Annotated in this window: 29 protein-coding genes, 1 pseudogene and 2 CRISPR repeat arrays; of the genes and pseudogenes, 16 read left to right on the top strand and 14 right to left on the bottom strand. The window is 66.3% G+C overall.

Annotation, left to right across the window (positions count from 1 at the left end; genetic code table 11):
- Positions 1–784: 784 nt before the first annotated feature.
- Positions 785–1,117: direct repeats of the CRISPR family, unit length 28 nt; unit sequence GTTCTCCCCGCGCGAGCGGGGCTGGTCC.
- 92 nt (positions 1,118–1,209) lie between these two features.
- Positions 1,210–1,970: direct repeats of the CRISPR family, unit length 28 nt; unit sequence GTTCTCCCCGCGCGAGCGGGGCTGGTCC.
- A 1,348-nt stretch (positions 1,971–3,318) separates the two neighbouring features.
- The 5 genes from ACM6LR_RS38345 to ACM6LR_RS38325 all read left to right on the top strand — a co-directional run bounded on the left by ACM6LR_RS38345 (position 3,319) and on the right by ACM6LR_RS38325 (position 6,637).
- On the top strand, positions 3,319–3,768 hold the full coding sequence (locus ACM6LR_RS38345) for a hypothetical protein (protein ID WP_414945549.1): 450 nt from the start codon (positions 3,319–3,321) through the stop codon (positions 3,766–3,768).
- Positions 3,765–4,088 carry a hypothetical protein gene (locus ACM6LR_RS38340; RefSeq protein WP_414945548.1) on the top strand — a complete coding sequence of 108 codons (324 nt, stop codon included), beginning with the start codon at positions 3,765–3,767 and terminating at the stop codon, positions 4,086–4,088. Before ACM6LR_RS38345 ends, ACM6LR_RS38340 begins: the two co-directional genes overlap by 4 nt.
- Positions 4,088–5,302 (top strand): WXG100 family type VII secretion target, encoded by a 1,215-nt coding sequence (locus ACM6LR_RS38335; RefSeq protein ID WP_414945547.1) that lies wholly within the window; start codon positions 4,088–4,090, stop codon positions 5,300–5,302. Before ACM6LR_RS38340 ends, ACM6LR_RS38335 begins: the two co-directional genes overlap by 1 nt.
- 4 nt (positions 5,303–5,306) lie before the next feature.
- Positions 5,307–5,678 carry a hypothetical protein gene (locus ACM6LR_RS38330; RefSeq protein WP_414945546.1) on the top strand — a complete coding sequence of 124 codons (372 nt, stop codon included), beginning with the start codon at positions 5,307–5,309 and terminating at the stop codon, positions 5,676–5,678.
- A gap of 647 nt (positions 5,679–6,325) precedes the next feature.
- On the top strand, positions 6,326–6,637 hold the full coding sequence (locus tag ACM6LR_RS38325; RefSeq protein WP_414945545.1) for a hypothetical protein: 312 nt from the start codon (positions 6,326–6,328) through the stop codon (positions 6,635–6,637).
- A gap of 420 nt (positions 6,638–7,057) precedes the next feature.
- Here the strand turns inward: ACM6LR_RS38325 and ACM6LR_RS38320 are convergent, their stop codons facing one another.
- The 11 genes from ACM6LR_RS38320 to ACM6LR_RS38270 all read right to left on the bottom strand — a co-directional run bounded on the left by ACM6LR_RS38320 (position 7,058) and on the right by ACM6LR_RS38270 (position 27,025).
- On the bottom strand, positions 7,058–7,801 hold the full coding sequence (locus tag ACM6LR_RS38320; protein WP_414945544.1) for a hypothetical protein: 744 nt from the start codon (positions 7,799–7,801) through the stop codon (positions 7,058–7,060).
- Positions 7,802–8,167: 366 nt separating this feature from the next.
- Entirely contained in the window at positions 8,168–8,431 is a 264-nt protein-coding gene (locus ACM6LR_RS38315; protein ID WP_414945550.1) for a hypothetical protein, read from the bottom strand.
- 37 nt (positions 8,432–8,468) lie between these two features.
- A complete protein-coding gene (locus tag ACM6LR_RS38310) occupies positions 8,469–9,689 on the bottom strand; it encodes a DNA cytosine methyltransferase (protein ID WP_414945543.1) in 1,221 nt (406 codons plus the stop codon).
- Between the two features lie 219 nt (positions 9,690–9,908).
- Positions 9,909–10,616, bottom strand: a complete 708-nt coding sequence (gene drmC, locus ACM6LR_RS38305) for a DISARM system phospholipase D-like protein DrmC (protein WP_414945542.1) — start codon at positions 10,614–10,616, stop codon at positions 9,909–9,911.
- A complete protein-coding gene (drmB, locus tag ACM6LR_RS38300) occupies positions 10,617–12,686 on the bottom strand; it encodes a DrmB family protein (RefSeq protein ID WP_414945541.1) in 2,070 nt (689 codons plus the stop codon).
- Positions 12,683–16,336 (bottom strand): DISARM system helicase DrmA, encoded by a 3,654-nt coding sequence (drmA, locus tag ACM6LR_RS38295; RefSeq protein WP_414945540.1) that lies wholly within the window; start codon positions 16,334–16,336, stop codon positions 12,683–12,685. The genes drmB and drmA overlap by 4 nt, the downstream gene beginning before the upstream one ends.
- Positions 16,337–16,626: 290 nt before the next feature.
- Positions 16,627–20,619 (bottom strand): Eco57I restriction-modification methylase domain-containing protein, encoded by a 3,993-nt coding sequence (locus ACM6LR_RS38290; protein ID WP_414945539.1) that lies wholly within the window; start codon positions 20,617–20,619, stop codon positions 16,627–16,629.
- Entirely contained in the window at positions 20,616–23,801 is a 3,186-nt protein-coding gene (gene drmD / locus ACM6LR_RS38285) for a DISARM system SNF2-like helicase DrmD (protein WP_414945538.1), read from the bottom strand. Before drmD ends, ACM6LR_RS38290 begins: the two co-directional genes overlap by 4 nt.
- Positions 23,802–25,101: 1,300 nt before the next feature.
- Complete coding sequence (locus ACM6LR_RS38280) at positions 25,102–25,548, bottom strand: hypothetical protein (RefSeq protein ID WP_414945537.1); 447 nt, start codon at positions 25,546–25,548, stop codon at positions 25,102–25,104.
- A gap of 2 nt (positions 25,549–25,550) precedes the next feature.
- Complete coding sequence (locus ACM6LR_RS38275) at positions 25,551–26,729, bottom strand: DUF6973 domain-containing protein (RefSeq protein WP_414945536.1); 1,179 nt, start codon at positions 26,727–26,729, stop codon at positions 25,551–25,553.
- Positions 26,729–27,025, bottom strand: a complete 297-nt coding sequence (locus ACM6LR_RS38270) for a hypothetical protein (RefSeq protein WP_414945535.1) — start codon at positions 27,023–27,025, stop codon at positions 26,729–26,731. The genes ACM6LR_RS38275 and ACM6LR_RS38270 overlap by 1 nt, the downstream gene beginning before the upstream one ends.
- Before the next feature lie 113 nt (positions 27,026–27,138).
- Between ACM6LR_RS38270 and ACM6LR_RS38265 the strand changes: the two genes are divergently transcribed.
- The 4 genes from ACM6LR_RS38265 to ACM6LR_RS38250 are packed head-to-tail and all read left to right on the top strand — an operon-like array spanning position 27,139 to position 35,124.
- A complete protein-coding gene (locus tag ACM6LR_RS38265) occupies positions 27,139–28,683 on the top strand; it encodes a TIGR02677 family protein (RefSeq protein WP_414945534.1) in 1,545 nt (514 codons plus the stop codon).
- Positions 28,680–29,873: a TIGR02678 family protein gene (locus tag ACM6LR_RS38260; RefSeq protein ID WP_414939587.1), complete on the top strand. Its 1,194-nt coding sequence runs from the start codon at positions 28,680–28,682 to the stop codon at positions 29,871–29,873. Before ACM6LR_RS38265 ends, ACM6LR_RS38260 begins: the two co-directional genes overlap by 4 nt.
- Positions 29,870–33,907, top strand: coding sequence for a TIGR02680 family protein (locus ACM6LR_RS38255; RefSeq protein ID WP_414945533.1), 4,038 nt, complete (start codon positions 29,870–29,872; stop codon positions 33,905–33,907). The genes ACM6LR_RS38260 and ACM6LR_RS38255 overlap by 4 nt, the downstream gene beginning before the upstream one ends.
- Positions 33,907–35,124, top strand: coding sequence for a TIGR02679 family protein (locus tag ACM6LR_RS38250; protein ID WP_414945532.1), 1,218 nt, complete (start codon positions 33,907–33,909; stop codon positions 35,122–35,124). The genes ACM6LR_RS38255 and ACM6LR_RS38250 overlap by 1 nt, the downstream gene beginning before the upstream one ends.
- Here the strand turns inward: ACM6LR_RS38250 and ACM6LR_RS38245 are convergent.
- On the bottom strand, positions 35,121–35,507 hold the full coding sequence (locus tag ACM6LR_RS38245) for a cupin (protein ID WP_414939584.1): 387 nt from the start codon (positions 35,505–35,507) through the stop codon (positions 35,121–35,123). The genes ACM6LR_RS38250 and ACM6LR_RS38245 overlap by 4 nt on opposite strands.
- A 78-nt stretch (positions 35,508–35,585) precedes the next feature.
- On the opposite strand from ACM6LR_RS38245, the gene ACM6LR_RS38240 reads away from it, so the two are divergent.
- Complete coding sequence (locus tag ACM6LR_RS38240) at positions 35,586–36,182, top strand: TetR/AcrR family transcriptional regulator (RefSeq protein WP_414945531.1); 597 nt, start codon at positions 35,586–35,588, stop codon at positions 36,180–36,182.
- A 257-nt stretch (positions 36,183–36,439) separates the two neighbouring features.
- Here ACM6LR_RS38240 and msrA read toward each other — a convergent pair whose 3' ends face one another.
- On the bottom strand, positions 36,440–36,934 hold the full coding sequence (gene msrA / locus ACM6LR_RS38235; RefSeq protein ID WP_414939582.1) for a peptide-methionine (S)-S-oxide reductase MsrA: 495 nt from the start codon (positions 36,932–36,934) through the stop codon (positions 36,440–36,442).
- A 108-nt stretch (positions 36,935–37,042) separates the two neighbouring features.
- Here msrA and ACM6LR_RS38230 point away from each other — a divergent pair, with 108 nt between their 5' ends.
- From ACM6LR_RS38230 to ACM6LR_RS38210, 5 genes and pseudogenes are all read left to right on the top strand, one after another.
- Positions 37,043–37,372, top strand: a complete 330-nt coding sequence (locus ACM6LR_RS38230) for a hypothetical protein (RefSeq protein ID WP_414939581.1) — start codon at positions 37,043–37,045, stop codon at positions 37,370–37,372.
- A gap of 86 nt (positions 37,373–37,458) precedes the next feature.
- A complete protein-coding gene (locus ACM6LR_RS38225; protein WP_414939580.1) occupies positions 37,459–38,952 on the top strand; it encodes a TIGR02677 family protein in 1,494 nt (497 codons plus the stop codon).
- Entirely contained in the window at positions 38,949–40,169 is a 1,221-nt protein-coding gene (locus ACM6LR_RS38220; RefSeq protein ID WP_414945530.1) for a TIGR02678 family protein, read from the top strand. The genes ACM6LR_RS38225 and ACM6LR_RS38220 overlap by 4 nt, the downstream gene beginning before the upstream one ends.
- Positions 40,166–44,149, top strand: a complete 3,984-nt coding sequence (locus tag ACM6LR_RS38215; protein WP_414945529.1) for a TIGR02680 family protein — start codon at positions 40,166–40,168, stop codon at positions 44,147–44,149. Before ACM6LR_RS38220 ends, ACM6LR_RS38215 begins: the two co-directional genes overlap by 4 nt.
- 85 nt (positions 44,150–44,234) lie before the next feature.
- Positions 44,235–44,750 (top strand): annotated as a pseudogene (locus ACM6LR_RS38210) (AfsR/SARP family transcriptional regulator); the annotation flags it as partial.
- A 163-nt stretch (positions 44,751–44,913) separates the two neighbouring features.
- On the opposite strand, the gene ACM6LR_RS38205 reads toward ACM6LR_RS38210, so the two are convergent.
- Complete coding sequence (locus ACM6LR_RS38205) at positions 44,914–45,324, bottom strand: hypothetical protein (RefSeq protein ID WP_414945528.1); 411 nt, start codon at positions 45,322–45,324, stop codon at positions 44,914–44,916.
- A 415-nt stretch (positions 45,325–45,739) separates the two neighbouring features.
- On the opposite strand from ACM6LR_RS38205, the gene ACM6LR_RS38200 reads away from it, so the two are divergent.
- A complete protein-coding gene (locus tag ACM6LR_RS38200) occupies positions 45,740–46,249 on the top strand; it encodes a DUF4394 domain-containing protein (RefSeq protein ID WP_414945527.1) in 510 nt (169 codons plus the stop codon).
- Positions 46,250–46,621 lie beyond the last annotated feature (372 nt).

Here is a 46,621-nt window from a genome sequence, read left to right as displayed (position 1 = left end):
AGACCGCTGCGTTGATCTGAGTCCTAACCAGGCGGGGAAGTATTTGGCCGCGGTTGGGGAGATCGGCCTGGCCGCCAGCGGGGAGAACATCTGGCCGCCTACGGGGAGAAAAAACTGACCATTGACAGGCGAGCGTGCCGACATCCTCGTCGCCCAATCGGACCGGGTTGGGCACGATGCCGTCCGCTCCACACTTGCCATGGAACCCACCATCGCCCGACCCCAAAGTTGATCCAGCGAACGAAGCTCGCCGAATCAGCACCCTGAGGCTCGATCCAACCTCATAATCAACATGAGGACATAACGACGACCCAACTAAACAAAACCAGCAGTACGATCTTCAAAGGGCCAGGTCAATTAGTGTCGTCCCCGCGCAGGCGGGGTTGGTCCCACGGTACCGAGCGCGGCGTCTCCTGACATCGGGTCGTCCCCGCGCAGGCGGGGTTGGTCCCTGCTCACGCCACAGCTTGTCCATTTGGCCCACGTCGTCCCCGCGCAGGCGGGGTTGGTCCGTGGACTTGTGCCCAGCGGATCACCGCGGCCCGGTCGTCCCCGCGCAGGCGGGGTTGGTCCACTGTCCGCCGAGATCGCCATGGTTCTCGAGGCGCCGTCCCCGCGCACGCGAGGACGAGCCCGTTCTGGGATGACGAGAAACTCGACCAGTAATACCGCCCTGCGCGAGCCTGGATGGTCCCTTGGCTGAGATGATCCTGTCCGGGGTGTCGAGGCCGCCCCCGCGAAATGGGCTGTCCCGCGTATGCCAGAAACCGCGGCACGTTCGCGATGTCGTCCCTGCGCAAGCGGGGCTGGTCCCCGGTTTCACGGCGAGGTGTCGGCGTGGCCGTGTTCTCCCCGCGCGAGCGGGGCTGGCCCGTCGAATGGCAGGGTGTCCAGGTTGGTGCGGTTGTTCTCCCCGCGCGAGCGGGGCTGGTCCCCCAGGTCCCGGCGTTCGCGACAGGTCCACGCAGTTCTCCCAGCGCGAGCGGGGCTGGTCCCCGGCCGGTGGCTTCCCAGTCCACATCCAACGTGTTCTCCCCGCGCGAGCGGGGCTGGTCCGTACCCGAGGCGGGCCCGGTGCTCCCTGTTGTCGTTCTCCCCGCGCGAGCGGGGCTGGTCCCTGCATCGACGACAGTCCGCCTTGGGTCGACGGGTTCTCCCCGCGCGAGCGGGCTGGTCCGGCTGAGCTAGCCGCCAAACTCCAGATCGCCCTTTTCTCCCCGCGCGAGCGGGGCTGGTCCCAAGTCGAGTTCGGACACGTGACCGTCCTTTCGGTCGTCCCCGCGCGAGCGGGGCTGCTCCGTGCACCCACACCGATCCGCCGGCTTGCAATTTGTCTTCCCCGCGCGAGCGGGGCTGGTCCGTCGTGGCTGCTGGCAGCCCCGGGTCTTGTTCTGGTTCTCCCCGCGCGAGCGGGGCTGGTCCGTGGCCAGTCGTATTCTGTGACCAGGTCGAGGGTTCTCCCCGCGCAAGCGGGGCTGGTCCCATGCACGACTATCGCGACTACCTAAGCGCGTCGTTCTCCCCGCGCGAACGGGGCTGGTCCCGGGCAGCTGCTCCACGCCCCCGAGACCGGCGAGTTCTCCCCGCGCGAGCGGGGCTGGTCCCACGCTCGGGTAGGACCGGCGGACCCGGTCCATGTTCTCCCCGCGCGAGCGGGGCTGGTCCCAGCCGGCGGGCCTCACCCATGTTCGGGTTCTCGTTCTCCCCGCGCGAGCGGGGCTGGTCCCAACCGCGTCGGCACCCTCGCATCCGAATGGGCGTTCTCCTCGCGCGAGCGGGGCTGGTCCCCAGTCGCACGACGTGTTCAAGATCGTGCCGTCGTTCTCCCCGCCCGAGCGGGGCTGGTCCCTGGGCGTTCGTGCGCTTCGCCATGCGGGACATGTTCTCCCCGCGCGAGCGGGGCTGGCCCGCCGATATCCGATTCGCCGATCTCCCAAGTTTCGTTCTCCCCGCGCGAGCGGGGCTGGTCCGGACGGTTGGGGCAACCTGAAGGCGGCCGGGCTGTTCTCCCCTGCGCGTGCGGGGCTGGTCCCGGGTTCCTGTACCGGGCGGCCGTCGGCGGCACGTTCTCCCCGCGTGAGCGGGGCTGGTCCCTACCTCGCGCGGTCATCCGGAGTTTTCCCCGCGCGAGCGGGGCTGGTCCGTGTAGGTGAGACCCGGGCCGCGCCACCTTCCCGTTCTCCCCGCGCGAGCGGGGCTGGTCCCCTGTTCCGCTACCGCAAGGAAACCGCGAGCTGGTTCTCCCCGCGCGAGCGGGGCTGGTCCCCTGGACCCCTTCTTGGTCTTTTAGATCTTTTAGTTCTCCCCGCGCGAGCGGGGCTGGTCCGTACACCGCGGCACTGCGCGGACAGCAGGAGTCGTTCTCCCCGCGCGAGCGGGGCTGGTCCCGCCTTGTGACACTCGTCGATCATCACCATGATGTTCTCTCCGCGCGAGCAGGGCTGGTCCCTCTCCGTGCTGGGGTCGCAAGAGAATCTCATCGTTTCCCGCGCGAGCGGGGCTGGTCCCTCACGCCGGCCGTTCTCGTACCCTTCTCGTCCGGTTTTCCCGGCGCGAGCGGGGCTGGCCCCGAGGCTGACGTCGCAGGCGCCTCGTGCGTGAAGTTTCCCCGCGCGAGCGGGGCTGGTCCCACCTCCGCGAGTAGGCAGTCCCGCGGGTCGGGGTTCTCCACGCGCGAGCGGGGCTGGCCCGGCCGAGCTGATCTGAACGGTCACCTGACCGTGCGTTCTCCCTGCGCAAGCGGGGCTGGTCCTGCTTTGGGGTTGGCGTCGTCCGCGGTGATCAGCAGCCGCCCTGTGGGGCGGAGGAGCCGAGACTGCACGCCGGAAGTGGTTGGCCCAGCCGGGAACTGTTCGATCTTCGGTGTTTCGGCCCGACATGCCGGGGTGAGTTCCGGCGGGATGGGAACAGAGTGTGATGACTGTTGCTGCTGTGACGACACGGACATCAAGGAAGGTCAACGCCGAGTTGCTCGGCCGGCCCCACCTCTGCTTGTGGTGGTCCCGCCTCACGATCATGTGAGGCGGGCCGGCCCCTGGTGGCGGTGAAGCAGGGCAATACCAAAGTCGTCGAAGTACCAGGGGAGGCGACGCGTCGGGGCATGGCGAACAAGCGAGCCTGCACAAGGTGCGCGCGAAGAGAACTCGTGGGAACTCGTCGCCTCCTAGGCTGCTGGGCCAACGACGTCGCCAGCTAGCCACGACACGAGTTTGCTGACCTGCGGCGTTTCCGTCATCCACTCCGCAATTACCTCCCGCAGACCTGGCGGCAACTACAAACGGTGACTACCTGCTTCCAGTCCGCTGTACACTTGCGCGCATGGCGGAGGGGGTTACTGGAGGCGACGACGCTGTCGTAGCCGCGTGTGCACAGGCGGTCCGAGCTGGGGAACGAACTCCTGAAGAGTTTGACCTGGTCTTTGCCCGAGCCACGGTGTGTGGCCGTCGGCCTGCTCGGCCGGGCGTCGAGGTGGTCGAGGTCGAAGGACGTGGGACGTGGACATTCGTGTTCTCCACACCGCAGCGCCTCGCCGCGCATTACGGAGACTGCGACGTGTACGCGACCACCGGGGCTGATCTCCTCGAACAGCTACCGGTCGGCATCGGCGTGATGCTGGACCCAGACGACGACCACCGGATGCCCATCCTGAATCGGATGATGCCCCCCAAGATTCTCGCAGCGATCCGCCGCCGAAATGACCACCACTCCAGCAAGACAGGCGGCTTGGATGCCGTCTCGCACACTGAACAGCAGGAGCGCGTGCGGTGAGCTTGGACGGACCCGGTTTCCACGTTGACATCGAGGTGCTCGAAGGCGCCGCAAAGGGAATCGCCCAAAGCGTCCATGACCAGCAATCCTTCGCACTGCGGGATTTGTGTGGCGACTCTGCCCTCTATGGGCACTCCGGGTTGCATAGCGCTCTTGCGGACTACTGCGCGCGATGGAGTCAGGGACTCGACACGCTGACCGAGGATGCCGAAGTCATCGGCGATTGCCTTAAGCACGTCGCCGAGGCGTACCGCAGCACCGACGCGGCCGCGACAGAGAAGCTGCGCGTAGACCCTGGCGAGGCGGCGGTTGAGGACTGATGGCTGAGCTTGGTGAGACATCGGATCCGCGTGCCCTGGTGCCGGGCGATCCGGGAGCGATCGAGGAGAACGCCCGCGTACTGCACGGGCGGCGCGAGGCCACCGGGCAGGTTGGTGACGGCCTCCGCCGGATCGATACCGGCTCGTGGACCGGTCCAGCCGCGACGAAGTTCCACGACAAGTTCAGCTACGAACCGCCCAAGTGGCTGGCCGCGTCCGACTCGTTCGACGCGGTGGCCGAAGGGCTGTCTGCCTATGCTCAAACCTTGCGGTGGGCACAGGGGCAGGCCAGTGACGCTGTCCGCATGTGGGACCAGGGGCAGACAGCGACTGCCGACGCGAAGGCCCAACATGACCGCAACGTCGCCAACGCGGACACCCAGAACCAGCCACGTGCGGCGAACGGCGACCCGACACGAGTCGCCGTCGCGCCGTTCTCCGACCCTGGCGAAGCAACCCGGCAAGCGGCGCGCGACACCCTCAACCGCGCGCGCCAGCAACTCACCGAAGCCGGAGATCGCGCTGCCGCGACCCTCTCCGACGAGGCCGGCGGAGCGCCAACGGCCTCGGACTGGCTCGACGACGTAGGCGGTTTCGTCGCTGACTTCGGCGAAGGCGCCTGGAACGCCTTCTCGGGTTCTGCCGAGGGGATCTGGAACCTCGTCTACGCCATCGGAGACCCTGGTAACCCCGATCATGACGGGATTACTGATATCGCCTCGGCGGCGTGGAACAATGTCAGGCACCCTGTGGAGTTCGGCAAGCAGCTCATCGGCTGGAACGACTGGGATGACCACCCTGGCAGGGCAAGCGGCCAGATCGTCGGCGGCCTGCTCCTTGGTGGGGCAGCAGCCAAATTCCTCAAGAACGCCCGCGCCGGGGACAAACCCGACGCGGGCGGGGCACCTCCGGTCAAGGCGAAACTATCCGAATACTTCGACCCGAACGGCGCACCTCCGAAGGCATCCGATCTGACACGGTATGCCGATGCACAGGGGTGGCAGAAGCAGCAAACCCCGACCGGTCCGGCGAAGTACGTCGACGACAACGGCATCGTTCGAATGACCATCAAAGAGGGCAGCAACCGGGCTGCGGGCAGCGAGAACCCCCACGTCGAGCTGCGCAACGAGGACGGGGTCCGCACCGACCCGCACGGCAATCCGGTGAGCAGGAAGAGCCCCGGTAACCACACACCGATCACCTGGGACCAATGAGCGCATGAAGAACTACACCGATTTCGCCGATCTCGCGCACGTCTTCCTCGAAGACAGCTACGTCCTCGCTATCAACGAAACCCCCATCTCCCTGACCTTCAAGCTGGACCTTGTTCTCACCCCCTCGCATCCGCGCTACCACGAGCCGCGGGCCGACGAGCAGCACAGCTACGAGGATGCAGTGCTCACCATCCCCGGCGCAACGAAAATCGAGTGGGTCACGCGGTCGAACCAGACCTACCGCGACGCCACCGGCGAGGAAGACCTGGGCAACATCGACAGCTTCCAGTACGACGAGGGCTACTACGAAATCATTGGCGATTGGGGTCAGGTCCGGATTTATTCGACGGCCGAACCACGACTCAGCTTTTCCTGAGCCCGCCGGCGACATCACAGAGAATGACAAGCGGCCAGTCTGCGCCGTGTCGGCTGTTGCCCCGACAGCAGCTGGCGAGGTGGCATCCTTGGCACCCCAGTGCAGGGTGTGGGAACAGACCAACAACCGATTCTCGGGGTGGCGCGACGGCCGCGGACCCGCCAGCTACCGCGCGACCATCACCTGCACTCGCGGTGGTGAGCACCGGGGACAGTGGCGCTGGCTCGGTGATCGCCGAGGACCGACGGCATGGTGCGCTCCCGGTAATTGCGAGCGGGGCTGGTCCCTCAATGCGGCCACTACGTGCCGGTTCCGGAGCGTTCTCCCCGCGCGCGGGGCTGGTCCGCCCACGGGCGTCGTCGACGCCGATCTCACGCGGTTCTCCCCGTGCGAGCGGGGCTGGTCCGCGTCGGTGAACACTGGCGTCCTGATCGGCATGGTTCTCCCCGCGCGAGCGGGGCTAGTCCCGGCCGGAACCTGACCGCGGGCAGCACGGCGCTGTTCTCCCCGCGCGAGCGGGGCTGGTCCGGTCTTACCCGCGTTGGGAGGACCGAACAGGATGTTCTCCCCGCACGAGCGGGGCTGGTCCGCGCCGTACGTCGTCGATCCGTCGACCAGACGAAGTTCTCCCCGCGCGAGCGGGGCTGGTGTTCTCCCCGCGCGAGCAGGGCTGGTCCCGCGTGGAATTGGACGATGTGCGTGACCACGAAGTTCTCCCCGCGCAAGCGGGGTCATCTTCGCTCGCGAGCCGGGTTGCCCGCGGTGAAGCGCGAGTGGTGCCGTTGTCGGACGCGCTGGCCGAGAACGTGGAGAGCACCCAGCCCGCCCTGGAAGAAACAGTGCTGCGCAGCGACCACGACCAGCGACTATGGCGCGCCTTCGCCCGGCTCTCGCACCAGGGCCAGGAGCTGCAGCGACGCCTGGTGATCAACCGGGAACCGCACCAGACGGTGGCGTGAGAACTGGGCTTCTCCCATAAATCAGTCAGCTCCATCCGTGCCCGGCGCTGATCCGTCTGCGGGAACTGGTCAAGGAGCAGGACGTCGCCTACCCGGTCGACACCGCTCCGCATGCCCGAAGACCTCACCCCGGCCGACGTCGAGAACCTTGTGCAAGACACCGTCAAACCTCCAAAGGACAGACCCCAGCCTCAGCACCCACAACGCCGCCCCCTCAAGGCCGCCGGACCAAACGACAACCCGACATCCGCGACCCCGAGAGGTCCGAAGCAGTCCGAAGCAGTCCGACACCAGGCGATACACCCCGACACTGCGGATGCGCCATGGACCAGACGAAAGGTCTTGTCCGACATTCACTCGACACCGTCCGACACGCAGTGTCGCTGGCTCTTAACCAACGGGTTCGAGTAACTTCGGCACTCATTTACTCGCCATAAGAGTATTCAATTGAACCTTTGCATGAGCGTTCTCAAGACGAACCACTGCTACGAGAGCGCGCGACATCTTCGCTCCGACCTGAAGCCGCTTCCGGAGGGTCTCCGCAGAGATCGGTCGACGGTAATGTCGCCAGTGTTCGGCGTCGGCGACGCGGGCTCGCTCAACGAGTTTCTCATCGAGATCAGCGACGTTGTGGCGCGTCGCTGCGGCCAGCTTGTCACTCTGAAGAGGCGGGACTCCAACCACCTCCTCTTCGGCGCCACCACACGTCGGCGGCACCGCTCTCGATGGACTGGATGGGTGTTCTGAATCGAGACCGGCGCTAGCAGCACTCAACGCCCGGAGAAGGCCAGGCCCCGCCTCGGCCCACCCGATCAACAGCAGCGGGCCAACCGAGTCGAACGCAGCCTTACCCCACTGGCCAGCGCATACCGGGCCGGCAACGTTCAACAGAAGCGTCACCACACTCGCCGCCAGCAGCAACTGCCGCGCAGGCCGCAGCGCGTCATCGCCAGCCCCGGACAGGGCGAGGTGCCGCGTACCCACAAGTAGCCCAAGCACCGTCAGGTCAACAGCCGGCGCCACCAGCGGAGCCACGTACACCGGCACCTGCAGCTTCAAGGCCAGGTTGAGGACGTTCCCGAACCCGAACAGGAATGTGAGCCCGATGACCAACCCCATCACGACCGTGACAAACCGAGCAATTGTCTGCGAGTTGGCGCTCATGACGGGCTCCCGCCCGAGCCCGGAAGCCCGAAGCTCGCCTCGACCACCAATGTGCCGCTGAAAAGTCCCTGGTCAGACCCGTTCCCATCCTTTGGTAATCCTGCCGGGGGCACCGATCCAACCAGTCTTCCAGCAGGGCGCCGGGTGGGCGAATCCACGCGAGCACCTCGTCCTCCGGACCATGGTTCCGGATCTTCACTCACACGAAGAGCCTCGATCACACCCAGGCGGTTCACCTCGGTTGAAGAGTGTTTTTGGTGCAGGTGGACCGAGCGCGGCGGCCAGTCGCTGCGTCGCAACCTCAGCAGACTCGTGCTCCCACACGACGATCACGGTCCACCCGAGCTCGCGGAGCGCTGCACGATTTCAATGGTCGCGTTCCACGTTGTCGTCGAGCTTCTTCCGCCACCATTCCGCGTTGTTCTTCGGCGTAGTCGCGTGCTCCGGACAACCGTGCCAGAAGCAGCCGTCGATGAAAATGACGACCTTCCGTCGAGTGAACACGATGTCACCCCGTACACGAAGCCCGGGTTCCAGTCGATGGTCGACGCGGTACCGGAACCCCAGCCCGTGTAGGCGGCGCCGGATGCCCAACTCCGGGCCGGTATCGCGACGGCGCTGGCGTTGCATACGCCGCCGTACGTGGCCGTCGAGTGGCTCAGGCATGTCAATTCGTGGTCATTGCGGTGATGTGCGTGTCGAGTGCGGTCACGAAATGATCGCTGCGCCGCAAGGTGCTGGCCTTCAACCGCTCGGTGAAGCCGGTCGTTGCGCCGAGGCTGAGCGGCTCAGAAGAATACCGGTCCAGAAGAGCTGACAACGACATGCGCGGTCGTACGACGATCGGCCGCTCACTGAGCTGCCATGCCTCCCGTTTCCCCGCCACCGACGACGCAGCAGCTGGCCAACGTCGCCCAGGAGTCAGTACAGAGCGGCCGACGTCCAGGGGCTCCCCGGGAGACACGAGACGACGACCAATCCACTCCGCCACGGGCACCGTGACGGCGTTGCCGACCATCTTCCAACGCTCCCCGAGCTTGCCGGCCCCCTCGGTCCAGCCTGCCCTGAAACCTTGCAACCGCTCGCCCGCACGAATGCTGGGACGGCAGATCGCCTTGCCGATTTCCGCACCGGGGATCCATACGCCAGGCGGCGAGGCGATGCCGAGCTTCGAGCCGCCTTTGAGAGTCGGTGTGACTCCTTCACCCCAGCCGATGCCACGGTTGCCTTCGGTCCAATAAAAACCGTAGGCGCTATGACGCTTCCGAGCGACAGGCGCATCGACCTCGTCGGCGAGAAGAACCCCGCGAGGATCCTCGCGCTGAGAGGCCACGAGGAAGACTCTGCGGCGGCGTTGCCTTACACCGAAGTGTTGAGAGTCCACCGTCCGATAGGCCCAGTTCCAACCGTTCTCGTCGAGCCACTCGGTGATGTGGTGGATCGGTGCCCCATCATGGAGCGTCAACATGTTGGGCACGTTCTCCAGCACCAGCCACGTTGGGAGCGAATCAGCGACCAGACGGAAGACCTCACGGATGAGCCCTGACTCGTCGCCTGTGATTCCCGCCGTCCGACCGACCTGACTCAGATCGGTGCACGGAAAGCCCGCGGTCACGACGTCAGAATCAGGTAAGACTGCGAGTTCCCGGATATCGCCCACGACAGGTGCTTCGAACCGTCGCCGGAGTGTGGCAGCCGCAGGCTCCCAATACTCACACAGCAACTCGGTTTCGATCCCCGCCCCGCCCAGTCCGAGTTCGAGCCCGCCGATACCTGAAAACAGTCCCACTGACCTCACTGGAACATCCTCGAGCGATTTGAGGGAAGAAGCAAGGCACCGCTCCGCTGTTGTTCGATCTTCTGGAAAGGTCACCTTGATGACTGACACGAGCTCCTGCGCACTCGGCTCATCGATCTGCAGCGACCGACCACTCTTCGGACCACGGGGCCGGTGGTCCGATCCGAAGGCCGTCGGTTGCAGGGAGCCGCGTGCCGTCCGCTACCGTGATCATCTGATGAAAGTAGTCCACCTCGGTGGGATACGCACTGACCTTCTGTTTGCCTTTCTCGAAGCTCCCAGTCTCGCCATCCCCACCCCTCATCGCTGTCAGCCCAGATCGACCAGCACGCCGTACTGATACAGCAGCTCCAGGCGCTCGCGCAGGCCTGTCGAGATCGCGATATCAGTGCTCAGCAAACCGCACTCGAGGCTGCGTTCCGCAGCGGCCTTGGAGAAGTTTGCGCTGGTGACCAAGGCTTCGCGGTCATCGACGGTGATCAATTTAGCGTGTTGGACGGCGTAGATGTCGTCTGCGGGTCGCTCAAGAGTCCAGGTCCGCGCCCCAGCAAGCATACCGGCGACCATCTCCGCAGTGTCACGGCGTCGGGCGGTGTCGACCACGACCGTTACGTCCACACCGCGCTTGAGCGCGTTTCGCAGCGCGATCAGGTGCGGTGAACCCCAGCTGGCCGAATATGTCGCGGCATACACCGAACCTTCCGCCCGGTTGATGAGGTCGAGGGCAGCCTTGGTCGTCCGCCCTTCGGCACCAGGCACGTCGCGTGGGTTCGTCCAAACGATGTCTGGACGCGCGACCCGCGGCACCGCCGCTATTCCTTCGAGCGCTGCGACAGCGCAGTCGACGTCTGCATCGCTACCCACGAGCTCCCGCAACAGCATCTTCACTTCGACCTGATTGACGCGGTACGCCTTCTTCGCCGCGAGGTTCGGACGGCGACGCTGCCGGAGATCGGCGGCGATGCGCCCTGCTTCTTCTGATGTGAGTAGCTCCCCCAGCCGCGCGATCGCAGACACTCAGCGCACCTCGACCAGGCTCTCGAGCAGTCCGGTGGTCTTGACCTTCGGATCGTCCACGAGCCCGAGCAACATGCGCCGGTCGAGGAACCGATTGGCCCGCTCACAGCTTGTCTCGCTGAGGAAGAGGCAGAAGTGGCAGGCGGCTCCGTGGAGGAACTCCTCCTTTCCCTCTGGCACTCGGTGACCGCAGATCGGGTCCGAGGAACAGCGCAGTCCCCGACGGAGCGCCTTCCTGGCCAAGTCTTCAAGCTTGTCCGGCTTGGCGAGCTCCACGAGTCCCCCGAGCGTTCCCTCGCTGTCGGACGCTGTCGTGCTGATCAGCAACCCCGCAGCCGGCAGGTGCTCGTCGTCACCCTTCCACGCATAGATCCGTTCCGTGAGGCTCGCCGACCCGTAGCCACTCGACATGGCCGCCTCGCGGATCAACAAATGCGAGAACGTATGAATCGCCCAGTAGCGCGGGGACGGGAACCTATCGTCGGGGTCGAGGTCGTCCGCCGTCCTGCTGGTGCGGCGCTTGAAATTGATGCGGTGCGCCGCCTTGAACCGGCGCCACACCTCCAGGTTCTCGACCGATTCTTCCCATGGAGCGATCACGGATTCGTTGAAGCGCAGGAACACTCCCTCGCCCCGATCCTCGGTGGCTGGTACCCAGGTCGGTCTGCCGTTACGTGTCAACGGCGCGACCCGTTCCCCTGCGTCGTCCATACGGTCGAGCGCGTCGATGCGGGTAAAGCCGATGAAGGCATTGACCTTCTTCAGCTTCTCGACTGCGACGGTCTCGACGACAACGTCCGACAACAGGGAAGGGACGTCGCGCCGTACTGCACGGAAGTCGGCCATACCAGAGTGTCGAGTGTACTTCTGTTCATCAGTCAGGACTGCCCATTCGGGACCGAGAACAGTCCTTGGATCAGCACGCTTCTCGGGTGCCGTCACCACGGTGGGCACCGAGTCCCCCCGGGCAAGCTGCACGGCCTGCCACAGCACGTCGTCGGGTACATCGTCGAACACGTCGGTCTGCGCGATGCTCGACGCCACCATCCGAAACATGCCGACGGCCGATGCATCCTGCGGGCCGTCCAAGGCGGCTCTGGGGAGTGCACGCAGCTCCTGCGCGATCTCCTCCGGCGTCGCGGCTTCTTCACGCGGCAGCGCCAGCAGGCTCAGAGTGGAGGGGAACCACTGGTTGGCCGCGCCGAGCATCATCAAGCGGCCCTGGTGCTCACAGGGATAGAACGCATCGAGATGCGCGTGGCGGCCGCGGCAATACGGGAGCTTGTCTTCCGCCGCGCGCCCGGTCGCTTCCCGCATACCGCGCCGAGAGTCGCAGGAGAGGCACACGAGCTGGACATCCGGACCGATGTTGCTCTTCCACTCCCGCATACGCAGCTGCGGAAATGCGTCGTCGCTCGCGCACGTGCGACCACGGTGTACCCATGCGACGTACGGGAACTCGTCGAGGTGGCCGGCGACACAGGCGATCAGATAGCGCGCCGGAACGACGGCCTGGTCAGCACCACCGCCCTTGCCCTGGAATCCTTTGCATTTCTTGTGCACGAACTTCGCTTGGTCAGGGCGGTAGCGGTTGGTGTTCTGATAGGCGAACAGTTCGTGCGAGACGGGCGCGAGCAGTCCGCAGCCAGTGCAGCGCAGCCATTGCGGGAAGATGCGACTGGGTATGCCGAGGTCGACGGCGTCACTGCCGGCATAGCCCTTCTCCTCTGGAGCCCACGGGGGCTTGCGGAGCCCGCTGACCTGGCCACCGAGGTGGGAGCGGACGAGTTCCAGGAGGCGCCGCTCGAGGATGACGTCGATGATCGGACGGCGGGCGTAGATCCGGTCCCAGGCCTCGAGGCTGTGTGGCATCACGGCGAGGTGTGGCAAGTCGATGGTGGCGCCGATGCCGTTGGTGTAGAGCATCGCCGAGGGGCGGATCGAGCCGACGCGTGCCCGGTTCTTCGGGTTGTTCTGCTCGACGTCGCCCCCCGGGTCCAGCTCGGCGGTACCGACGGTGACCGGTTCGAGTACGACGACGAGCCCGTCGTCCGCGGCCTGCTGAGTCACTGCGAGACCTCCCCGGGGAACTTCCACTCAGGCCGGTCCGGCGGCTCTCTGAAGGCAAGCCGGTCTGGGCTAGGGCTGACCAGCAGGTTGATCTCGGGCTGGACCTCGCGCATGGAGTTGGCGACGACGAACACTCGGTCGGCCTGTTTGGGCAACTTGGTTTCGGGACTGATCAGCAGCGGCCAACCAACCTTGTTCTGCGGTGGACGCTCGTAGAACAGCTGTCCGTTGACCTCCGCTACCTTGTCGTGCCAGCGGTCCAGTCGCTGCAGTAGCTTGAGTCGCATCCGGTCGGCGGCCTCGGGCGTATCCGCCGCCGGGCCCGCACGGTGGACCAACCGCTCGACCAAGTTCTGGACCCTCTGCATCTCGCTGGGCAGCCGCCCGGCACCACCTTCCGTCGACAGCGATCGTTGGCTGACCCGGGCGACGCTCACGAGCACCCCCATCAGGCCCCGCTCCATCGCAGTGTCGGAGTACGGCGTGACACTGAGTGCCTCGACCTGGGCGTAGAAGGTCTCGTGATAGTGCCGGAACTGCTCGAAGTGCGCCATGTCGCGCGGTCGCGACCAGTTCGCCAGCGACACCACGAGCCCGGGCTTCTTCGCGTCACGACCGACACGCGAGGATGCCTGGATGTATTCCGCGGTGTTCTTCGGCTGCCCCACAACGAGCATCAGACCTAACCGAGGCACATCGACACCGACCTGCAGCATCGATGTGGCGAGGACGACGTCGTACGGCTTCTCCCCCCACGGCGGCGGCGTCTTCCCGGCTTCCTTGGCGTCGACTACCGCAGTACGGTGTTCCGCCCGGCCCTGCGTGCTCCAGCGACGACTGAACGGCCGTGACAGCTTGTCGAGAGTCTTGGAGATGTCCTCAGCAGAGATGCGCGAGGTCAGCTCGCCGATCTCCAGGCCTTCCCGGTCGGTTGTGCGGCGGGGGAAGGGCTCGGTGTTGCCCGTGACTCGGATGGTGACGTCGTCGTCGAGGTAGCGCCGCATGCCGGCGAGTTCGCGAACAGCGGAAAAGTAGCCGACGGTCGTCAGGTAGGGATCAGCAGCATCGCCGTGAGTGTCCAGCAGCTTCTGCCCGGCGAGCAGCAGCACTTCGGCGAGCCGGATCTCGGCGAGAGTGAGCCGGATACCGTGGGCGCATACGCCCAGGTACTTCCGCCCGGGGGCACCCTCGGAGACCGGCTTCTCCTCGGAGAAGTAGGTGTAGCGGACGTCGAGCACCTGGGGCGGGAACACGGCGACTCCCCGACCGTAGAGTGCTTCGACCTGCCGATCGGCGTTGGCGACGGTTGCGGTCGAGGCAACTACGAGCGGGCGGATTGTCATGCCTCGGCGCGAGTAGGACGACAACAGGTCGACGGCGTTTTCGAAGGTGCCGACAGCGGTGCCGAGCGCACCCGTGATGAGGTGCAGCTCGTCCTGGATGATCAGGTCAGGTGGCCGGAGTCGATTGACCTTCTGCATGACGACCTTCGGGAGCTTGCCCTTGGCGTTGTGTGATTGCGCTTGCCCACACCCGCCGCGGGCGTCGGGATGCCGGTAGCCGTGGCGGGGACACCACTCGTCGACGTACCCGAACAGACTGCTCGCCTCGCCTTCGCGGGCGAGGCGAGCGAACTTGTCGACGGTGGCGAGGAGAAAAGTAGGCGGGTTGCGGTAGATCTCGTCATCGACGGTGGTGATGGGAAGTCCGCCGTCGGCATCGCCGTCGATGGAGAACGCGCAGTCGCCACTCTTGCGATCGCCGCAGTGGACCCGCACGCGTTCGGTATCGGGGTCGGCGACGACGTCGCGCTTGGGGTCTATCTTGGTGCCACACCAGGGACAGCGCTGGAGCTGGAGCACGGTGAGGCCGTGTGCGCGCCACGAGTTCTCGCCGCGGGCTTCGACGACCTGGCGTTCGGCATCCTTGTAGCGCTTGGGGCTGACGGCGGAACCCACCCAGAGACCGATGCTGAACGGCTTCTCACCCCAGGTCGCGATATCCTCCTGCCGAATCAGCTCAGCGGCGCATACAAGCGCAGCAGCGCGTTGGAACTGCTGCGATGTGAGGAGCCGCAGCGTGTAGCGCATGAGGACAACGACGCCGTCGCCACCGTCGAGTACGCCGTCGTCGGTCTCGACCTTGCCCTGTAACCGCCGGATCGCGAAGCTGTACGCCGCGAGCCCGAGGTAGGCCTCCGTCTTGCCGCCGCCGGTCGGGAAGAACAGCAGCTCGACGTTGGCCGCATCGCCGCTGCGGTAGGGATGCGCCGGATCAGTGAGCGCCGGCAGCTGGAGCAGCACGAACGCAAGCTGGAACGGTCGCCACGATGCAACCGACGGTTCGTCAGGCTCCCGCGCGATGAGTTCGTCGAGGACGTCCTTGATCTTCTTGGACTCGTCGCTGGCCCGGACGGCGGCGACCTGACTGTGGATACGCTGGTCCCGCATGGCTCGGTTCATGAACCAGAACGCTTGCAGCGCCTGCGGATCGCTCTTCAGGAGCTCCATACCTTCGCGGAGTCGCTCCGCGACGACCTCAGCTTCCCCGATCGCGTCTTCAGCAGTCTCCCGCAGGTGCTCGGGCAGCTCGTCCGCGATCGCCTGTTGTCCAGTGAGCCACTCGGAGTACCCGTCGATCAACGGCACGAATGCTGCCTCGGCACCGTCGGCTTCGAGCTCCGCGAGCGCCTTCATCGCCGTGATTGCGTCGGCGGCACCTCCCGGCACGGTCTGGGCCACGTCGGCGGTGGGAAGCCATGTGGTCTCGACCGAAACAGCCCTCCGCACCTGTTCATCGGCGGTCCAGGTAGCCGAACAGGTCCGGCCGATCGCGAATTCCAGCCGATGCCGGTACTGCAGGTCCAAGCGCCGGCGCTCGTCATCGTGCTCGTCGTAATCGTCCTCCATGACATCCCGCGTGGGCAGGAATACAGCCTCGCCACTGTTTGACTCGACCTTCAGCTTGGTCTGGAACAACCAGTCCTTCGGCGGCGCGTCCATGCCGGTAACCCGGTCATTGGAGAGGGCGACCTCGACGATGGTGCGGTCTGTGAGCGGGAACAGCTCGACCCGCAGGGTGACGTCATCGTCGAGCTCGATCGGCTTGAGGATCACGTGCTCGCCGTGATCCTGCACGTCGATCTCGGCCGACCGTTCGCAGGGCGTCCGCTGGGAGTAGAGGATCCTGCGCCCGTCCTCGTTCTCCCGCCGACGGCCTTCGTACCTCCCCCAAACAGCTGTCACAGCAAGCACGCCGCAGTCCCGCGGGACCTGGAACCGCAACCCCATGGACGACGGATGAGTCAGGGCCCCCTTCGGCCCTTCGTCGCGATCTTCGTCGTCGTCGGCCGTTCCGGACTCCTCGTTCGTGTCGACCGGCACCCCCTTTTGCGGCAGGTGCTCCCGGTCGACGTCCGAGATGGCCTCCCCGGTTTCCCCTGGATCCCCTGCATCGTCTTCGGCGGTCGAGGTCGTCAAGACCTCTGCCAGCTCCGGATCGATGGTGACCGGCGCCAATGCCCCGACGTTGTACTGCGCCCGCGGCGTGCCAACGATCTCCTCCTGGGCGCCGTCGCGCGGCCCGAGCAACTCCTGCTCGATGAGTTCGATCAGGTCGCCTCGTACCTGGGTCGACGAAGTGCCAGCCATCAATGAGTCCTCCAACTGTCCACGTACTGCCAATCTGCCACACCGGGCCGACACAAAACCGAGCCGTTCACTCACCGGGCGGGTTGTCACCGAGCGGTCCTGCAATCCGGCCCGTCAGCTGACCGGGTAGCGGCAAAGTCGCTGGCTCAGTTACCGGGGCACCGACACCTACGCGAACAGGACGAGCTTCCCTGCCTCGTCAGCGCCGATCAGATATGCAGGTACCACTACCCCTTACCACCGGCACCCGCACCCGCACCACCTCAGTCCTCTACCTCAAGCAGCTGACCTCAGTCGGGCACATCTTGCCCCTCGGCGCGTGCGCGTTCGTGGTTCAATGCCAGGAGGCGGTCGAGGATCTCGACCCTCGCTGCCGGAGAGACGGTCCAGCGTTCCATCTGGCGGTAGGTGTGGAAGCCGTGATCCAGCGCGAGGTCGTCCCAGCCGTAGGCTTCCATCGTCGCCCTGTCGACTTCGACGTGGATCTCGCGCATCCGGTCGACGTCCACATCACCTTGGACCTCCCGGTCGTTGACCAAGCCGTAGAGCTTGGTCAAGCCGAGTTCGCGACGCAGCATGATCGCACTGCGCTCCATGTCGAGTGTCTGTCCGGCTACCTCCAGGCGGTTGGACGAAGTCGGTCGAGGGAAAGTCTCGAACACATCCGAAGTGGTGTACCTGCTGGCTCCATTAACACTCGACCCCCACCTCATCGCCCAACTCTGGTGGCACGCCGAGCTCAGCACGGCGAGTGTTGCCAAATCCTCAAACACGAACACACCCAAGGAATTGGTGAACACCGCGTCCGACGGAAGCCGAAGTGGCATAATAGTGTCACTTGTGAGTACCAGCGCCAGCACCGACTCCACGGTCGCTAACCCGCTCTGCAACCCGCGCCCACGCTCGGCGAACTGCCACCACCGTTCTCGGTACTGACGCTTCTTTACAGCATCCCGTTTTGGCTTAACCAGCTTTCGCACGCGAGCAAGCGCGAAGGGGTAGTGGGCCTGCACAGTCTCCAGACGCATGTCCGCAAAGTCGATAACGTATGACGATGACCCGGGGACAGACATTGCATTAACGTCGCCCGAAATGAGGGGACGAATCACCGCAGACGAGGCAGGCTCACGCTCCGTCAGGTTTCGAAACTCGTCTCCGTCCAGAACGAACCCCTTGCCGGAAAGGATCGCTCCCATGAATCCGAGCGTCTCGTTCGCTCGGAGGCCGAGCGGGATACCATCGACCCGAGACGCTTGCTCCAGACTTTCGTTGATCCGAGCAACCCAGTCTCCATCGCATCGGCAGGACACATCTTCCCCGAGTGATTGAAGAGTCGCCCAGACAATAGAAATGTGCACGCTCGCCTCAGTCGGCCATTTTCGCCGCTTTCGAGATGAAAAGATCGTCCATCCACAAGCAAGCATCGGCGCCAAAGCAACTCTCCGCGCTTCACCTTCCGACAACGATTCCGAGGCTATCAATCCGATGGACGCCGCTCGGCCAGTCAGCTGACAAACCCGAAGAAACACATACCCGACGAGATCACACTCGCCTGTCCTTCCCGCCGCCAACACGTTCACGAGGAACTCGCGGAAGTTCGATCCTGAGTCACCGGAGATCTTCTTGCCACCTCGGAACGGAGGATTGCCGAGCACTGCATCGAAGCCCCCATGATCCAACATCACGTCAGGAGCTTCAATGACCCAGTGCAACGGTCGCCACCGCGTGTAATCGGTTTCAACCGTAGGCGTCAGTCCCTCTTCGAGGATCACTTCAAGTCTTGCGCGAGCACCTTCGGTGGCACTGCTTCGGGGGAAGGCCGCAGTCAGTGCCCACGCAAGCGCAGCGTATGAATCATCGAGCTTCCTCCCGGCCTTGCCGCCGTGAGGTAGTCCAGCGGCGATGATTCCGTCGGCGATGTCGCGGAGCTCGGACGTGACTTCCTGTGACTGGCGAAGCAGCCGTTCCTTAGCAGCTCTTGAACGCATCGGGTCGTGCTCTACCACTGGGCTGGCAAGGTCCAAGCGGAGTCGAGTCGCCTCAGCAAGCTTGGCGTCGATATCGACCAGCTCGGTGATGAGATCGTTCTCCTTCTCATCAGGATAGATGTGCAGGCGCCTCAGTTGATCAAGGTCGGTGATGCCGAGCAGCGAGTTGCCGCAGAAGATCTTGTCGTCGACAAAGGAGAACGGCTTCGTCGGATCAAGAGAAACTAGCCAGAGGGAAAGCTTGCACATCTCGACGGCCATCGGGTTGATGTCGGCGCCGTACAGACAGCGGGCGATGACCTCGCGGATAGCGCGTTCGTAGGCCCGGTCAGGCTTCGTCTTCTCCTCCCTGGAGATCACATCCTCGGCGGTCCACGCTTCGACGACCCGGTGAGCGAGAAACCTTGCTGCAGCGACGAGGAAAGCGCCGGAGCCGACCGCGACATCGACGACCTTGAGATCGAGGATCGCCGCACTCCCCTTCAACTGCCATTTGTCACGGTCATTCTCCTGCAGCGGTCCTGGTGCGTAGACCAGAGATTCCAACGCGTGCTGGACAACCTCCTCTGCCAGCGAACGTGGCGTGTAGTGGGCGCCAGCGTGTTTGCGCGACGGAGTCTCGGTGACGACCAGGCCACCGACTGGGACCACGAGCGGGATGCCGCGCAGGTCACGCCGAATCAGGGCGCTCCAGTCGACGAGGGAACCGAGAAGAGCCTCGTCACCCCTCACGATGGGGTTGAGTTGGCGGACAGCCTCGGCACGTTGCTCGTCGGTGAGTTCGGCGTCATAAGCCTTGGCGATCTTGGTCGCGGTGGCCAGCTTTGCGGACGGCTGGTCGTCTTTCACCCAGTCGCGGAGCGCCGTGGCGAAGGACTTGCCGTCCGGACTGGCAACATACAGCTCGCGCAAGGTGGCTGCATCGATCTCGGGCTCTTCGCCGTCCTTGCCGTCGAGACCGATGACGACCTCGTTCTCCACGGTCGTGCAGGTATAGCCGAGAAGGCCTTCGTAGATGTAACCGATCTGCTCAACGTCGACATCGCGGAAAGAGATGCGGCGGCGTTCGCCTCGGACAACCGCTTCCTGGACCGACTTCAAGACGTGGAGCATGACGCGGTCGCTGACCTTGATGCGTATACCGGTGTCATCGGTCGCCATCAGCCAGGGGAATCGCTCAGGGTCGAGCAGGCTGCCACCGTAAGCGGGCATCCGCATCTCGTCGTGGTTGACGCCACTGTGCAGGGCGTTGCTGACAGCAAGCAAGCGGTGCCAGGTGTCGTAGGTCTCGTCGAGGAGCTCCTCGCCGTGGGCGGCACGCTTCTGCAGATCGTCGAGGACATCACGGATCGCGTAGGAATCCCAGTAGAGCCGCTCCCCTGGGAGCACCCCGCGCTCCTCGGCAAAGAGCAGAAAGACCACGCGCATCATCACGGTGACGGCAGCCTGATAGACGTCGTCCCCCTCAGGTAACGGTTCAGGCTCTCCGACCGCCCGAGTCTCCAATCTAGCTCGGGAGAAGGAGCCGACAAGGAGCTCAACGGCCCTCCGAACCTGGGTGCCGAGGGCTTCGGTGATCTCCTCAGCCTCAAGCTCACTGCGTTCGAGCAGCTTCGAAAGGCGCTCATCGGGATTCTTGGCGCGGAATCGGCGCTGGTCGATCAGGGCGAGAAAGGCGTCGCGGACCAGGTGCTCTTCGCCCCACGTCGCGGAGTCAGTGACCGCAGACCCGGTCGGCTTGTCGTGGTGTGCCCAGACAATGGCCCACCAACGGCCGTCGGTCACAATGCCGATCTCCACGTCCGCCTTGCGTAGGAGCGTGGCCGTGCGGTCTATCTCGGTGGCGGACCAGCCGTCGAGGCCGGTCCCCCGGAGGTCATCGCTCGGCTCGACGATGCGGAGCAGGGCCACGTGGTCGGTGTCACGGCCTTTGAGGGCACCGGCCGGACGAATGTGAATCTGCTCGCCCGGCGAGTGAATTTCGAGGTCAGATGAAAAATCTGCTGCGGGGACGCGGAGACCACCCCAGTCGGCCAACTGATCGAGGACTGTGTCGATCCAAGCGCGGGTGATCTCGGCGTACTCGTCGCGGTTGTCGAGAGTAAGGGCGTCATAGGCGCGCAACCAGTCGGCGTACGTCTGTTTGAATGTGATGGCGCGGTCGCCGATATCCCCGAGCCGGTCGACGCCGGTGGGCCAGACCGACTTCACCACCGGAAGGCTCAGGAACGGCCCTTCTGTCTCGAACTGATCGAGCCAGGAGTGGTCAACATCGGTCTTGCGACGCTTGCTCATCGAATGGTCACTTCCCCGGAGTTGGCGTCCTCGGGTGAGAGCGCGAAGACCACGGCGGCGTGGAACGTGCGGGGTCGGATGTCGGCGTACCGTGCGTCGACAGCAGCCAGTTCGCGTTCACGTTCATCTCCGAGAGCCTCGATACGTTCGCGGATCTGGCGTAGATCACGTTCGGACTGACGGCGTTCGTCGTCGAAGAGGACTAGCTGGTCATCGTCGGCGAGCTGCTTCGCCTGGCGCAACGCCTCAGTCAGGGTGTGGCCGAATCGATCGAAGATCACCTTCACTCGGCCACGGTCGGCTTCATGGCGCTCGGCGAGCCGCTGTTCGACGTCGCGCTGCCGCCGTACAACGCGGTCCTCGACAGCACGGACGACGCGAGCGCGGAGGCCGTCGGCGTCGTCGCTGTTCCATGCGTCGGCGAGCTGTCGGGTGACGGACTCAGATGGCTGCTGGAGCATGTCGGCATCCAGCGCCTGCTCCAGCAGCACCTCAGCCTTCCGCTCGCCCACTGCTTGACGCTTGGCGAGGCGAGTACCAGCCAGGAAGACCTCCTCGTGGAGCCGGAGTCCGGCCTCACCGATCAGGACCATGCGCGTGACCGCAGCGGCGAAGGACTCCTCAAGGCCAGGGACAACCACAGCGGTCACTCGCGCGAGGGAGCGCTCGGTGCCCCAGAGTGCAGCGCGAAGCCGCTTGGTGGCTCGTTGGAGGAGTGGACTGCCGAGGTGTTGGTAGACCACGTTCGGATCGCCACCGTCGTCGGCAGGCGCGAGGACTTTCGGGTCGAAGGCGATCGGGCGGAGATTGTCGGGATCGAGCCGCGTACTCAGTCGGCGGGTGACCTGGTCCCAGGACTGATCGAGTGATGGAAGTCGGAAAACCGGCACGTCGGTGTGGCCCGAACCGACCTCCTCCAGCGGCGGCATGCGATCGAGCTCGAAGGCAGTCTCGACGACGCGCTGCAAATTCGCCGGGCGCAGGTGGAGAGAGTCGCGACTGGAGTTGAGCTCGTCGGCGAGCTTCGTGAGTTCGGCACCCATCCCCCGGCCCCCGGCGAGCATGGCACCCATCGGGTCCGTTTCAGCTTTCGCCTTCTTCGGGATCACCTCGACACCACCGAGCTGGCGCTGGATGTCCGGTGCGATGATCTCGTTGGCCGAGCCGAGGTCCTTCATGATCTGCGAGACCTTGGTGGCCACCCTTGCGAGGAGGTCGACATCCGCTGCCAAGTCACCATCGGCTACGACGGGCCGGAAATGACGAATCTCCGGCGCGATGTTCTGGCCGTAGCGGTCGATGCGGCCGATCCGCTGTTCGAGCCGATTGGGATTGAACGGGATGTCGAAGTTGACCAACCGGTGGCAGTGGTTCTGCAGGTCGATACCCTCTCCGGCTGCGTCCGTGGCGAGCAGGATGCGGATGCACTCTTTGGCCGGGTCTTCGTTGAAGCGCTCACGGATCAGCTCGCGCTGCTCAGCGTCCGTGCTGCCGGCGATGACGTCGATCCGGCTAGCTTCCCAGCCCTTCTGACGAAGGATGTCGCGTATCCAGTCGAGTGTGTCGACGTACTCGGTGAAAACCACTACGCGCTCGTTGGTCCACTCGCCATCCGGCCGACAGACCGATACGAGGTAGGTGAGTAGCGACTCGAGTCGGGCATCGGGACTGGCGTCGTACTTGTGGCCCCAAGTACTCAGCCATTCGAGGTCCTGCTTGTCCTCGTCGGTGAGCGGCGGCAGGGCGTTCTTGGTCTTTTGCAGTGTCTGCGTTTCCGGTTGTTCGACCCTGCCCTCCTCGGTCTCGTCAGCATCAAGGCCGACGATCTCGTCATAAAGTCGGTCGAAGTCGTCCGGCAGGCCGCCGGTGCGGGTCTGTCGATAAACATCGAGAGTCCTGGCAAAGGCGACTGGCGAGGAGAAGAACCTCTTTTTCAGCAGCAGCGTCGCTATGTCCTTAGCGGTGCGGCTTCTGCTGGTGTCGGCGACAGCCTTGTCTCGACGCTTGGTGAACGTCAGGAGACGTTCGTACGCCTCGGACTCACTTCTGGCTGGTTCATAGAGCAGTGCCGCGACCTCACGCTGGACGAAGCGTCCTTTGATGTCTCGCTTGAGGCGACGTACGGCGACCTCTTCAAGTACCTTCTCGTCAAGTGTGGTGCCCCGGACAAAGCGCTGCGGATCGATCATTTCCAGCAGCGCGGTGAAGGACTCGGTGTAGCCGTTGTGGGGCGTAGCCGAAAGGAAGAGGCGGTGCTCGCTCCGTTCGGCTAGGTCGCGGACTGCGATGGTGCGCTGGGAGTCGACGGCATATCCCCGGGCGCGACCGACCTTGTCGCGCCGCATGGGCGCGCTCGGGGCAACGTGGTGGGCCTCGTCGACGACGAGGACATCGTAGGCGAACCGGGAGGCGCCGCGCTCGTAGGTGTGGAAGGCGTCGCGGAGCTGGCGCTGAGCCCGCGCACCTGGGAGCCAGGACATCGAGACGATGATGCGTGGGAAGAGTGTGAACGGATTCGCGTGGACACCGTGGCTGCGACGGACCTCACGCATCGTGTCGGAGTTGATGATGGTGAAGTCGAGGCCGAACTTCTCGGCCATCTCTTTCTGCCATTTGAAGGTCAGACCGGCCAGGCAGACCACGATCGCAGTGCGGGCACGATGCCGCAGGAAGAGCTCCTGCATGACCAGGCCCGCCTCGATGGTCTTGCCGAGGCCGACATCGTCGGCCAGGAGAAGGTTGACTCGTGGAGCACGGATCGCGCGCACAAGCGGCTCGAGCTGGTAGTGCTCGATCTTCGCGCCGGAACGGAACGGGGCTTGGAGCGTATTGTCATCCGCACTGGTCACCGCACCCCACCGGAGCGCGTCGACGAATGCTGCCAATCGGACGGGGTGGTCGAACCGCTCAGCGTCGATGTCAGTAGGGAGATTTTGGGGTGGCGTCAGGCTACGGCCAGGCTCGAGCTCCCAGACGACCCGAAGCTCGGCCCCGAGGCGATCGTCCTCGACCGACTGGAGACTCACGGCGTGCTGCAACTGCTGCACCGCGTCATCCTGCGCGCTACGCGGCAAGCTCTGCTGTTGCACACCGGTCACTGCCCAGTTGGCGCCCCGTACATTGACGATCTGGCCCGGCTCGGGCACTGCCGTCACAACTCCACGGCCTTCCTCAGCTGTCACAAACCCGACTCTATCGATGAAGACCGACCTCCCGGACCCGACACCCTGACCAGCCGCCTCCAACACGTCGCCCGCTGAGTGGCCGGATCTGCCGGGCTTCCTACCGCGGCTGCGAATTCCGCCTGGACGTGGTCAAAGCCCTCTGGCCTCTGGCACGACCAGCGGCATGACTGCTGAAGCCTGTCGGGTGGCATTCCCCGCAGATGACCTCGTTGGCCTCCAGGCTCTGCTACGACACCACGGCACACCGTTGGTAGGTCGCCGCCTTGCCAAGCACCTTGTTCAGTCGGTAGCCGGAACTCAGCCGGAGTCAGTCGATGCCGAACAGATCCGTCGGTGTCAAGGTCGAAGATCGAAATCTGACGGCTGCACGGCGCTTCACGTTCCGGCCGATCCAGCGCGTCGACGACATGCCGCGCGACCACACCGGGCATGTCGGTGAACGGTCCGGATGAGAGTTCGCGCCGAGCCAGCGACAATCTCGTCATATGTGACCTCGTTGTCGAAAGCCTGTCTGGCGATAACCGCGTCGATGACTGCCAGTGCGAGCGTCACGACGTCATAATCGTGTGCCCCCATGATTGGCTGGTGTGCGCGGCGGCCGCTGGCCGAGTGTGTCGAAGTGCCGAACGACTCGTCGAGCACGGCGCATCCCACAGCCGAGACATCACCATAACTTTCCCCTCAGTGTGCCGATACGATCGCAAATCAACACCGATAGTGGGCGCGACATCACTTCGCCCATCTGCGCCCAAGCATTGAACAACTCGCTACTTGATGTGGCGGATCAGTTTCTACGTTCAGTTATCTCACCTCTCCGCCCAGCCCGACGTCAGCTCATGCCACGTCCTCGGACGTCCGCCAGACCATCACGACAAGCCGACTAGCCCTGCATACGAAGTACGTAGCCGGTCGGCCCTGCCGAGCGGGGGACCGCGACCGCAGCGAAAAGCTGACTGACTTGAACGTCGAGCTGGGCACTGACCGCGGAGTCTCCCGCCACCATGACACGTTCGGTATGCATTGTCGTGCGGTATCCGTCTCGGTTGCCGGGTTTCCTTTCGCGACCGCGCCGATACGACGGCCGCCGAACGAATCGAAAAAACATGGAACGGCGACATAACACCACTGGCTGACACGGCGCGAACCCTGGCCGATACACACTCCACTGGGCACAACTTCGACTCCTGCATGGTGGCCGGGGGGAGAGAGGCGGAGACCAGAACAGCGCCCTCGACAACACCGTTCTCAATGCGTCGACAGACGTCGCGGCTGGTTTCCCAAACCATGACCTACCCGATCAGCGGCCCGCGGGACGTCCGTCCGGGTCCGTCATCGTGATGGCGCCACCCCGCGCCTGCAGGACCACGTCGGCACGGTACTTGCCCTCACCGAGGGCGGCGAGATTACCGAGACTGACCATCCGCGTGGTGCCGCCGTCACGGTCGAACACCAGCAGATTGCCGTCCTGGACGTAATCGCCGCCATGGGTGCCATCACCCTCGACCGTGACCGGCCTGCCGATTTCCCGCTCGATCCGCGCGCCGGAAGCGGGGCCGGTGAGGACCTGCACCGACGTCCAGTCGCCGGGCGCCAGTTCCTTGAGCGGCCGCGAGCCGCCTGACCTGGCGAGCTCGCCGATTGTCTTCTCCAGGCCTTCGTCGAATTCCACTGTCGCTCCCGGGGTGCCCGTGCCGCAGCCCGCCATGAAGGCGAGGAGGGTGAGCAGGATCGCTGTCAATCGCATGGTCAGTATTGGTCCGGAGTCGCCGACGGTTCGCCGGGGTCGTGGTCGTCGTTGCGCCCTGGATTGTCCGTGGGCCAGGGCTTGTTCTTGGTTTCGCGGGTCTCACCGGGAGGCGGATCGTTGGAAGATACCACTGTGTCGTTCTTGTCGATGACCACCATTTTGCCGTCCTTGACCGCTTGTTCGACCAGGGTCGCCAGCTGCTCGGGGCTGGCGTCGGGGTTGGCTTTGGCGATCGAGCGGCCGACTTCGTTGTTGTGCAGGTCCATGGCCACCGGGACGTGGTGGCTGGTCGGGTTCCGCTCGTGCGCCGTGGCGAAGTCGCGGGCCCATTCCTCTCCGTACCGCTGTGTCATCATCGCGTTCCAGTAAGCATGGCGAAAAGCGTCGGCGTGTCCGTCGGTCAAACCCTTACCCTCGAACTTACCCTCCGCGACATGTAAGGCGTCTTGCCGGATTTCCGCGAATTCCTTGAGCCCGAGCAATCCTTTGCGCATTTGCAGATCGTCGAGCAACTTGGCCTCGGCCTGGGTGACCTTCTCCTTCTTGAAACCCGCCTGTTCCGCGATCCAGCCGGTCAGACCGCTCGGCCACACTGTCGTGCCGTCCGTCTTGACCTGGTACTTCGAGAGAAGATCACGGTGCCGCTGTTCGTCCGCGATGCGGTCTTCGCCTGCCGCGGCGGCCGCGGCCAGTGTTGTCGCACCGGCGTCACCGATCTCGCCTGCCAAGATTCGCTTGAGCACGGAGTTCAATTCGGTGTCGATCTCACCGGCTCGAGCCAAGATGGCTTCCACCTCGACCTGCAAGAGCACGCTGGAGAGAAACCCAGTGGCGTTTTCAGTCTCGACGACTTTGCCATTGTCGATCCGGAAACCGTTCTTGGCGGCGAAGTCCTCGGTCGTCTCGAGACTACGCACCAAATCGCGCACAGCCTGCTCAGTGTCATCGATGATCTTCACGGCCGCGGACAATCGCGAGGCGAGATCCTCGAGTTCCTGGCATCGGGCACGAAGACTCTCAGCCGCCGCGTCCGCTGCTTCCCCGGCCCATCCGGAAGGCTTGGCGCCGTCGATCTCGTCTTGTAAGCCGAGCACCTGCCGGTTCTGCGCTGCCAAATGATCACCGATCTGTCCTATCCCGTCAGCCTTCCATTGGCTGACATCGGCCCAGGTGACCATCAATTACCGCCAGCCCCATCGATTCCCTGCTCACTGGCGCCATCTCGAGCCCGGTACGCAGTCGCGGCAGTGGTCAGCGATGCCACGTAGGAATCCACACCCTTCGCCCAGACGTCGATGGAGCTCTCCCAATGCGGGCCGAGCTCAGCAGCGGTCTTTGCGGACTCAGTACCGGTCAATGCGCCAGAAAGCGCAGTCACCCTCTTCAGATCCAGCTCACGCACGATTCCCGCGGCTCGCTTCGCCTGTTCGGCCGCGGCGCGCAGGGTTTTCGGATCAACGTCGAACCCCGTCATCTATCCCTCCCCTGCTTGAGGCTACTTGTCCTGTTTGGGGGGTTCAACCCGTGCTGACCAGGCGTCCGGAGGGGCAGCGCCAAGACTGTCGGTGCCCTCCCCATAATGGGATCGTGACCGCCGACCAGAAGCCACAGCCGTTCGCGCACCTGAGTGCGCCGAACGCGGCGCTTTATCGCGACGTCCTGCTGACGTTCGCGCGGGCGAGGGACCGGTTCATCGTTCACATGCGTCCGGAGGACGTCGCGGCGGATCTGGGCAGGCCGGGTGAGGTCGAGCAGGTCGCGGACGCGCTGGACAAGCTCGTCGACTGGGGCAACTTGCGGGCCGATCCGGACACGAGCCGGGTGACCAGTGTCGCGGACTTCCACCGCGCGCGGTATCTGTACCAGCTCACTGCGGCGGGCCAGGCCGCTGAAGAGGCACTCGCGGTTTATGACCAGGCGTTGGGCCGCCGGGGTTCGCTGCAGTCGGTGGCGCTGGAGGACATCGCCGCGCAGCTGCGGGCGCTCGTGGAGCTGGCGGGGGCGCGGGAGCTCGACCCGGCGAAGGTGCATCTGCTGTTGCTCGCGCTCGCCGAGCGGTTCACCGGCCTGGCCGACAACGCGCAGGCGTTCATGGCGTCGCTGCGCCGCGTCATCGATTTCGCCGACGGGGACGTGGAGGCGTTCGTCGCCTACAAGCAGCGGCTGATCGACTACGTCAACCGGTTCATCGCCGACCTCGCCAACCGGGGTGCGGAGATCGCCAACCTGCTGGGCAAGATCGAAGAGGCCGGGGTGCGAGAGCTGCTCATGGTGGCCGCGCGACGCGAAGCGGCCGATGTCGCGCCGGACGATCACGAGAACGCGGCCGCCATCGAAAGCTGTTACGACACTTGGCGAAACCGGTGGCGTGGGCTGCATGACTGGTTCGTCTCGGCCGACTCCCGCCGTCAGTCGCAGGCGCGGCTTCTACGCGGAGCCGCGGTCACGGCGATCACCCAGCTCATCGACACGGTGGCCGCGCTCAACGAACGCCGTTCCGGGCGCTCCGATCGCTCGGCGGATTTCCGGACGCTGGCGCGGTGGTTCGCCCAGGCCCCGGACGACAACGCGGCGCATCGGCTGTGGCGGACGGCGTTCGGGCTCAGCTCGGCGCGGCACCTCACAGTCGACCACGAAACCGTTGCCGCGTGGGAGGAAGAGCAGCCCGCGCCGAGTACGCCGTGGCGGCAAGCGGCCGGGGTGCACATCAGCCCGCAGTTGCGCCGAACGGGATCCTACGAGCGGCGCGGTCAGCCCAACCGGGTCTCGGACCGCGCGGAGCAGCGACGGATTCTGGCCGAGCAGGCGGCTTTGGAGGCCGAGCAGGTCGCCGCGGCGCGTGAGCGGCTGGCGACGCCGGGGCCGACGCGGCTGTCGGCGCTGGGCGAACTCGACGCGCGGGCGTTCCGGCTTTTCCTCGGGCTTCTCGGCGACGCTCTTTCGGCCCGTGCCCCTGGCGAGCACGAAGTCCGGACCACCACCAGCGACGGCACGATGGAGGTTCGCCTGACCCTCGTGCGAGGTGGCGGAACAGTGCACATCGACACCGAGGACGGGGTTCTCCAGGGGCCGGAGCACCTGATCGAGATCTTCGACCTGATCGGAAACGGCCGGGTGGAGGCGATCGCGTGACCGTGCTCGTCGAGGAAACCGTCGCTCAGCAACGGAAAGCCCTGCGGGCGCTACTCGCCAAGCCGTTGCTGACCGCGGGGGCGGACGGCGAAGTACTGCGGTTGGTCCGGCGCCATGCGGCGGATCTGCGTGATTGGCTGGCCACGGAGACGGGCTGGCGGCTGCTGGTCGGCGCGGAATCCGCGCGCTTGTTCAAAACCGCGCCGACGTTGACCGACCCGACCCATCCAGCGAGGGACGGTAAGGGCAAACCACCGTTCGGTCGCCGCAGATACGTCCTGCTTTGCCTGGCGTTGGCCGTTTTGGAGCGAGCCGACGCGCAGATCACTCTCGGGCGTCTCGCCGAAGGCGTGCTCGCCGCCGCGGGTGAACCCGAACTCGTCGATGCCGGTGTGTCGTTCACGCTGAGCAGGCGCGACGAACGTTCGGATCTCGTCGCCGCGGTCCGACTGCTGCTCACCTGGGGTGTCCTCGAGCGGGTCGCCGGTGAGGAAGACTCCTATCTGAGCGACAACGGAGACGTCCTGTACGACGTACAGCGCCGAGTGCTGGCCTCGCTGCTGACCAGTGGTCGCGGTCCTTCGACGATCAAGGCCGCCGACCTCGAAACCAGGCTCGCAGAACTCGCCCACGAACCGGTCGCCGACACCGACGACCTGCGCAATCGAGCCTTGCGTCACCGGCTCACCCGCCGCCTGCTCGACGATCCAGTGGTCTACTACGACGAGCTGGCCGACGACGAACGCGCGTACCTGGTCGGCCAGCGGCATGCGATTACTCGCCGGATCGAGGACGCCACCGGGCTGGTCGCCGAAGTCCGCGCGGAGGGCGTCGCGATGGTCGACCCCGACGACGAGCTGACCGACGTGCGCATGCCGGAGCAGCGCACCGATGGTCACGCCACCTTGCTCGTCGCCGAGTACCTCGCGGCGCGGAACGGACCGGTGCCGATCGAGCGACTACTGGCATATGTCAGGAAAATCGCCCGCGAGCACGCCTCCTACTGGCGTCGCGGAGTCACCGAAGAAGGCGCTGACGAGGAACTCCTCGCCATCGCGTTGCACAAGCTGCGTGCCTTGCGTCTCGTGGAGGATTCCGTAGGGGATCCTCCGATGGTGCGTGCGCTGCCCGCGATCGGCCGCTATCGGCTCGACGCGCCCACCATTCGGGAGAGGAAGACCGGGAAATGACTTCGCCCGTCCCGGACAGGGCCCGCTGGCAACCGCTTCGTGCCGGTCTGGTCGACCTGTTCTACTACGACATCGAAGAGTTCCATTTCCATGACGGCCGTTTGCTGTTGCGCGGCAACAACGGAACCGGCAAGTCCAAGGTGCTCGCGCTCACCCTGCCGTTCCTGCTCGACGGCGAACTGTCGGCGCACCGGGTGGAGCCGGACGGCGACCGCAACAAACGCATGGAATGGAACCTGCTGCTCGGCGGGAAACATCCGCACAACGAACGCCTCGGCTATACCTGGCTGGAATTCGGCCGTGCCCTTCCCGACGGAAGCGCCGAATACCGCACGATCGGCTGCGGGCTCAAGGCCGTCGCCGGACGCGGGATCGCCAGGCATTGGTTCTTCGTCACCGATCAACGCGTAGGCCGTGACCTCTCCCTGGTGAGCCCGACCAGGGTGGCGTTGACCAGGGAAAAGCTCAAGGACGCCATAGACGGACATGGCTTGGTCTACGACACCGCGTCGGAATACCGGCGTGCGGTGGACGAAGCACTGTTCGGGCTGGGGATCCACCGCTACGAAGCCCTCGTCAATCTGCTGATCCAGCTTCGACAACCGCAGCTGTCGAAGAAACCGGACGAGAAACTGCTGTCCCGTGCGCTCACCGAGGCACTTCCGCCACTCGACCCGGCCCTGGTGACCACGGTCGCGGAAGCTTTCCGTGGGCTCGACGAGGAGCGGGAGACCTTACGCGCCCTCGCCGAAGCGAAGACGGCGGCGGACCAGTTCCTCACCCATTACCGGCGCTATTCCCGGATCGCGGCCAAACGCCGGGCGGCTCCGGTTCGCCACACTCACAGCAGGTACGAACAGCTCGGGCGTGAGCTGGGTGAAGCCGAGGCCGCTTACGAGAACGCGACGCTGGCGCTCGAAGGGACCCAACGACTGCTCGATGAGCTGGCGGCGGCGAAAACCCAGCTGGAGGCTCGCCGTGCCGCGCTGCAGAGCAGTCCGGAAATGCGGGACGCCGAGGCACTGAAGCAGGTGGGCGAAGAAGCCGACAGGCTCAGCGAATTCGCCCTTTCGCGGGAACGCGATCTGGCGGCGGCCGTCGGCAACCTGCGACGCCGGGAAGAGCAAGCCGAAACGGCACGGCGGACGACCGATGCCGACGCGGAAATCTTGGGGCAGGCCAAGGGCATCGCGAGAGAGGCCGCCGACGCCGCGTATTTGGCCGAGGGACATGCCGCTGTCATCGCCGAGCAAGATGAGCGAGCCGGGCAGGCGCTCGTCGAACGGCAGACCAAAGCGGTCGAACAGCTGCAACGGTTCCTCAACGCCGTGACACAGGCCGAAGCCGCGTTGCGTTCGGCACGCGAAAGCGTGGACCGGATCACCGCCGAGCAGCAGGACGCCTTCGAGCGGATCACCGTGGCCGATGAGGCCATCGTCGGGCATGGTGCGGCGCTCGTCGCCTCTTATCGCTCGTACTTGGCAGGCACGGAGCAGCTCAAACTGTCCGATGTGGACGAATTGCTCGACTCGCTGGACGCGTGGACCGAGACTCTCGCCGGTGCCAATCCCGCGGCATCGGCCGTGGAGGAGGCCGTGCTGCGGGCGACCGCCGAACTCGGGCGCAGACGAGCCGCTCTCGACGCCGAACGAACAGCGGCGGTGAACGAACGGCGAGCGATCTTCGATGAGATCGCCCGGCTCGAGGCCGGCGGGCACGACGCTCCACCAAGGCCTTACACCCGCGACGAAGCTGCTCGAACGGGTCGTCCTGGCGCTCCACTGTGGAAGGTCGTGGACTTCGTCCCCGGCGTCACCGCGGAGCACAGAGCCGGTCTCGAAGCGGCTTTGGAGGCCGCGGGGATTCTGGACGCTTGGGTGACGCCGGACGGCGAACTGCACAGCACACAGACCGGTGACGTGGTCGTCAAGCCCGGCGCCGCCGCACCGGCGGGCGGCCTCACTGCCGTCCTCGCACCGGCGGTGGACCGGGCCGACCCCCAGGCCTCGGCCCTGGCTGACGACGTGGTCGGATCCGTGTTGCGCGCGATCGGTCTCGGACCCGGCGCGGAGACCTGGGTCGCGGCGGACGGCAGGTTCGCCATCGGCGTGTTGAGCGGGTCGTGGCACAAGGACACGGCCGGTTATCTGGGCGAGGGCGCGCGCGAAGCCGCGCGCAGGGAACGCGTTCGGCGGCTGCGGGAAGAGGGTCTCCTGCTGGATCGGCGCCTCGCCGAATTGGCGGACGTCGAGGACGGCCTCGCCGCCTACCGAGCCACCCTCACCGCGGAACACCGTGCTCAGCCGACGGACACCGATCTTCGCGACGCTCATGTCAAGCTCGCCGGCGAACACGACGCGAAACGCCGGATCGACGTCCGTCTCGGCGAAGCTGTCGCGGCTTCCGAGGACCGCGCCGAGGAAGCAGAGCGGACTCGCGGACAGGTCATCGAATTCGCCGGTGACGTACGTCTGCCGACCGACCCCGAGGAACTCGCTCGGGTTCGTCAAGCCGTCGGTGACTACCGCGTCGCCTTGGCCGGGCTTTGGCCGGCGACGCGGGCATTGGCTCGGGCGATGGCGGAATCGGCCAAGGCCGAAGACGAACTGCTGGCCGCTGCCGAACACCACGGCGAAGCGCGGGAATCGGCCGTCGAAGCCCGCGCCGAAGCCGAAATCGTGGCGGAACGCCACCGCGTCCTGGTCGAGACCGCGGGGGCGGGAGTCGATGAGCTCTATCGGAAGCTCAACGCGGTCGCTACGGACCTGGATGAGCGAGACGCCCGCGAAAAGCAGGTGCGAAGAGACGAACAGGTCGTACGCGAAGAGCGGGGTACGGCCAACGGGCGGCGAGAAACGCTTCGGGGTTCGATTTCGATCGCCGTGGCGGAACGTGACCAGGCCATCAGTGAGCTGCGGGCTTTCGCGACGACGGGGCTGCTGACAACAGCTATTCCCGATTTGGAATTTCCCGATCCTGAGAAGGAGTGGGCGCCGAACCCGGCTGTCACCCTCGCGCGGACCGTCAACGCCGCGCTGGACGGCGTGGACGACGCGGACCGGCCTTGGGAGTTGGTGCAGCAGCGGGTTTCGGCCGAACACAAGCTGCTGACCGACGCGCTGTCGAGGCACGGCCATTCGGTCGGCATGACCGTACGAAACGGGATCATCGTCGTCGACGTGCTGTTCCAAGGGCGCACCCAGGACATTCCCACGCTGGTGGCCGCTTTGGAGGTGGAGAACGAGCAGCGGGCGAACCTGCTTTCGGCGAAGGAACGCGAAATCCTCGAGAACCACCTCATCAACGAAGTGGCGGGCACGCTGCAAGAACTGATCGGCAACGCCGAGGATCAGGTCCGGTCCATCAATACCGATCTGGAGGCCAGGCCGACGTCGACCGGGATGCGCCTGCGGCTGCAGTGGCGTACTTCGCGGACGGCGCCCGACGGCCTCGACAGGGTGCGAGACCGGTTGTTACGGCAGACAGCCGACGCCTGGAGTGTGGAAGACCGGACCGCCGTCGGCGGATTCCTGCAGGAACAGATCAATCGCGAGCACGCCGAAGACACGGCGGGCGGCTGGGTCGAACAGCTGACCAGGGCACTGGACTATCGGACCTGGCACGAATTCGCGATCCAGCGTTACCAGGACGGACAATGGCGGTCGGCGACCGGCCCGGCTTCCGGCGGCGAGCGGGTGCTGGCCGCGTCGGTCCCGCTCTTCGCCGCGGCGTCCTCGTTCTACTCGTCTTCGGCCAATCCCCACACGCCACGTCTTGTCGCGCTCGACGAAGCGTTCGCCGGCGTCGACGACGACTCACGGGCCAAGTGCCTCGGGCTGCTCGCCGCGTTCGATCTCGATGTCGTCATGACCAGCGAACGCGAATGGGGTTGCTACCCGCAGGTGCCCGGTCTGGCCATCGCACAACTCGCCCGGCGCGACGGGATCGACGCCGTGCTGGTGACGCCCTGGCGGTGGAACGGCCGTGAGCGTGTCCAGGAGCAACGACCGATTCCCTACGTCCCGAGTGCCTGATGGCCGATCTGGACCGCCTTCGCAGGCTCTTGGGCGGCGAAGAGACGACGTGGCTGCTCGACCGCTTGCGGCGGCGGATGCTCAACGGGAAGCCGTTGAGCGGAATCGTCACCCTCGGCTCGGCTACGCCTGACCAGCGCAGGGCCATCGAACGGTTGCTTGGTCGCCGGGCCGGTACCGGCACTTCCCTGAGCGTTTCTTTCGACGAGGTCGACGCGGTGCTCCGTCGCAGCGGTTCGGCGCCGGACGGGCTCGCCGATGCCGCGAGGCTGCTGATCGGAGCCGTGCCCGACCGGGTGCAGGAAGCCGCGGCTTGGGCAGCGGCGTACGTGCCCTTGGACGAGCTGGTCGCACGACATCCGGCTCTGGTGACCTGGCGCGGCTGGTTGGACGCCACCGGCCTGGTCCGGAGGCTGACTTCCGATCCGGGGATCGCTTCGACGTTGATCACCACGGCGGTCCGTGTTCTCGCCGAGTTGCCTTCCGAGGGCATCGCACTGGGTCGGCTCGCGGCGGAAACCACGGGCGACGCGCACGGCCTGGATGACGGGCGTCCCCTGGCGACAATTGTCCTCTCAGCGGCGAGAGTCCTCCGTGGCATCCCACCGGCGGGGGACGGAACAGCAGGCGAACGCCGTACTTCCTGGGCGGCGGTCGGCGTCCACCGCGACGAGCTGTCCTCGTCCGTGTTGTGCCTCGGTTTGCCGGGCAGCACCACCACGGTGACCGGCCGCATACTTGCGTTGGCCAAGGACGCCGGTGAACCTTGCGTCTTGACGCTTCGCCAATTGAACGCCGCGCGGCTCGGCGTCGAAGCCGGGATCGTGTCGGTTTGCGAGAACCCGATCGTTCTCGCCTCCGCGGCCGATGAGCTGGGTCCCGGATGCCCTCCCCTCGTCTGTGTCAATGGCCAGCCGTCGGCCGCGGTGTGGCGGCTACTCGATCTGCTGGCGACCGACGGTGCCCGGTTCAGGTATCACGGCGATTTCGACTGGGGCGGCATCCGGATCGGCAACACCCTGCGGGACCGGATTCCTTGGGAACCCTGGCGTTTCGACGCTTCCGCGTACTCCGCGACGAGCGTGACCGGCGGTCCGCTGGCAGGCAGGCCGGCGGACGCCTCCTGGGATCCGGGACTACGCCCTGCCCTCGAGCGACGCGGGGTGCGCATCGAAGAGGAACTGGTTCTCCCTGCCTTGCTGGACGATCTTCGCTAGGCCTCGTGGAAGTCGCCGAGGCGATGAGCTTCGACGGAGGCTTCGGTAGCCGCCAGCCAGTGCGGATAGGTGACGTAGACCAGTTCCGTGTCCTCCTCGGCCGCGTAGACGACCTCGGTCCCCGCCCGCAGGTAGATCACCTCACCCGCCCGAGCCGTCACCGATCCGGAGGGGTCCTCGACGGTGAAGACTCCGGAGGTGATGACGAGGGCCTCGTCGTAGGTCATCTTCCACGGGTTCTTCTCCCCCTTCCGGTAGCGCCCGAATCCGACGGACATCGCCGCGCCGCTGTCCTCAGAGAGGACGTCGGCGAGAAAGATCTGCTGGTCAAGCCGCTGGAACCAGGTCGAAGCGTCAGCGCTCATGAAGTGTTCGACGGACATCCAAGCCTCCTTAAGTGGAACTTTCTCCGCTTAGTTAAGCGGAGAAAGTTCCACTTGTCTACCGACTAAGCTCACCGAGTGCTTCCCATCGCAGGATCCGGACCGGTCGAGCGGGCGGACGCGGCTCGCAACCGGCGGAAGATCGTCCGGGCCGCGGCCGAGCTTGTGGCGGCCAAGGGAGTCGAGGGGCTCGTGTTGGACGAGGTCGCGGCCGAGGCGGGCGTCGGGATCGGGACCGTGTATCGACGGTTTCCGGACAAGGGCGCGTTGGCGCAGGCGCTTCTGGACGAGAACGAGCGCGAGTTCCAGGAGGCGTTCATCAGCGGGCCGCCACCCTTGGGACCGGGGGCGCCGCCGCAAGAACGGCTCCGGGCGTTCATAAGCGCGTACGTCGACAGGCTTGAGACGCATGGAGACCTGCTGATGGTCGCGGAGACCGAGACGTCGATGGCGCGGTTCGTGACCGGCGCGTACCGGCTGCACCGCGGTCACCTGGTCGCGCTGATCAGCGAAATCGAACCGGCAGCGGATGCGCGATTCCGGGCGGAGGCACTGCTCGCACCACTGGCGGCGGCACAGTACGCCTACCTGCGACGGGAAGGCATGACGCCGGAACAAGTCAAAGCGGGCCTGAGTGACCTTCACCAGGTGACAGGTAGTTCTCGCACCGTGTAGAAGATCGCGTTCTCGTTGAAGCGCAGCTTTTCTGCGAGACCGCGGTCTCGGACGTCGGCACCGAGACTTCGCGGGAGTCGAGAAAGGTCTGGTATGGATTTTGCGGCGAAGTCCGGACTGGTCGAGCAGGTACGCGCGTTCACCGGAGGGGTGGCCACGAGGAACACCAGGACCTCCTCGCCTGAGGGGACTCTGGGTCCGTGAAGGCCTCCTTAAGGGACTCTGGGTCCCTTAAGGAGGCCTTCACGGACTTGGACTCAGCGCTCGCCCAGTTGCCATTCCGGCCGCACGTAGTGGCAGGTGTAGCCGTTCGGGATGCGCTCCAGGTAGTCCTGGTGCTCGGGCTCGGCTTCCCAGAAGTCACCGGCCTCGGTCACTTCGGTGACGACCTTGCCGGGCCACTTGCCGGAGGCGTCGACGTCGGTGATCGTCGCCTCGGCGACCTGCTTCTGGGTGTCGTCGGTGTAGTAGATCGCCGAGCGGTAGCTGGCGCCGAGGTCGTTGCCCTGACGGTCAAGCGTCGTCGGGTCGTGGATCTGGAAGAAGAACTCCAGGATCTGGCGATACGTGAGCCGCGCCGGGTCGAAGACGATCTCGATGCCTTCGGCGTGCGAGCCATGGTTGCGGTAGGTCGCGTTCGGCACGTCTCCGCCGGTGTAACCGACCCTGGTGGAGACGACTCCGGGGTGGCGGCGGAACAGGTCCTGCATGCCCCAGAAGCAGCCGCCCGCGAGAACAGCCTTTTCCGTCACTGTGGTTCTCCTCTGGTCGTCGACATCCAGTAGAACGCGCCAGGGCGTCCCTGTCATCCCCGCCCAAGTGTGACGGAACGCTTACGTCCACCGCGCGTCTCACGATGCGTGAAGCTCCTGCTCGCGGCCCTGGTCTTTCTGCTGGCCGGCTGCACGACGACGCAAGACCCCGCACCGTCACCCGAGGAGGCCTTCCGGTTCGGCGGGATCTCGATGCCCGCGAGCGGCGAGGTGCTGGAGACGAAGTACGAGAGGGGCATCGACGTGATGTACCGCGTCGCCCTCACTCTTCCGGCGGAGGACGTGCCGGAGCTGCTCAAGGCGTCCCACTTCGCACCCGGTGTCATGGAGGACAGTCAGTTCATCGACGGTCGCCGTGTGTCTCGCAAGGTCGCTGTCGAGGGGACCACCGTGCACCTCAGCCTTTTCACCACATGAGTACGCAGCGTGAAAAAGATGGGCCGTTCGGACTCGCCTGGGTGACCCCCTAACGTGTAGCTCCACGCATCATCGCCGGAGGTCGCATGGATCCGATCCGGGTACCGCCCGAAATGTTCCGTTTCACCGACGGCGGCAGGTCCGGGCTCCCCCTGGCGATCCTGCACGCCTTCGGCGAGGCGAACGAACGGCTCGAGACGGCGCTCGGCATCGACGACCTCCGCACGAGGCTGCGGGAAGTCGGCTGGCTGGAGACGCTGGACGACGAAGACCTGGTCAAGGCGCTGGACCAGCTGCGGAGCCAAGGCCACCTCGACATCGTCCAGAACCACGCGGGCGACTACCGGACGGCCTCCGAGTACGAACGCCGCAATCTTCAGTACTCGCTGACCCGGCTCGGCGAAGCGGCGTACGCGGGTGTGGTCCGCGCGAACGAAGTGCTCAACGCGACGGGTGGGCTGCAGACGGCCACCCTCGACGCGCTGGGCGAGCGGCTCGGTGAACTCGTCAAGCAGCTGGAAGACGGCACCGACAGGCGTGTTTTCAGCACGCTCACCGAAATCGAGAGCCACCTCGAGGCGTTCCGTGACAACACGAAGCGGTTCAACGGCGACCTCCAGCGCCTGCTGCACGCCGAAGCCGACCTCGCGACGTTCCACGAGGTCAAGGCATCCACGGTGGCGTATCTGCAGGAGTTCCTGAACGACCTGGAGCACCACACCCACACCATCGCCACCCGCATCAAGGAAATCGACGAGTATGGCGTCGAGCGCGTGCGCCGGCGTGCGCTCAACGGGGCGGCTTTGCCGAGCGCGGACCCGCGCTGGCTGGAAGTCCGTAAAGCCCGCTGGGACGGGCTTCGCGCGTGGTTCCTGCCCGAAGACGGCGCGGCGCCGCGGGTCGAAAACCTCCATCAGGTCGCGCGGCGGGCGATCATCACGCTCCTCCAGGTCCTGGACCGGATCACCGAGTCGCGACGCCGGGCGAGCAGCGCGGTCGCGGATTTCCGTGAGCTGGCGCGATGGTTCACCGTCGTCCCCGCTCAGGAGGACCTGCATCGCCTGTGGTCCACCATGTTCGGGCTCAGTTCCGCGCGGCACGCGCACCTCGCCCACGCGGACCCGGAGGTGGTCAGCACGACGGCGTCCTGGCTCGACGCGCCGCCGGTCGAGGTGTCGGAACTGCTCCGGTCGGCCGGCCGCACCGAGCGGTTCACCAAGACCGGAAGGGTCCGTGACGTCTCCGCTGTCCGGGCGGCACGAGTGCGGCAGGCGATCGCCGAGCGCGCCGAACTCGAGGCGGCGTGGAGCATGCTCGACACCGGCGGGGTCGTGCGGCTTTCGGCGTTCGAGAAGCTGGACCACACCGTTTTCGAGCGGCTTCTGGACCTGCTGGGGCAGGCACTCGGCAACAGTCCCGGCACGGGCGGCGCCCGGCGGAGCACGACATCCGACGGCCAGATCGAGATCGTCCTGCGGCCGCCGCGGAACGGCGCGGTCGCGCGCCTGACCACCACGAGCGGCGTCTTCCGCGGTCCCGACTACGAAATCGAGATCAGCACGGCCGGAGGCGGTGCGTGAGCCTCACGAACCAACTGGTCATCGCGGAGCGCGAAGAGGTCGCACGCGGAATCCGGGCGATGCTGGCCACGCCGCTGATCGGCGAACGCGGCGCCCCCGAGACCTTCGACCTCATCCGGCGCCGCCGCGAGCCCATCCGGCAGTGGTTCGACTACTACTGCGGCTGGACGCTCACCGTCGAACCCCGGCTCGGCTACGCCCGGCTGGTCAAGGTCCGCGCCGCCGACGACCCCAGCCGCCCCGCCCGGCGGCCGCGGTCCGGCAGGCAGGCGTTCGACCGGCGGCGCTACGTCCTGTTGTGCGTGGTCGCGGCCGAACTGCTCACGGTGCCGGTGACCACGATCGGCCTGCTCGCCGACCGTGTCGCCAGGGCGAGTGCCGCCGACGACCTCGTCACCACGTTCGACGTCACCTCGCGGGCCGAGCGCGTCGCGTTCGTGGACGTCCTCAAACTGCTGGAGTCCTTCGGTGTCCTGGCGGTCGCCGACGGGGACCCGGAGTCCTTTGTGGACGAATCCACCGCGAAGGCGCTGTTCCGGGTCGACGCGACCCTGCTGCTGCGGATGCTCGCCGCCCCGGTCGGGCCGTCGCAGCTGGCCGTGCCCGCCGACGACGTCGCGCTGCGGTTCGAGGAGCTGCTGGACGCGGTGTCGTACGAGCAGCGCTACGGCCTCTCGTCGGGGCGCCACGAGGACACGCCGAGCGCTTCCGACGTCCAGCGGAACCTGTGGCTCCGGCATTCGGTCTTCCGCCGTCTCGTCGACGATCCCGTCCTCTACTTCGACGAACTGAGCGCCGAGGAGCGCGCGTACCTCCGGTCGCCGACCGGACGTCAGTTGCTGCGCCGCGCCGCGGAACAGGGTGGCTTCGTCCTCGAAGAACGCGCGGAGGGTGTGCTGCTCGTCGACGTCGACGGGCTGGCCACCGACGAGAAGTTCCCGGACGACGGCAGCAACGCCAAAGTCGCCGCGCTCCTGCTGCTCGACGCGCTGGACGAGCCGCGGACGACGGACTACCTGCAGAAAGCCACCGTCAAGCTGCTGAAACGGTTCCCGCGCTGGGCCAAGACCTACCGGGGCAAGGACGGCGTGCGACGGCTGACCGTGGACGCGCTCGCGGTGCTGACCGGCTTCGGGCTGGTCCGCGTCGAAGCCGAACTCGTCCGGCCACTCCCGGCCGCCGCGAGGTACACCGATCGAGACGAGGAGGCGACGTGACCGTGACGAGATGGATCCCGTCCCGTGCGGGCATCCTCAACATCTGGCGCTACTACGACGAGATCTTCGAGTTCCACGACGGGCGACTGCTGTTGCGCGGCCCCAACGGGAGCGGGAAATCCAAGGCGCTGGAGCTGCTGCTGCCGTTCCTGTTCGACGCGAGCCTGCGCGCCAACCGGCTGTCGACCTTCGGCACCAGCGAACGCAGCATGCACTGGAACCTGATGGGCGAAGGCGCTTCCGGCGCCACGCGCGTCGGGTACGTGTGGCTCGAATTCCGCAGGGGCGAGGACAAGTGGTTCACCTGCGGCGCGCGGCTGCAGGCGAGCACGCACACCAGCACGGTGCACGCCGACTTCTTCACCACCGGACTGCGCGTCGGCGACGGCCTGCCACTGGTCGACGAGGCAGGCCAGCCGCTGACCAAGAACGCGCTGGAGGAGCACCTCGGCGAACGCGGGACCGTGCACACCGGCGCGGCCGACTACCGCACCGAGATCCGCGCGAAACTGTTCCCCGGCTTGAGCGAGCAGCGGTACGACGCGTTGATCACCGCGCTCCTCCAGCTGCGGATGCCCAAACTCTCGCAGCGGCTCGACCCGAGCCTGCTGTCCAACCTGCTGTCCCGTGCGCTCCCGCCGTTGGGGCAGCAGGAGATCGCGGATCTCGCCGAGGGTTTCGAACGGCTCGACGCGCAGCGAGAGAAGCTGGGCTCGCTGGAGACCGAGGTCGACGCGACCCGCGCGCTCGCCGCGCGGCAGAAGACCTACGCCCAGCGCGTCCTGCGCGCGAGCGCCGCGAACCTCATCACCGCGACCGCCGAACTCGACGGACTCGCCGCGGCCGCCCGCCGTTCGGCCGAGGAGTACGACGAGGTCGCCGCGAGCAAGGAAGCCGCCGAGGAACGCGCGGCGAAGCTGGAAAAGGACGTCGCAGAAGCCGAAGCCCGCCTCTCGGGACTGACCGAATCCGAGTCGTACCAAAAGGGCCAGGAACTCGACAAACTGCGACAGCGCGCGGTTTCCGCGCGGGAGCAGGCGGAAACGCTCCGCGCGGACGCCGACCGGCTCCGTGCCGAAGCGGACGCCGACGAGGAGCGCTCGCGAGCGGCGCGGCAGGTCGCGAAACGGCAGGCCGACCTCGTCCGCTCGCAGGAGATGGAGGTCAGGGCCGCCGCGACCCGCGCGAACCTGGCCGGGGTGCACGACGAACTCGTCGCCGGAATGGGCGAACCGGGCAGGCTGCGTCCGTTGCTGCAGGCCGCCGTCCGCGGCAAACGCGACCAGGTCGAGACCCTCGGCCGGGCACTGGACAAGCACGAACGCGCCGTCGGCCGCCGTCACCAGGCCGAGGCCGAGCTGGACCGGGCGAGGTCGGATTTCTCCGCCGCGCGGGAGAAACTGGATCTCACGACGGCGACACGTGAACTCGCGCTGAGCGATCTGCGCACCCGGCTCGCCGAGTGGGCGATCGGCTGCCGTGAGCTGCGTTTCCCCGACACGGAAGCACTCGTGCGGGAAGCCGAGGCGGAAGTCTCGCTGCTGGGCGAGATCAGCGCGGTCGCCGAGGCCGTGCTCGAGGACATCGTCCGGCGGGAGACGGCGACCGGCGCCGCGCTCGCCACGACGCGCACCGAGCACGACGAACTCCTGGTCGAGGCGAGTGTGCTCGAAACGGAGGACGTCCTCGCCCCCGCGTCGCCGAAGACCCGGACGGCGGACCGGGCCGAGATGAGTGGCGCGCCGCTGTGGCGACTGGTCGACTTCGCCGGTTCCGTCCCGGAGGACACGCACGCCGGGATCGAAGCCGCGCTCGAAGGCGCCGGGTTGCTGGACGCCTGGGTGAACTCCCACGGTGTCGTCGACGGGCACGACGTGCTCGCCGAAACCGGGACGCTGCCCGCGGCGTCCGGCCGTTCGCTCGCCGACGTCCTCGTACCGGAACCCGACGCCGGGGTCGCCCCGGCGAAGGTCCGGCGGGTGCTGGAAGTGATCGCCTTCGACGACACGCTGCCCGCGGGTCCCGCCGCGATCGGCGCGGACGGCGGCTGGCGGATGGGCAGCCTGTCAGGCAGCTGGGCGAAGGAGGCACCGGCGTACATCGGCGCTTCCGCCCGCCTGCGGGCCCGGGAGCGCAAGGTCGCCGGACTGCGGGACGAGATCTCCGGCCGCGAGAAGACCATCGCCGAGCTGGAAGGCGAACTGGCCGCGCTGCGCGGCAGACGCGAACTGATCAAGATCGAACGCGCCGCCCGGCCCGGCCACGAAGATCTCCTTGCCGCGACTGGAGAACTGACCACGGCCGAGGCCGACCTGACCGCCGCCGACGCCGACGTCCGGCATCGGGAAACGACCGTCTCCGCGCTGGAGATCGAAGCAAAGACCGCGCTGCACGAGCTGACCGGCCAGGCTTCGGAGAGCGGTCTGCCGACCGAACGCGCGCCGCTGACCGCGCTCGCCTCGGCCCTGCGCACCTACTCCGACCAGGGCGAGAACTGGTTGTACGAGCACGGGAACCTGCTCACCGCGACCCAGCGGGCCGAGACGTTCGCCGAGCAGGCGGAGCGTTCGGAGGCGAACGCCACCCGCCGCGAGGACGAGGCTTCGGAGGCGGAGACCGAACGCGCCAAGCTCACCGCGATGCTCGACGCGATCGAGGGCACCGTCGGCACCGGCCAGCGCGAGGTGCTCGCCGAAATCGACGGCCTGCGCACGAAACTGCGTGAACTCGCCGACGAACTCCGCGGCGCGAACTCCGACGCGAAGAAGCTCGCGGTCCGGCTGGGCGCGCTCGGCGTCCAGCGCACGACCGACGCGCAGGCCCGCGAGGACGCCACCGCGAAGCAGGACGCCACCGCGCTCCGGTTCCGGAAGCTCGCCACCGGGGTCTTCCCCGCCGACGGCGGAATCGAGGACCTGCCGAAGTTCCAGGCCACCCTGTCCGCTTCGGAAGGGGTGCGGGCGGCTCTCGACACAGCTCGCCTGGTGGCCGCGGCTTGGCCGTCCGTGCCGCACGCGCCGAGCAACCTCGGCGAGGCGCTGCACCGGCTTTCCGAGGCCGTGCACACCTGCCGGAACACGCTCAGCTCGCGCGCGGAACTCGATCTGGAGACCGACGAGGACGTCCAGATCTTCACCGCCGTCGTCGACGGGCTGCGGGTCGGCGCCGCCGAACTGCTGAAGATCCTTTACGCGGAAGCGGAACAGAGCAGGCACGAGATCACCGGCCGCGAGAGCGACCTGTTCGACAAGACGCTGACCGGTGACACCCGCCGCCATCTCGCGGCCCGGATCCAGCAGGCAGGAGACCTCGTCGACGGGATGAACGCGCGCCTGGAGCGGGTGCGGACCGCGTCGAGGGTCGCCGTCCGGCTGGTCTGGCAGGTCTCCCCCGACCTGCCGCCGGGTACCAAGACCGCGCGGGACCTGCTGCTGAAGGATCCGGATCAGCTGACCACCGAAGACCGCGAATCGCTGCACAAGTTCTTCCGCGAGCGCGTCGAGCAGGCGAAGGCGGACGACACCGCGACCAGCTGGGAACAGCAGCTCGCGCAGGTCTTCGACTACACGTCCTGGCACCGGTTCGTGGTCAAGCTGGACCGCGCGAACGGGGCGGGCTGGCAGCTGCTGACCAAGAAGCTGCACGGCGCGCTTTCCGGTGGGGAGAAGGCGATCGCGCTGCACCTGCCGCTGTTCGCCGCCGTCGCCGCGCACTACCAGGCCGTGCCGGAGGCGCCGAGGGTGATCCTGCTCGACGAGGTGTTCGTCGGCGTCGACACCACCAACCGGGGGCAGGTGTTCGGCCTGCTGTCCGTGCTCGACCTCGACCTGATGCTGACGTCGGACCACGAGTGGTGCACCTACGCCGAACTCGGCGGCGTCGGGATCCACCAGCTCATCACCGGCGGCGACGGGGACGACGCGGTGACCACGGCCCGGTTCACCTGGAACGGCCACGACCTCCTGCCCGCCGGACATTAGCCTGAGCGGCTCCGAAGCCGGTCGCGGAGCCCTTTCCGTGGTTCGTCCTTGTGCGACGCGGGATGGCTCACTACGTTCTCCTCCGATGGCGCCGACGTGGCGCGGCGGCACGGAACTCGAACTCGGCCCACCCGGCCGCCGGGCCGTGCTGGGGTTGCTGGTGCTCGCCGGCGGCGAGGCGATGTCCAAGCAGGACCTGGCGGACGCGCTCTGGGGCGAACGGCCGCCGCACAGTGCGGTGAACGTCCTCCAGACACCTGCGGCGGCTGCTGGAACCCGAGCGGGCCCCGCTCAGTCCGGGAGCGAGCTCCTGCCGCATGTCGGCGGTGGTTACGCGCTGCGCTGGGACACCATCGACGTCGACCTTCCCCACGTCCGCGGGCTCGTCGCCGAGGCGAACGACGCCCGGCGCGACGCGGAGACGGGCCGGGCCGCGGCCCTGTTCGGCGAGGCCCCGCGCTGGTGGCGCGGCAGACCGCTGGCCGATCTCCCTTCGCTCACAACGCATCCGAGGGTCGTGTCCCTGGTCGCGGAACGCCGATCGCCGCTCGCCGGGTACGGCGACGCGATGCTCGCCATCGGCGCCGCCCGCGAGGTGCTGACCGACCTGGTCGAAGCCGCCGCGGACCAGCCGCTGGACGAACCCGCCCAGGCCCGGCTCGGGCCAGCGGGCGACGACTTTCCGGCTCTCGGCCCACGCCGCCCTGCTCGACGACGGGGAACCGCCCGCGAACCCGCGTCCCGCCCCTGGCGTCCCGCGGCAGTTACCCTGGTTCACCGGCCGGGGCCACCGAACTGTCCATTTTGGACGAACTGGTACCGGGGGCGGCGGGTTCCAGTGGCACGGTGGCGATCGCGGCCGTCACGGGAACCGCGGGTGCCGGGAGACCGCACTCGCCGTGCATTGGGCGCACGCGTGAAGAACCGTTTCCCCGACGGCAGGCCGGGTCGTGCACCCGCGGCGTCACCGACGGCTCGGCCCAGGTGATCTTTCCGCCGTCCGCGCACCAGGAAAGGCCGTAGGCGCAGGTCCACTTCACCGGCACTTCAAGCACGGCCGGCTTGATGGTCTCGACGCCGGAAGCGCAGCCCCGTGCCGCATTCGCCTCACCTTCCGCGACGAACGTGAGCCCCGCGAAGAGAACCACCACGCCAGCGGCGTTCTTGATCGTCATCGCTCCCCCTGATTCCGTTGTCTCCCACTGTTGCGCCGGTCCCCCGCACCCGCAATCCGCCGGACGCCGGGTCTAATCGACGTCCAAAGCCACCGATTAGCTTGTGGCGCAATGATTTGCATTGAAGGGGAGTACCGATGAAGGCACGGCTCAAGAAGGCCATGATCGCGGCGACGCCCTTCGTCGGCACCGTGAGCGGGAGTTCGGCACCGACCGCCGGCCCGAAAGCGTTCGCGATCTCGTCGGACGGCAAGCTGATGGCCATGTTCTCCACCGGCAGAGGAGACCAACCTGATCGGGATCGACTTCCGGGTACAGAACGGCGTGGGGAACAAGGGCCGCGTCTACCCGATAGAGACCCCCGCCCGCGACGCCCGACGTCGTCGTCACGAAGGTCTCACAACTCAGTGTTCCCTTGTACGGCACGAACTTCGGTGTCGACTTCAACCCGGCCGCCGACCGGCTGCGGGTGATCAGCGACCACGGCCAGAACCTGCGGCACAACCTCGGCGACCACACCACGATCGAAGACACCATCCTGACCACGCCGCCGCAGGGCGGACCCACCAGGGGTGTCACGGCCGCCGCCTACACGAACAACGACGTCAACCCCGACACCGCCACCGCACTGTTCGTCATCGGCACGAACACCGACCAGGTGTTCATCCAATCGCCCGCCAACAACGGGTTCCTGGCACCGACCGGCGCGCTCGGCTTCGACACCGGCCCGCTCGCGGGCTTCGACATCCACAGCGACCTGACCAACGGCAAGACGACCTCGGCGACCGTGTTCGCCGTGCTCAACCCGCCGAGCGGCTCTCCGTCGACGTTCTCCACCGTCAACCTGCTGACCGGCGCGGCGGCCAAGGTCGGCGACTTCCCGCTGCCGATCGGGGACGTCGCGGTCGCACTCGACACGCACTGAGTCCTCGGGGGTCGTGCTGTTCGGTGTTCGGTCTCGGCCGGACAACGAACAGCCGCGCGAACCTGGAAAGATGTTTTGCGGGTGGTGGAGCGTGAGCTGAACATGTCGGGCTAAAGCAGGAGGCGCCGGCCAAGCGGAACTCGATGCCGTCGCCGACGCGGCGCACTGAACCCTTGATTCCCTCCAACCGTTGCCGGAAATCGGCGACATCCACGTTGTCCGCACGACCCGAAACTGTCGGTGGCCGGTTGTATGTTCGCTGAGTGGACATTCACAAAGCCGCACCTGTGGCACTACTCGAAGACACAACCAACCCAAGAGTCTTGGAGGAGATCAACGCTTCCTTGAACCTCTTGGATGACAAGGGTTCTG

This window comes from Amycolatopsis sp. cmx-11-32 (assembly GCF_047608695.1).
In the GTDB taxonomy this organism is placed as follows: Bacteria; Actinomycetota; Actinomycetes; order Mycobacteriales; family Pseudonocardiaceae; genus Amycolatopsis.
This window is presented reverse-complemented; position numbering and strand designations above follow the sequence as displayed.

Coding starts and splice junctions, on each gene's coding strand:
- drmA (WP_414945540.1), bottom strand. CDS start 16,336: ATGGCTGGCACTTCGTCGACCCAGGTACGAGGCGACCTGATCGAACTC.
- ACM6LR_RS38290 (WP_414945539.1), bottom strand. CDS start 20,619: ATGAGCAAGCGTCGCAAGACCGATGTTGACCACTCCTGGCTCGATCAG.
- ACM6LR_RS38335 (WP_414945547.1), top strand. CDS start 4,088: ATGGCTGAGCTTGGTGAGACATCGGATCCGCGTGCCCTGGTGCCGGGC.
- ACM6LR_RS38250 (WP_414945532.1), top strand. CDS start 33,907: ATGGCCGATCTGGACCGCCTTCGCAGGCTCTTGGGCGGCGAAGAGACG.
- ACM6LR_RS38225 (WP_414939580.1), top strand. CDS start 37,459: ATGGATCCGATCCGGGTACCGCCCGAAATGTTCCGTTTCACCGACGGC.
- ACM6LR_RS38320 (WP_414945544.1), bottom strand. CDS start 7,801: ATGAGCGCCAACTCGCAGACAATTGCTCGGTTTGTCACGGTCGTGATG.
- ACM6LR_RS38330 (WP_414945546.1), top strand. CDS start 5,307: ATGAAGAACTACACCGATTTCGCCGATCTCGCGCACGTCTTCCTCGAA.
- ACM6LR_RS38345 (WP_414945549.1), top strand. CDS start 3,319: ATGGCGGAGGGGGTTACTGGAGGCGACGACGCTGTCGTAGCCGCGTGT.
- ACM6LR_RS38280 (WP_414945537.1), bottom strand. CDS start 25,548: ATGCGATTGACAGCGATCCTGCTCACCCTCCTCGCCTTCATGGCGGGC.
- ACM6LR_RS38275 (WP_414945536.1), bottom strand. CDS start 26,729: ATGGTCACCTGGGCCGATGTCAGCCAATGGAAGGCTGACGGGATAGGA.
- ACM6LR_RS38205 (WP_414945528.1), bottom strand. CDS start 45,324: ATGACGATCAAGAACGCCGCTGGCGTGGTGGTTCTCTTCGCGGGGCTC.
- ACM6LR_RS38245 (WP_414939584.1), bottom strand. CDS start 35,507: ATGTCCGTCGAACACTTCATGAGCGCTGACGCTTCGACCTGGTTCCAG.
- ACM6LR_RS38270 (WP_414945535.1), bottom strand. CDS start 27,025: ATGACGGGGTTCGACGTTGATCCGAAAACCCTGCGCGCCGCGGCCGAA.
- ACM6LR_RS38255 (WP_414945533.1), top strand. CDS start 29,870: ATGACTTCGCCCGTCCCGGACAGGGCCCGCTGGCAACCGCTTCGTGCC.
- ACM6LR_RS38315 (WP_414945550.1), bottom strand. CDS start 8,431: ATGCAACGCCAGCGCCGTCGCGATACCGGCCCGGAGTTGGGCATCCGG.